This is a genomic window from Spirosoma oryzicola, assembly GCF_021233055.1.
Taxonomy (GTDB): Bacteria; Bacteroidota; Bacteroidia; order Cytophagales; family Spirosomataceae; genus Spirosoma; species Spirosoma oryzicola.
In genome coordinates, this window is sequence record NZ_CP089538.1 from 4,648,587 (window position 1) to 4,706,257 (window position 57,671).

Consider the following 57,671-nt stretch of genomic DNA (forward strand, 5'->3'; position numbering starts at 1 on the left):
AGGATTCGGTTGTAGTGGATGAAGACATCCTGCCGTATTTTTATAATTACTTCCACCGTCACAGACAGTTACAGATTACCTTGATTCTTCGCGGAGAAGGGACACTTATGGCAGGTAATTATAGCCAGTCGTTTAAACCCGGTGACGTTTATATTCTTGGGGCTAATCAACCCCATATTTTCAAATCCGATTCCTCGCATTTTAATAATCCCGACAAATTAAACGCGCACGCCATTCACATCTATTTCGATCAGGACCGGATTCCCTGCCCGTTCTTTCATTTGCCGGAAATGGAATCCATCAGCAATTTTTTAAGCACAACCCAGAATGGATTCCAGCTACCGAGTCAGTACCAAAACTACGTCAGCAGAATCATAAAGAAACTACCCGTAAAGTCGAATCTGGATCGCTTACTGACGATTATTAAGCTTTTCGATTATTTCACCAAGCAGGTAAGAGGGTGGAAATCACTAGACTCGGGTTTATCGAATACTCTTTTTTCGGAATCAGAGGGCCTGCGAATGACCGAGGTTTTTCAATATACGCTGGAGCATTATGCGGAAAACATTACGCTGAACAAAATCGCGGAGATCGCCCATATCACGCCACATGCCTTTTGTAAATACTTCAAAAAGCACACCCGGAAGACGTACAATACATTTCTAAACGAAATACGAATCAGCGAAGCCTGTAAGAAGATCATCAACAGCAATCACGACGGCATATCGACCATAGCGTACTCGACCGGATTCAACAGTGCAACGAATTTTAATCGTGTTTTTCGAAAAACCACAGGCATGTCACCGCGCGATTATATTCGGGAGTACAAAAACAAAGCCAGCCTTTACACCAACTGACGTACTGCAAACGAGGAAGTCAATCAAGGAATCAGCACCGACGAGTACAGGCCTTTTGCGGCTTTTTTGCCCTCAAGTGCCATTTCTTTTGGCTTTGCCTCCTGCTGTAGTTTACGACTGGTCAGAATATCAAGCAGAATATCGGTCATGTACTCCCGCTTATTAAACACGATATCGTGGCGATTTTCGGGCAGTAAAAACTGCTTCACCTGCGCGTTGACTAGGTGTTGTTGCGCAAAAGAAACGTTCGTCGGATAAACGAGTTCATCCCGCTGACCGTGCAGCATGGTGATGTTTGCTTCAATTTTAGGCCAGTCGGGCAGAATTGACTCAAGAGCTTGCCGATGGGCTAGTTTTTCGTCGTTAGCTAGCCGAAGTAAAGGCGGAATTCCCCACCGGAGCAAGGGTGTATCGACCCAGTGACTAATCGGATAGGTCCGTTCCAGCCCCGGCCCAAGTGCCGACGAAACAAATACAACGTGATTGACAGCTTCGGGGTTGTTCATAGCCAACCGCGCCGATACCGATCCACCGTACGACGACCCAACGACCATCAGGTAAGGTGCTTTTTTGTAACGATCAATAAGCGGTTGCAGAAATTCAGCCTGCTTCACGATTGACGTTTCGACCCGTCCAAAATCTGAATACCCATAGCCTGGACGATCGACAGCTACCAACTGAGCCCGATTGAGCAGGTTTGTATCCTTAAAAAATTCATTGAAGAACGAAAGAGAACTAGGAGCTCCGTGTACAAACAACACCACCGGTAAGGCCGAATCGACAGCTAAGGCAGGCGTTTCCATAAAGCGGATGGTTCGTGGTTGCCCGCTACCGTCCTTTACCTGATAACGATGCACAGTAGGCTGTATGCGCTGCCCTTTAAACTCTTCGACCAATTCCTGATCCGTCTGCCGAAAATCGACGAACCAAGCTGTTATTACGGTTCCGGCAGCTAAGATGAAGAGAAGTAAAAGGCTCCAGCGCAATACAAGCAAAAATCGTCTCATAAGTAGTGTCGTGTACGGCTATAACTATAAACCAGCCGCTAAAGGTTTGCAGAAATTACAGAAAGCTTTTTCAGGCAGCGAACAATATGGTAATCTGACCGTTTGGTCTGCATAGGCAAAACCACAAAACGTTATGAAAGAGAAAGCAGATGCACCTGCACAGGTCAGCGAAATTGACCTCGACAGCCCCAATCCAAACAATCCCGCCGACACCGATCTAACGTCATCGGCAACACTGCCCGAAACGCGGGATGCACTTCAAGCCAATGACGCGGAGAAAATGACGCCGGATGAAGCAAACGAAGAAAGTGAATAAGCACCCTTTACTGATCAGCCCTCACCGGTAGCTAATCGCTACCGGTGAGGGCTGATCTTTTTTGTATACCTTATTTTACTTCGCTTTCCACCGCCAGAAAGTGAGTCAATGCTCCCTGACTGTCATAGAGCGGGTCGATCTGCACCCGGCACACATATGAATCTCCTCCTTTTCGATAATTCAGCAGATCCGCTTTCACAGAATTAGCGCGCTGAAGCGATTCTCTGACACGTATTATCGTTGCGGGATCGGTGTCTGGTCCTTGCAGGATACGGGGCGTTTTCCCGATAACTTCTAGGTGCGAATAGCCGGTCATCGTCAAAAAATTATGACTCGTCCACAGGATTGTTTTAGAGAGATCGGTTAGGACGAGCGTAGAACCGGACTCCAATTTTTTGATATACGCGTTTCGTTGTCGACGTGGAATGTTCCAGTCAAATATATCATTGAGCTGACGAAATAGCTCGATTTCTCGACGATTGGCACGTTGCTGAGCCTGTGTTAGCATGAATATTTCAAAACACGCTACTGGAAAAGAACGGTTTCCCTCCTGCCGAGACTGGCTATACACCTTGTTCACAAGCTCTGAATATAATTCCGATGTAAGCATGGGGTTAGAAAGGGAATTTTCTATTAGGAAAGATAGTAGGTGGTACTCCTAAAACCTAAAACGGCAGGTTAATAAATTACGAAATGCTTGTCAGCTAAAAAAAATTTTTAAGGCGAAGGATCTGATAACCAGCACAAACAAGGTCATCACACGAACGAAACACATTTTTTTTCGACTTCCCTCTTGCGCATAACACCAAAAGCCTATACTTTTGTGCCACGATTAAGGAAAACAACAACGGTTGACCGAAAGTCGAAAATGGTTCGGTAGTTCAGTTGGTTAGAATACCTGCCTGTCACGCAGGGGGTCGCGGGTTCGAGCCCCGTCCGGACCGCCAACACAAAGCGCTTATCAACACTGGTAAGCGCTTTTTTTATTGCCCTTCCCAATTGCTGTTCTTATTCTGAAGCACTGCTGCTTACTGTCTACTCTTTTTGTTGACCAACGACTACAGTCGATCCTGCTATTTACATATTTACAGATCCAACAACGAAAGAGCGATTGATCAGACGTAAATCTTCACTGCCAAGCAATCCGTTTAACGACCAGGACCGTAAAATAGACTCATACTCAATTGCTTTACTTTTCTTTAATCATTTTTTAACTTTGAGTTAGTATGCGGCTTATTCTATTCCTTACTCCCCCCTGACTCTTCTTTAGTCGGACCACCTCACGGCCTCATCCCGAATGCCGCTAACACCTTATTTTAACGGGGCGGCTGTCTTTATGAACCGGGCTATAAACTCGCTAGCCAGGTACGACCACAAACATAAACGCTTGACTATCAGTTGACGATACGTCTTCTATCCGCTAATTAGCCAAACCAGGTGAAGGTTGCCAGGCTAGAGAAAGAATACGTACAGTTTACAACTTAATACAAACTCAACGACGAGAATCGCTTCCTATAAGTCATTCTCAGAGCGGTTTATTATCGTTGAGCAACCTGAAGAAAAAGCTAAATAGCTTCGTTATGAAAGTAATTATTTTGATTCGTTTAATTTTTTTTCTGGCTTTAGCTGGTCTGCTGACGCATTGTAAGCCAGAAGACGCTGTGGTGGACCCCGTTGTTCAACGGCAGGACACCTTGACAATCAACCAGGTACGGTCCTGGAACACGTTACCTCTGCCTAGCAGCGTTCGCATTACCGATACGGGTATAGAAGGCGTATTTAAGCTGGTCGTTGGCGATAATACCAGCGCCGACGATATGGGCAGTATCCTGGTAACCGCTAATGGCAGACGTTATAAACGTGATTTTACCGGCCCCGCCAATGCGGCCTGGTTTGGCGTTAACCCTTCGGCGGCTGATATTGGACCGGCGTTGCAAGCCGCTGTAAATGCGGCTAGTGAAGTCGTTATTCCAGATGGAGCCTACACGCAGGGAACATCCGTTGTTCTCAAAAGCGGGCTGACGATTCGCGGAAACGCTGGTAAAGTTACGATTACGCTTCCCAAAACGTACGTGTCGCTTGTTTCGCTGGCGCGGTCCGAAGAGGCTATCACTCCCCTTGAGAACGTAATCATCGACGGCTTATCCTGGATGACAACGACTCGGGAAGATGGTATGTTCGGATGCATCTACATCGATGGTCCAACGGTCAATAACCTAACGGTACAAAACTGTGCTGGTAACGACGTTGCATCTAAAGACAGTACCAACTGGCTGACGGTGAAAATTCAATCCGGTAAAACAGCCAGCAACATTGTGATTAAGAATAACCATGTGCAGGCACGACGAATGGCCTGTGAGATTTTCAATCACGATAATCACGGTATTTATTCCGGTAAGAACATTATTGTCAGTGGTAACGATTTTCATAACTGCCATTTCGGTATCTCCTTATCTGGACCGCTGGATGGACTCATGGTCGACAATAATCACCTGACCAACTGTAGTCTGTTCGGCATCGAGATAGCCGGTGCAGCCCGTAATGTCAAGATTACCAACAACACATTCGAAGGAACGTTTGACAAGTTTCTTACCGGCTCCAACGACGGCAATGGGAATGGTAGTGTAGTGGGCGGCATGGTTGTTACGGGAAATTCGACGATTGGTTTGTGTACCGGTGGCGTCCAGATCTTTAATGGCGGAACGATGCAATTCACTAAGAATAATTTCAATATGACGGGAATGCTGGAACTTGCCCACTCCACAAACGGAGGAACCTACACCGAAAACGTCATTGAAAGTCTAGCCAACAAAGCCATCATCTGTGACAACACATCGGACAACACGTTCAGTGGCAACACGATTTCAAACAAAAACTGCCCCGGAAATCACGCTACGTTTATGTCTTATGGCAGCAAGGCAACGAACAATGTGTTGACGAATAATAAGCTGACAAAAGGCGTCGGTGGCAGTTATTACGATTCAGTTCTGGGTGGTACTACCGTAGCCTCCAAAAATTATGACGAAGCTGGCAACCCAATTCCATAAAACCAGCTTTTTCGCCAGATCGATCAGCATCGGAAAGTCCAGTGGTATAGATTACCTTTTCACACAGGCACACTTATCATACATGTGTTTTTAGGCACAAGCAACGGTTAAGACTCAGTTGACGTACTGGTAGTTGAATAGGTAATATGAACAAGATAAAGAAAACGCCCGGTCGATTGAATCGGGCTGTTTTTTTAATAGGAATTACCAAGCCGTTCGGAACAGATTTACGTATGACTGCTCGTACGTACAAATTGAGTTGGTCGTTTGTCGTTGCCAGGTTAACCATCTTTTAACCCCTCCGTCCGCACGAAGCCTGTACTTTTGTTAAGAAGGTTTTTTGGAAAAGAGGATAAAAAACGCCGGTCTTTCTGGGACCGGCGTTTTTATGTTAACGTCTTTTAACATATGGCTTGGGCCGTTCGCACTACCTTTGCGGCTCATAAGAAATATCTCATAGGTTAAGAAAACAATAAATGCCGGTCTGCTTTGGACCGGCGTTTTTATAAATCGCTGTCAGGCAAACACACGGTTAAGTGGTGGGGGGAACGGCGACACCTCGTTCAATGTAGCCGTACGTATCAATGCATAGGCTATCCAAATAACGCAGTAAAGCAACGATATTGACGCGTGCCGGGCTGGCCAGGCCATCAATCCAGCGCTCGGAAGAAACCGCGCCGTCTGCGGTAATAAGAAGTTTGATAGGTCCTGAAATCAGTTCGATCTGCGCTTCGCCCCGAACCAGGCGTACCTCCTCGCGCTGATCCCAATAAGGAAAACCGGAACGGAAACACTGTCTGGCCTCGAATTCTGTCAAATCTACCAGTGGCCGCAGAATTAAACGAACACATGGCGGAGGAATCGTTCGGACAAACGGTTCGCCCTGAAAAGACACACCTGCCGTTGGGGTCATCGCATTTCCTTCGATTCGGTCGCGGACATACCTAAGAATACCGATTTGCCCATGTTTGGCGTGCCCGACTGACTCAATCAACACCGGCTGGCCAAGATGCTGGATTAACTCGTTCGGGGTCAGTGTTACCTCTGTACTCATTGCTACCTATTCGCCACGTTTCTACGCTTTAGCAGATATCTGCTTTCTTTTCTGTTGCTAGAATTATAAGGTGTTGGATAGTGCTTTTTAGCAAGCAACGCTGTCATTTTTGGGCCATTTGCTCACGATACAGCCCTTTTTTCGAACCCTAAATTATTGGATTTATACCTAGAAAAACAAACCTGCTTCCTGTGACGGCGAACGCACGGATTGCTGAGACAATCAGCTATTTATTAAAAAATGGACGGTTGCAATCCAGAAATCAATTATCAACGTATATACTACTAAAGAAGCTTACAGCGAATTGGATCAGGCTACTCCGATGGGGCAGCCTGATTTTTATTGTCTCCTATCGACAAGGTTTTACACACCCTCTCGCTTCTATCAACTAAGCAATAGCCGTTAACTGTCAACGCCTTACGCCCAACAAGCCTATTATCTGGCCGAATGTTCGGTTCTGTGCGTGCAGATAGTATAGAAAGTAAATATCCCGTCGCAGTAGGACGCTACGGTCGTTTTTGCCGAAGTAAACGGATCAACGAGCGTTATCGAAAAAGGCAGCCAGTCAGACAACAGCCAAGTTACTCATCGGCTCTTCCAACCGTGAGAATTTCTTATTCAATGCCTTTTACTTGCATCGGAAGTGTGTAGACCGATTCAGTAGCGGTAATAAATAAAGTCCGTCGATCTTTTCCCCCGAAACAAAGATTGCCGACCCAGCGCGAAGGAACCTGTATCGTTCCGAGCTTCTTGCCTGCTGCATCGTAAACCGTGACGCCTTTTCCGGACAGATACACGTTTCCCTGACTGTCGAGGGTCATGCCGTCGGAGCCCTGCGCAACAAAAAGCTGCCGGTCCGTCAGGCTCCCATCCGCCTTTATCTGGTACTTGTACGTCTTGTTGGCGCGAATGTCGGCCACGAATAAGTGTTTCCCGTCCGGCGTTCCAACAATGCCATTTGGCTGCATTAGATCACCATCAACCACCACGGCTTCTTTGGCCCCCTTGGGCAGATAATATACCTTCTGCCCGTCGATATCCGGCTTTTTGCGCTCCCAGTAATCACGCTGGTAGTAAGGGTCGGTAAAGTAAACTCCTCCTTTCGGATCAAGCCATAGATCATTGGGACCGTTCAGGCGCTGGCCTTTGACGTTATCCAGCAAAACAGTTCGTTTTCCGTCGGGACTAATTGACCACAGTTCGTTTTTCTCATCAGCGCAGGATATGATATTGCCTTTTTTATCGATGTACAGTCCATTAGAACGCCCGGACTTATCCATAAAAACAGATAGTTTCCCCTCTGTGTCATACTTCCAGATTTTATCGTTGGGCTGATCGGTAAAATAGATTACGCCCTGTTTATCAACCGCAGGTCCTTCGGTAAACGTAAACTGGTTCGAAACCTGGTGAAGCGCAGCTCCTGGCGCAACTACTTTTATGGAATCTAACCCCTGAGCGGAGCCCTGCCGACCGATGACAGTTAGCGCGATTGCGGAAAAAACGACGGATAAAAAACGGACGTTACAAGCGTTCATCATAAAAGACTGACGTTAAATAAAAGGAAGACGTATTTATAGTTAATTCTACTGTTTACGTTAGTGCAGTATCCAACCGTAGTGCGGCATCGATGCAGTTATAGCTACCCTACCAAAACAATAGCATTAACAGTCGGTTTCTGTAAAATAGATTTTATCTGTGTGTAAATTGCAAACCGGCACATCATCTGCGGTGTCGGTTATCTGTTAATCTGCGAAAGTACTGTCGTTTAATGACTCTATCGAACGTTGACCTGACGAACTGTGACCGGGAACCCATTCATATTCTCGGTTCTATTCAATCCTACGGCTATCTGCTGGCTATTCAGCCTGATACCTATTCGATCGTTCATGCCAGCGATAACATCGCAGAGCTTCTTGGATCATCGCCGGACCAGTTGATGGGGAAACCGCTTGACCGGGCTCTTGCTGAAACAAATTTACCCGTCAATGCGCTAATCGAGTTCTTAAACGTTGGCCGACGAAACGGATCGTGGGAAGGGCTAAATCCACAGGCGTTCACACTCAATGAAACAAGCTGGAACCTGATCGTCCACCAGCACGAAGGGCTGATTGTTCTGGAATGGGAACCCGCTGGTGACTCCAATATACTGACGAACCAGCAATTGGTTGCCCAGGCGCTAACCGAAGTACAGTCCAGCCGAACACTCGCTGACCTGTTGCACAATACAGCCCAGCGCGTCAAAAAAATCATTGGTTACGACCGGGTAATGGTGTATCGCTTTGAGTCCGACTGGCATGGGCATGTCGTTGCCGAAGCGAAAGAGGACGATCTGGACCCTTACCTTGGCCTGCACTATCCAGCTTCTGACATACCCCGGCAGGCTCGTGAGTTGTACAAAGTCAATCTAGTACGGATGATTGCCGATACAACCAGTACGCCCTCCCGTATTCTGTCGCAACCCGACTGGCCAGCTGATCAACCGCTCGACCTTACTCATTCTGTGCTCAGAGCCGTATCGCCTGTTCATATTGAGTATCTGAACAATATGGGCGTGCAGGCGTCGATGAGTATTTCGTTGCTTTACCGGGGTGAGTTATGGGGGTTGATTGCCTGCCATAACAACACGCCACGCTTTGTCAACTACCCAGCCCGGCAGGCGGCCAAATTCGTTAGTCAGTTATTATCAACGGCGCTCGAATTTCGGAAGGATGAAGAAGATAAGAGCAATCTACTGCGTTATCGGGAGCATGGTCAGCTCTTACACGAACAGTTACTGCTCGATGACAACATTGTCCAGGCTCTCACAAAGCGGCCTACTACCATCCTGGATCTGACAAAAGCCACCGGTGCCGCGCTTGTGTTTAACAATAACGTTTATCGACTCGGCAACGCACCCAACGAAGCAAGCATCCGTTCATTGGCCGATTGGGTTAAATTAAGTGATGTCGAAACGTTCCTGGAAACGAATCAGTTGCCGCAACTCTACCCACCCGCCGAAGACTTCCGCGATGTTGGTTCAGGCTTGCTGGGAATTATTCTCTCAAAAGAATTGAATGAGTACGTGTTCTGGTTCAAACCTGAGCGTATTCAGCAGGTGACATGGGCTGGCAATCCGAATAAACCTGTAACCGTCGATGAGCGCGGCCAACAGCGTCTGAGCCCACGAAAAAGCTTTGAAGCCTGGACGCAGATCGTCCGGAACACATCCGACATCTGGTCGGAAGCCGAAGTGTCGACGGTTGTCAAACTGCGCGAAGATGTTTTGCAGATCATTAACAAGCAGGCAAACGAAATACGCATCCTGAACCAGCGGTTGCAGATTGCCTACGACGAGCTGGATGCGTTTAGCTATACCGTCTCGCACGATCTGCGCACACCGTTGTCTTCCATTCGGTGTTATTCGGAAATTCTGCTTGAAGAATACGGCCAGGATCTTAACCCCGACGCACGGGCTCTATTTCAGAAAATTATCGACTCGACCGAGCGGATGCGGTCGCTTATCCGGCATATTCTGTACTATTCCCGCATGAGCCGTACGGAACTGAACACGCAGCCGGTTGATATGCGTGAACTCTTGGATGGCATACGGGAAGAAATTATGGTAACTACCAAAGGACGGTCGTTAGCGATCAACATTGGTGATACTCCTCCTGTAATTGCCGATCCGACGATGGCGCTTCAGTTATTTACAAACCTGCTCAGCAACGCGGCTAAATACACCCGCTTAACGCCCGAAGCAATTATTACAGTAAACGGTAAACAATCTGACGAAGAAGTCATTTACACTGTTGAAGATAACGGGATTGGCTTCGATATGAAACAGGCGGGAAAAATGTTCGACCTGTTTAAACGCCTTGAAAACGCAAAGTCTTTTGAAGGCTCCGGCGTTGGATTGGCCATTGTAAAACGAATAATAAATCGTCACCAAGGCAAGATCTGGTTCCATAGTGAACCCGACCGAGGTACGGTTTTCTACGTTTCTTTCCCGACAGTACCCACTACTTGAGTTATGATAGACGTTCTATATATTGAAGATGATGCCAATGATGCGGATATTTTCAGCCGCCTGATGGAGAAACTGCGTAGGCCAATTACCTACTCGATTTTCTCCAGCGGTTCCGACGCTATCGATTATCTGGCGGGGCAGGGACAATACACCAAGCAGCTAACTCCCTTACCCAAATTACTATTGCTGGACCTTAACTTGATGGGTTTGAGTGGCTTCGAAGTCATACAACGGGCGCGCCAGATCGACCGGACGCGCTTTCTGCCGATCGTTGCGTTCAGCACATCCGACAACCCTCAGGATATTCAGACAGCGTACGAAGCTGGTATCAATGCCTATGTAGTAAAGCCCGGCACGTACCAAGCTACGGGCGCCCTACTTGGCCACGTATATGATTTCTGGCTCGAAAGCAATACCCGAATTGACAATAAATGACTTCGTTACCCGAACGATTACGCCAGGAAACTCGTCCACTGCACGAGCAAACCGAACAACTTTTTTATACCCAAGCGCTTCAGGACAGCACGCTGTCGGTTTCTGAATATACCCATCTGTTACAAACGCATTTTGTGTTTCATCGGGCGCTGGAATCCGCTATCGATCGTCATCCAGACTTTTTTGCTGAATACGAACCACAAACACGTCTGAAAACGACTTGGCTAGCCGCAGATCTGGCCGATTTGAATATCCTCCTTCCTCAACTGACGACAGACTTCTTTACGACCTGGTCGCCGGTTGCGCTTTTAGGAGCCGCTTATGTTGGTGAGGGATCGATGCTGGGCGGTACTGTGATCTGGAAACTTCTGCATCAGAACCAGGCAATAAAGCCTCTGCTGGCTCAGGCGCGTTTTTATCAGGGATACGGCCCGGCAACCGGCCGAAACTGGCGCAACTTCGGCGCGTTTCTACTCCACAAAGGCACAGATCATGCCGATGAAGTAATAGCCGCAGCCAAGCAGGCATTTGTTGATTACCAGTCCATTTTTCAACAGACCGGAAGTCAACTGAAGCAGGCCGTTTCTGACTAGACTAGTTCCCCATAAACCGGTAAGAACACGTTGAACGTTGCCCCCTTTCCAGGTTGGCTAATGGCATCGATAGCCCCACCGTGACTCTCGACTACGCGCTGGCAAATTGCCAGTCCGATGCCCGTACCCGAAAACGTGGTTTGGTCGTGCAACCGTTGAAAGGGAGTGAATATGCGATCTTTATATTTTTCTTCGAAGCCAATCCCGTTGTCAGCGACCGAAATCAGCCAGAAAGGTAGCTGCCGCTGATCATGCAACAAAGCGGGTAGTTCGTCGGCCATCGCTAATCGGAAGCGTATGGTCAATACAGGCAATTGTCCGGTCTGCGTAAATTTAAGCGCGTTAGCAATCAGGTTCTGGAAAAGCTGTCGTAATCGCGGTGGAGCGCCCAGAACGGTTGGCAACGGTACCGCATTGATAGTCGCCTTCTTTTCCGCTACCGTCATCTCTAGGTCACTTAGCACATCAGTCAGAACATCGGTTAGCGATACGGGTGCAAAGGGTTCGCGCTGGGTCGTCAGTTGCGAGTACATCAACAGATCCTTGATCAGCATCTGCATGCGACGGGCGGATTTCTGTATTCGACGGATCAGATCGGTTTCACCCTCAGACAAGCTATCGGCAAACTGACTTTGCAGCATATCACTGAACGCCTGAATACGCCGGAGCGGTTCCTGCAAATCGTGCGAAGCAATCTGGGCAAACTGCTGCAAATTTTCGTTGGAGCGTTTAAGTTCAGCGTTTGCTTCTTTCAATTCGGCTGCGTGTTGTTGGGCCGCCATCTCGACTTTTTTACGATCGGTGATGTTGTTGTAGGTAACGATTACACTGTCTTCGCCCTGCTTTACAGCCGAAACCTCAAACCACCCTTCCAGCCCAAATTCGTCGCGGTAATACTGAACGCTTTCTTCGGGCCGTCCGGTTTGGACAACGCGCACGTATAAATCAAAGAAGCCGTTGTCCTTATTGCCGGGAAACACGGTCAGCAGCGTTCGGCCAACGATCTGATCGGGTGTCATGAAGTTGCTTTTAATAACAGCCTCATTTGCCGTATCCATTACAAAATCCACGATGGTTTCGGTTTCGTCCCGAATCGCCGTCATGGCAATAATGCTATTCAGCGAAGCGTCCAGAATGGTTCGTAGCTGATGCGTTTGCCGTTCCAGATCCTGCGTTTGTTCGGCAACACGTCGTTGGAGTATTTCTTCGGTACGCTTACTGGATGTTATATCGATCACGGTGCCGATAAATCGGATAGCACTTCCCTGCGCGTCAAAAACAGTCTGTCCGTTCGCCCGAATCCAGCGTAGTTTTCCGTCTTCAAGGCCTATCGTACGGTATTCAATATCATAGCGTCCACTACTACCTGGTTCAAAACACGCCTGAACAGTCTGGTCCGTTCGATCCCGATCCTCAGGGTGAATCCCGGCTAAAAAAACGGCGTAATCAACGTCTGCCGTTGGCGGCAAACCAAACAGGCGCTTTGTTCGATCCGACCAGATCAGTTTACCTGTCAATAGATTGAGATCCCAGGTTCCCAATTTGGCGGATTCGATGGCCAACCGCAGTCGTTCTTCAACCTCCTGAGAATGGATTTCGGCGTTTTTTCGATCCGTGACGTCCACCAGCACACCCGAGAATGAGCGAGGCTGATCATCGGCATTATACGTTAACCGTCCACGGGCAAGAACCCATTTTATGGTATGATCGTCAACAAGGATGCGGTATTCGGCTTCGTAACCATGATGATTGCGCATAGCCTCTTCGATCAGGTGACTTACCCGAGCCCGGTCATCGTCGTGAATGTTATTGGTGAATACCTTTAGCGGTAGCCCTTTATCTTCGGGGTTCTCAGGTACCCCAAACAGATGAAACAAATTTGCATCGCCGTAAACCTTATCAGTGTTGATATCCCAGAACCAAGTGGCAATCAACCCAATACTAAGTGCCGTTTGTAGCTGATCGTAGGAGCGAAGTAGAAGATCTTCTTCAGGTGGGTATGTGTTAGGCTGATCAGCAACGGGATTGTCCATGTTTAGAAGGTTACGGGTATTATTAAGTTAAACCGCAAATTAACAGGATAAGTTATTAATTTCCGGTTCTGTGTATAACAGGTCCGGTTTCGATCAAAATAGCGCAGACTACTTTGATCGAAACCGGACTAGCACTAAAAAGGCTCAGACTTAAATCTGAGCCTTTGGTTAGTAACAAAGTTAATTCTTCACCACCCGTTTTCGGAAAACCTGCTCGCCGATTCGTATCTCGACAAAATAAATGCCGCCAGCTGCCGAATGCAGGTTGAGTTGCTGCTCGAACGTATCACCCGTTTTCTGGTAGGACTGCCTGACGACTTCAACACCGTTGACGTTTCGGACAGCGAGCGTTAACGCGCCTTTTAACGGGCTACTGAACGATACAACCATCTGCCCTTCACTGGGGTTAGGCGTTACGGTGAGTGCCGGTTCAACCTGCGGATTGTTGGCCGTGACCGTACCCGATCGCACATAGACCTGAATGGTGGCCTGCGCCGTACACAAATCCACTCCCGAACCCGACACGGTATACGATGTTGTTCGGGTCGGCTGCGCAATTACCTGCGCGCCCAGTGTCGAGCTAAGTCCTGTACCCGACCAGCTAAAGATACTCGCTCCGCTAGCGTTGAGCGTAACGACTTCGCCCGGATTGATAAACAACGAAGACGCAGCCACCTGTACGGACGGTTTCATACCAATGCGCCCTGCTACATCATGGGCAACGTTTATGCCCAGGCTATCGGCATAGCGGAGCCAGTCACCTCGTTGGTTTTGTCGCCAGGCCGTGGCAAACAGCGATTCGCCATTTTTAGACGTAACCAGCGCAACCGTGTCGCCAGCCGCGTAGGGCAAGGTGACGCCGATGTGATACGGCAAGCCAAAGAGCGGTACGTTCCGGTCGAAGGTTACCGTCGTTGGCCGGTTGTTCGTCACATCGTCCAGGATGACCCGCAGTGGCACGTCTTTCTGACCAAGGATAGCGCCCGGCCCGCCCTGGAAGCCCCGTCCGTTCCAGACCGTTACGGTCACGACCGATTCGGTAGCCGCTCCCTGAGCCGCTTTTGCTACGCCAAACCGCAAACTGGCGCCTGACAGATTGCTGTAACTGAGTGAGTTGTCAAAATATTCAGAAACGGCTTGCGTTCGCTTGCTGTTCTGCCCCGCCAGATAGCCTCTGCCGCCCGGCTCCGGTATGACCGTACGCGTTCCGCTGAAGTTGGTAACGTCGGCACAAAGACCCTGATTCAGCACTTCAATATACTGGGTACGGACCAATGGGTCCGACTGGCCAAGCGCGTTCGACGTAACCAGCGTTACGGTGAATTTACCCGGCTGATTGTAGGTCACCACGGGATTTTGTTCCGTCGAGGTAGACGGTGTGCCGCCTTCAAACGTCCATTCCCACTTAGTTGGAAATCCGCTTGAGATATCCGTAAAGCGCACTTGTCCACCCAGCAATACGCGTCGGGTATTAGCCTGAAAATTCGATACCGGTCGGGAGGCCACCAGCGTACCACAAACGTTGGAGCTTAATAGCGTATTCCGGCGTGGACTGATCTCCATGACAGCCCGGATTCGGGCTTTTTGGTTCTGCGTAAAGATGTTGGTACAGGCGTCATTGGAATAGTCCATGTAATTCTGCACCATATTCGTCGATCCACAACTGATCCGACCTACGGGACAGCCGCTACTGGCCGATGCTTGTGGGGGCGTATCCACACAAAAGTCATCACCACAGTTTGCATCCCCCCAAATGTGCCGCAGGCCGAGCCAGTGCCCCGTTTCGTGCGTCAGCGTCCGTCCCAGATTGTAAGGGGCCTGAAGCACTGGGAATGTGCCTTTCTCCGCATTTCCGAAAGCACGGTAATAGATCGCTACTCCGTCGGTACTGGCCGGACCGTTGGCTGGAATCCCCGGCAAGTTGGATTGACTCGGAAACTGGGCGTAGCCCAACAATTGCCCGTTTACGGTTGGGTCATTAATGTCAACAACCCAAACGTTGTAGTATTTATCCGGGTCCCAATAGGTACTTGGTTTTAAAACCCCATCAATGTCGTTGATTGTCCAGTTGGCCCGGTTTCCATTGTAGCGGTCGATACCCGGCTCGGCCATCGTATTTCCTTGCCGGTCAATCGTAGCGAGACAGAATTCGATTTCGATGTCCGCCCCAACCGGATTTTCGTTGAACCCACGGGTGCCGGGTTTACGGCGGTAATCTTCGTTGAGGGTTATCAATTGCGATTGTACCTGAGCCGCACTGATATTCCGACCAACGCCAACCGCTTCGCCATTGTGGACCACGTGAACAATAATCGGAATAGTAATCACCGTTGTCGTTTGCCGACTGGATGCCATCCGCTTTTTGATGTCAATCATTTTGAGCTGTAGCTGTCGCTCAAAATCGTTCAGCGTACCCAGTTGCGGATACTTAGCCCGTAAGCTACTGTCCATGAACATCGTCGCGCACTTTTCGGGCGGGCTAAGCGGAGCCTGCGCCTGGATTGCCTGACTAAAACCAGCTGCAATTAATAGACAAAGTAAAAATCGGAACATACGTCTATTGAGTAGTAACAGGATTAAACGTGAACCGGTAGCTGGCATCAATGTCGCCGAAATAGTATTCTACCGTGAGCACCCTATCGGTCAACGTTTTGATTGTCCAGGGATAAACACCATTCAGGACAGGTATATAAAACTCTAACGTGGCATTCGCATTGACCAGTGACCAAGTGTCCGTCACATAAATATCTGGTTCGCTCGGATAGCAAATATTTGCTCCCTGACTAGCCTCCAGCTTACGCTCCGCATCAGCGTAGAAAGTCAATACGTCGTCAGCTACACAGGGATCAACAGCATTTTGAACGGGTATCACTCCTGACCCTTTCCCTTCATCAAAAATTTGTACGGATACCATTCGCCAGCTTTTTTTCTGGGTACCGGTCAATAGCTGACTATAGGTAGTCGGTTTTGGCTCAATTTTTTCGGAGCATCCGCCCAGCAGCCATCCAACGACGCCAGGAATCAGCAATAAACGGATAAGTTGTCGCATACTAGTAGCAGCTTGTTAGGTTACTGGGGTGTGTATGTCTGCGTAAAACGCAAGGTTGTGTCCCGGTATGTTGTTGTTGTGTCACGAATCATGGCAATCTGAACTTTAGCCTGAAGATTCAGTGTGATTTGACGGTTACGCGGGTTCCAGGCCCCGGTTCCGCTGAGTGACCCGTTCGTACCAAGCGAACCGTTCGTTTGCGCTGGTACCGTCAACGAGTTATCGCCGTTGTCGGTAAAGACCAGCGTTGGCTTCTCCGCATTGAATCCGAACAGGGTGCTGTTGCCAATAACCACGAATTGGGTCAGTCCAATGTTCCAGTTGCTCAATGTGTACTGTTTGCAATCAGCACTGGTTATGCTTATGTTGGGTACAGACACGGTTCTGCCACTGACCACGCCACTTCCGGTGTATGTTCCGCCGAAGAGACAGTCGTCCTGAATCGTGAGCGACAAGCTTTTACCCAATGCACCGGTGGGTCCAAACCCAACTTTCAGCGAACTCGGTTCAACGCTCGTCAGCGTAAACGTCAGCGACTGCGATTCCAGAATATTATTGGCGTTGTTGATCAGTTGTAACGAGATTTCGCCAAAGCTTTTGTTTGCCGGAATAACGACTTTCCCTTTTGTACCGATAATGCTGTAGTCTTTTCCTTCGCGGGCGGTTCCACTAACGGCATAGTTGATGGTAATGGGTTGATTCGATACCGGCCCTACGTTGTGCACACGAATCGGGATTGGCTGGCTGTAGCTTTCTTTGTAGGTCAGCGTTGAATCCGTAAAGCGGACAAAATACGGCCCTTCGAAGGTCCGGTCAACATCCGTGGTTTCGCAGGCAAACACGCCTATAACAAAAAGCAACCCTACACTTAGTAAAACACGTAACGTATTTGTTCTCATAGTTCTGACTCGCGCCTTCATTAATAGCCAGGATTTTGGGCACCTTGCAACCCTGGGTTACGTAAGATTTCTGACTGGGGAATCGGCCATAACTCGTAGCGGCTGTTCCAGTTGGGGGAAAAAGCAGCCATAACCGCCTGCGCCCGGCCCGTCCGAACCAGGTCATACCAGCGGTGCCCTTCAAATGCCAGCTCATACTGGCGTTCCCGCTCAATAGCGAGCAGAACGTCGGCCTGGTTGGTAACGGTAACGGCACTTGCTTTAGCCCGATTACGGAGTATCGTCAGGTCAGCAACAGCCCCGTTGGCCCCTATCTGGTTGCCTTGTTGAGCACGCGCTTCGGCCCGGATCAGGTACATCTCAGCCAGCCGAAAGACAACGATATTAGCATTGTTTTCAATCGCTATTCCATATTTCCGAACAGTCCAGCCATTGTCATTCCCCTGCTGTTGTTGCACGTTAAAAGTAATCGTGGCTACCCGCGCTCCCGACTCCGCCGAGTTTAAAACCGCTACCAGCTGATCGGAAGGGATCACCTCCCGACGACTGACAAATAAGGTATTTAATGTAGCCGGATCATCATTCTGCGTATAACCCACTTCGAAAATGGACTCGCTCGTGAAGTTTTGGATAACGACCGTGTTATAATCGGGTACTAACGAAAACTTACCGGAGCTGATAACCAGCGTAGCATACCGTTCCGCTTCGGCCCAATTCTTCTGGTACAAGTAAAAACGCGCCAGAGCCGCCTGAACGACTCGTTTCGACAAATAGGCCGCTCCCGTTGAGGAATCATCCGGCAGGTCCGCCAGCGCAGCCTGGTAATCAGCCAGCACCGACGCCAGAACAGTAGCTCTCGCCGTTCGGCCAATGTTCCGGTTTGTACTTTGATCGGTAGTTGTAGGCAGTGGAATATCGCCGTAGGTGTAGGTACCCATAAAATTAGCGAAGCCGCGCAGAAAGCGAGCTTCCGCCGTTAGCTGCTTGCGGTTGGCTTCCGTTACGCCGGTTACGGCAGGCAGCCGTTCCAGGATAAAATTAGCGACGTAAACGGTACGGTAAATACTGCCCCAATAGTTGGCTACATCGGTGTTGGTCGAGGTAATCTGTTTGGTACCAAACTCCTGATAGGATGCAAATGTACCGTTGTGTTTGATGTTATCGGCGGTAAAATCACCCGCGATCACTATCGACGACGTCATGGTCCGAAAGGCGCTGTACAAGCCAATCCGAACTAATGGCACATCAGCAGCACGACTTAATGCCAGATCATCAATGCGGATATCATACGGCGTGGGCTCTAACACTTCTTTACAAGAAGTAAGCAGCAATAATGACAGTATAAATAACGTGCAGTAAGACTTCATTGTGGCTAAAATAATCTCCTTTTACAGGATAATTAGAACGTTACAGATAACCCGGCCACAATATTTTTCACCTGTGGTAAGGTGTTAAAATCAATACCCTGCGCCGTCGTTGACCCATCGATTGCGCTTAATTCAGGATCGACTCCAGAATAATTGGTCAATGTCCACAGGTTCGTGGCAGATGCATAAACGCGTACCCCGGCTAGCTTAACGCGATTGGCCCAGGTTTTAGGCAAATTATAGCCCAACGTCACATTTTTCAGGCGTAAATAAGAACCATCCTCTACAAATCGACTACTCAGGTAGTCGTTGTATGTATTCTCGTACACATAACGTGGCACACTGGTAATATCACCTTCTTTCTGCCAGCGTTTTAGGGCATCAATGCTTTGATTAAATTGAATCGAAGAGCCTGCATTTACCGAGGATTGCTTCGTTAAGTTCAGCACTCGGTTACCGAATGATCCCTGAAAGAAAATAGCCAGCTCGAATCCTTTGTACGAGAGCCGGTTTGTAAACCCACCAAAAAATTTCGGCTGGGCATTGCCGATTACTTGTCCGTCATCGGGTGTAATGCGGCCATCGCCATTTTTATCGTCGTAAATTGCATTGCCCGTGGCAGGATCAACGCCTAAGAACTTTAATCCCCAGAACGTTCCCAGCGGCTGACCGGGTAATACGACGTTTGTACCGGCAACTCCGCTTGCGACAAACCCTCGGTAAAGAGGCTCATCCGTCGCTAATTCAAGTACCTTGTTGCGGTTCAGCGATAGGTTTAAATCCGTACTCCAGCGGAATCGTTTGTCCTTCTGGTCAATGTTGACAGTCGAAATGGTTAGCTCCAGCCCCTGATTGCTGATTTTGCCGATATTGCCTTGTACAGAGCCAAAGCCGGAGGTTAATGGAATTGGCTGACTGAACAGCAGTTTGTCCGTCAGATTCTTGTACGCATCGAACGTTACGGTTAGTCGTCCGTCAAACAGAGACGCATCAAACCCGACGTTTGCTTCCTGGGTACGCTCCCATTGCAAATTCGGGTTGGCTAACCGCACAGGCCCAAGCCCCGACGAACCGCTGTATGTTGTTGATCCCCAGGTACCCAGAAACAGAAAATTACCGATTTGCTCATTACCCGTAAAGCCGTAACTAGCCCGAACTTTCAGATCGTCAAAGAAGTCGAATCGCTCCATGAAGCTTTCTTCGGAAAGCCGCCAGGCCACTGAGCCCGACGGAAAAAAGCCGAACTGCCGGTTTGGACCGAATCGCGAGGAGCCATCGTACCGGGCAGTTACCTGTGCCAGGTATTTTTCTTTGTAATCATATCTTACTTCACCGAATCCCGAAAAAAGACCACTGTTTACCAGTGATGAGCTGCCCTGATTCACGACCCCCGCTGACGCTATGTATGTAAAATCATCACTCGGAAAATATTGACCAGCCACAGAGCCGACCCGGCTTGTACGTTGAATGATTTCGAGCCCAGCTAAGCCGCTAAACCGGTGGTTTTCGTTAATAACCGTGTTATAGTTTAGCGTATTTGTGTTGGTAAATGTAGCTGCCAGATTGGTATTGTATTCGCCATACCCTTGCTGCCCTAGATTAGTGTCAAAACCGCCAGTAGCTGTTGATGTAGGGTAATACAGGTCTTCGATAATGTTGTTGTAGTCAACACTGGCTTTTGAGCGAAATGTTAAATTATCGCGGAATTTGTATTGCGCATAAATGCCACCCAAAAACTTCGAAGTCAATACATTTTGACGAGATAGTAACGCTTCAGCAACCGGATTGAAATTTGGGAAACCTGCATAGTTTGGATCACCTGGAACGGTCAATTTTCCCTGATCATCGTATGGGGCATAGTAAGGCAAACTATTGATTGCACTCGAGTAAATACCGTTTAACGCGTTATCGCCTAAAACTCGCTTGTTAAGTGCTCTTGATACGGTTGCATTAGCACCAAATGAAAGCTTTGGCGTCGCATTATGATCAACCGTCATGGTTCCACTGAGCCGATTAAAGCCATTATTGATCAACACACCTTCTTCGTCCCGATAATTACCACTCAGATAAAAGCGGGTCCGCTCGTTGCCACCCTGTGCCGATACTTGATATTGCTGGTAGATGCCTTTCCGCAGAACCATATCCAGCCAGTTTGTATTGATACCGTCCGTAACGCCTTTGATCAAGCCCAGCTTGTCTGGGTCCTGACCAGCATTGATGACAGCCTCTCGCTGAAGATCGAGCAGTTGTGACGAGTTTAGTAGCTGGGGGCGCTTTACCACGTCGGTCATGCCCCGCTGAACGTCGGCGGTAATCGTTGTTTTCTGGTTGGCTTTACCACGTTTCGTTGTGATCAACACAACCCCATTGGCAGCCCGCGAACCGTAAATGGCTTTTGCCGACGCATCTTTTAAGACTTGGAACGATTCGATGTCGTTCGGATTCAATAAGGCTAACGCGTTGTCATTTTGACCTCCGTAGCCTGTGGTTAGCGCACTGGTCTGAATCTGAACTCCATCCACGATGTACAATGGCTGGTTCGAAGCAGAGATTGACGTGTTACCACGGATACGCACGCTTAGCCCGCCACCCGGCGTACCCGATGATTGCGTAACCAAAACGCCAGCGGCCTGCCCTTGAAGAGCCTGATCCAAACTGGCAACGGGAATGTCTTTGAATTTTTCGGATGAGATAGAAGCGATGGAACCGGTAATGTCTTTCCGCTGGGTGGTGTTATACCCCGTCACGACGACCTGCGCCAGTTCATTGAGTGCTTCCTGCATCTGCACGTTGATGACCGTGCGATTGCCGACTGTCACTTCCTGGGTTATCAAACCGATTGAGGTGAGTACCAGAACCGCATTTCCATTAGGAACCGCAATGCTGTAGCTTCCGTTGGCGTCGGTACTGGCACCGGTAGTAGTACCCTTAACCTGAATATTAACGCCCGGTAGTTGCTGGCCATCCTGCGCCGATGTCACTCTACCCGTTATACGCTGGCCCTGCGCCCATAGCCGCACTGGCAGCATAGCCACCAAGACTCCGCAAAAAATAATACCGTAATAGTTCCTCATGTATAGATTATAATCCAAGCAAAATCTTTTAGGTTGTAGCTTTCCCGACCGCAAAACAATGTACTGAAAATACCAAAGGACGCTACCGGATTAAACGAAAAAAAACATTACGTCGTATAAAAATACAGGTAAACTAGGTGTTTACTTCCATTAAAGCTGTCAGCACAAATGAATAACACTTATTTGATAGCATCATCTGGTCCTACTTTGTTACGAATCAGCTAATCGACACACTTTTTTAACGCAAAGCGGCTTCTCCTAATGGAAAAGCCGCTCTGTCAAATTAACTTATGCTGATTGATTATCGTAGCATGGAATTGCTTTAATAATTGGGGTTTTGCGTGGCTACGCCGGATGTCGATGGGTTCAGCACCGCTTCGTCAGCAGGCACATCCCAATAGTCCATGAAATTGTAATTGATGGTAACGTTTTTGTTGACAGTACCCGCCGTCGTAACAACGGTGTTACCATAGCTTCCACCTCCAGTGCTGATGTCATAGGTCCATCCCCACCGTCTGCTGTCGTAGTACGATAACCCTCTGCTGAACAAGGCTACTCGTCTTTCTTTCGTCAGTTCGGTAAGCGCTTTTGCCTGCGTAAGTCCCGTTCCGGCAACGGCTGCAACGCCCGCGCCCTGGTAGGTTCTTTCGGCATCCACAAACGCTAACCCTGTTTCCACATTACCGAGTCGGATATTAGCTTCAGCCAGCATCAACGCATTTTCTTCATAGCTACCCGCAATCACCAGTTCAGAAACGCCAGCGCTCCGGCTTCCGTATCCATACACACCAGCGGGTACTGTACTCGCATCAAGCAGGCTATAGCGCGTGGTGTAGATGTAGTTATTTTTGTACGTAGTGGCCATGCTGAAATTGCTGCTGAGCCGCTTATCACCTGCGTTGAAATTCTGGATAAATCGTTCACTGATGCGGAACGTAGTGCTCGTATTTGTTCCAACAGCCAGCGACGAGACAGTTCCTCCGCCCGGCGAAATAAAGGAATTGTTTGCGGCACTGCGACCCGTAAAAATCAAATCCGACTGCTGAATGCCGTTTGTAACTAATGTCAGCACACTATTCCAGTCGGCAGTTGTCATCGCCGTTGTCGACGACTTGCTGATGGTAGCATTGGGATTGCCATTCACGAAAGGAGCCAGTTTGTTAACCAGAATGTTACGAGCCAGCATGGTATTGATGTTGCGTTTCCACATATCAACGGTAAGTACGCCCCCGCGCCCTACCTGACTCGTCGACGGAATCAATGCGCCCAGAACGGCCTGATAATCCGTCGTACTCGTAATGGCGCTCAGCGTGGTAGCGGCCAGGTTAAAGTTTGTGTTCGACTGGTTGATAATGGCGTCGTGGAGTACGTAGCTTCCGTTGGTCGTAGCGGCATTGTCGTTGATCAATCCGGAGTAGTACATCGACCCGATGGAGGCATAAGCGTACCCTTTCCACCAGTAACACCAGGCTTTGATGGTATTGGCCCGTGAAGCAGCATCACCCGAAAATTTGATGCCGTCAATCAGCTTCAAAACCTGATTACAGCCGTTATTGAGCGAATACATATTAGTCCACTGGTAGTAAAGTGGGTTGTTACCGGCTCCGGTGGCCGCCCGGCTGTTGTACGACCGGATAATACCGACTTGCGGGGCAGGATTCGTTACTTTCGTTCCGTCGTCAAGAATGATGTAATCCGGCTGCCCGATGGTTGTGACCTGGTTATTCGACGCGTCCGCGCCTACCATGTCAGCCATCAGCGCACTATAGCCCCAAGGCAGGGAAAAATAGCTATCACCCAACCAGGCGTCAACCGTAGAGCCCGAGCTTGTAATGGCATTACCAAATCCATTAATATAGACAGCGCCTTGGGCAAGATTGATCAGGCCCGTTTCGGTATTGACGTTAGCGTCGTACGTTGGCGCGTTTGGGTTGCCAACATCCAGCTGTTCTTTGCAGGAAACAGCCCCCAACAAAAGTGCTGTTAAACAAGCGGTATAAAGAAATTTATAGGAATTAAGCTTCATTGTCAATGGTGATTAATGATTAGAACCCAAGATTCAAACCAATCTGATAGGACTTCGTATTAGGCAGGGTGCTGTGGTCCACTCCCCGGTCGAACGACGAGTTTGAAGCACCTGAACTGATTTCAGGATCATACCCGGTGTACTTCGTGAGTGTGTAGAGGTTCCGCCCGGTAAATACCAGTTGGGCTCTGTTGATGTACGGAAGTTTCACCACTTTGGCCAGATCGAAAGCCAGCGAGACGTTTCTTAACCGGGCGAAGGAAGCATCTTCGTAGAAGAAATCCTTCGTCGCATTGTTACCAGCCCCGCGTGTGCTGCCCCATAGCGCATAATACGCACTGGACCAATACGCCGAGAAAGCGCCCGTTTTGCCGTCAATGGTTACTGGCTTCGCAAAATCGCCGTGAATACCGTCGCGGTACATCCATTCTTTGGTCTGGTTGTACAGGTGGGCACCATATACCCAGTCAACCTGGAAGTTGAACGTCAGGAAGTTTTTAAACGTAAATCCGTTGATAAACGAAGCATTGAACTTCGGGTTCGGGTTACCCAGAGCGTAGGTCTGGTTCGTGAACATGATCTGGTAATCCGATTTCCGCACAACCCGACCGTCAACCATCGTGTAGTTTCCTTCGTTGGCAGCGGGAATGTACCGCACTCCTTCCTGATTGACGTAGTCCATACTGGTCAGGGCCTTGTAGCCATAGATCTGTCCAATGGGTTGACCGGGCGTCAAAACCAGCGCGGTACTACCAGCAGCCGTTGACAGAATAATGTCGGCTCCACCGGCAATAGCATCAATTTTAGAAAGCTGATGGCCGAAATTGGTCGTGAAGTCCCACTTCAGATTTTGGGAACTGTAAACGGGCAGCGACAACTGAAACTGAACCCCATTCGAGGACATGCCGATAGCATTGGTCAGCTGTCCCGTTGCGCCAGTCGATGGTGGTACGCTAACCGTGTAAATCACGTTTTCGCTTTTGCGCTTCCAGTACGTAAACGATCCCGAAAGAGAACTGAGCCAGGTACGTCCCGAATGACTGCTAACGGTAAAGTCTGTACCAACTTCAAGTTCTTTCGATACCTCAACCTGTAAGTTTGGGTTGTTGCTGGTGGTTTGAATCGAATAAACGAGACCGGAACCCAAGTTCTGCTGATCGAGCACTGGGTAGCGGTCAAAAGCGCCCGGCTGGATACCGGCCTCTCCGTAAGCAGCCCGCAGTTTGAAGTACGATAGGGTGTTCGCCAAACGGCTGTTTTTAAAGAAAGATAAGGGCGCAATATGTCCGTCAAAATGCGGAAAAGTAAACGGTGTCGATCCGCCACCAAACGTTGACGACCAGTCGCTCCGGAAACCAGCCGTAACGCCACCGTAATCGCCGAAATCAACTTTCTGGTTGACCAGATAACCGTAGGTGACAAACGGTTTTACATAATCGAATGATACCGCCTGTTTTGATGTAGACGAGATGTTGTAAGGTGGTGCCAGACCTAAACCCAACCCGTACGTATCGTATTCGGTGTACCGATTTTTGCGGTAATCGAAAGACACTTGCGTACTGGTTTCGATGGGTACATTGATGTGAAAGTCATCCTGGAAATTCGTCCGAATGAATGCTGTCCCCAGGAAGTTCTGGAACGTGGTGTTGTACTGCCAGTTCGCAATCTCGCCCTTGTTGTCTGATGCAAAATTGGATGAATAACTATTGTAAAAATTGGAGTTTGCGTTTTGAGACTGGTTGTAGTACGTCCAACGGGCGTTCTCGTTACGGTAGTTAATGCCGTATTTGGCGTTAAGTTCAACGAACTTATTGATCTTGTAATTGGCGTCAAAGTTCTGAATAACGTCTACTTTATTATCCAGACCGTCCGTGTATTGGAGGTTGTAATACGGGTTGCTCGCGTTGACACTCAGATAGCTATCCCCCTGTTGGTGGCGTGGATACGATCCGTCGGGCAGCTTGGCAGTCAGGTCAAAGAACGGCGACGTATTCAAAAATCCGTATACCGATCCAATATTACCCAACGAATTTCCCTGACCATAGTATTTACCACCGGCAGCGCCTAGCCCTGGCTTCAGGGTGTTCTTCGTGTATACCAGTTGCGTGGTCGAACGGATCGTAAATCCTTTAAAGATCTCGGTACCGAAATTGGCCGATAAGTTGCTCCGGTCGATGTAGCCGTTTTTCAGGATAGGCGTAACGTTGTGATTGTTAGCCACGGCAATGTTGAAGTCGCTTTTCTCCGAGGCCCCCGAAATGTTGACGCTGTTATTGACCGTTGTTCCCGTTTGAAATACCTGCTTGAAGTGATCATAGTATTTCAAGTTCGCATCGTACGGCTTGTTGGCATTGTTCCGAATATCCTGAATAGCGTACCGCGTTGCTCCACCGTACTGGTACGATATTCCCATCAGTGAACCGACATCGTTGATCGACAGTATTTTGCCCGAAGCATCAACAAGGTTATTATTTGCGTCGGTCAAGTAAGGGTGCATGTCGGCTTTGCGTACGTTGCCGACGTTCAAAAATTCATTCGTAGCATAGCTGGTCGATACGTTAACCGCTATACGCCCTTTTTTTCCTTTCTTTGTAAACACCTGAATAACACCGTTTGCACCCTGAGCACCGTAGATAGAGGCCGAAGCAGCACCCTGCGCAATCTCGATCCGCTCTACGTTACTCAAGTCCAGCGAGTTGATATCGGTAGCGGCTACCTGAACACCATCAACCATGATCAGCGGTTTGGTTCCGCCCTGAACGGAGTTGATACCACGCAGTAAGATGTTCACCGGGTCGCCGGGGTTACCACTGACCGACGAAATCTGCGCGCCTGGAATTTTACCGATCAGCGCCTGGTCGATGGATGCGGTTGGTGTTTGCGGTAAATCTTTACCCGAAACACTTTCGACGGCAATTCCCAATTTGGCCTTACTGGTAGCAACACCGCTCCCTGTTACAACGACTTCGGTAAGTAACTTTGAGTCGGAAGCTAGGCTCACATCTAGCGTTGATTCGTTACCAAGTACGATTTCCTGATTAACGGTTCCGACAAAGCTAAATACCAGCGTAGTTCCTTTCTCGCTTGGTACAGAGAGGCTATAAATACCAGCGCCATCCGTTATGGTGCCTCTTTTTGATCCTTTGACAATTACTGAAACGCCCGGTAAAGGAGATCCTTCTTCCGCCGACGTAACCTTGCCCGTGACTCTTCGCTCTTGCGCCCAGGCAGTAGTCAAGAATGAGCATACCAGTAGCATACTCACCAATAGAAATTTACTCATATCTAATTAGTGTTAGGACAAGAAAAACCATTCCTTTACCCAAATCTAAATCACTAATTAAACAATACAAAACTATTACTCACTATGCATATACCTAACATTAATGTGGATTTAACGATCGTTTGTAAAATTTCCTTTGTTGGTGAATATTATACACTGATAATTACAATCACTTCTATATTTCGCAATACATTTACTATAAATACCTAAATTACTTAGTATAAATACTCAATCTTTTTTTAGTTAATATACGGTTCTTCAAATTTAGGATACTAACAATTAAATTTTTTTAATCTGAAAATAGTACCATAATTTACTAGTTGATTCTAATCAGACGTTGCCTGCTGGTCTTACTACAGGAGTTTATAGCAATAGACTATTTTTGATTGGTATTTTTGTAGTTATCATGCATAGCCTTACAGACATGGGTAAACGGACAAACCGATTAACGGTGTTAATCAGCATTCACTACCGTCTCGTCATTGGCATTATACTCCTACTTGGTGCGACAAGCTGGCAGAGAAGCACCTACCAGCGTCCGACAAATCTCACGGTATACGCTTTTTTAAACACCGAATGTCCCATTAGTCAGCAATACACACGCCGACTAGCGGAGCTGTATCAGACATTTAGTCCGGAAGGGGTGCGGTTTGTTGCTGTCTTTCCGCTTCGGACGGACACGCCGAAAGCGATTGAGCAGTTTCGAGTCGATTATAAGTTGCCTTTTGCCGGACAGCCAGACAAGGGGGCACGGCTGGCCCGGCAGTTTCGGGCGCACGTCACGCCCGAAGTGGTTGTCATGCAGTCGGATGGAAAAGTGCGGTACCAAGGGGCTATCGATGATTGGTACGTTGATCTGGGAAAGCGTCGCACCGAAGCCGTACATACCTACTTACGGGATGCCCTCAACGCGTTACTAACCAATCAGCCGGTTCCTGAAGCACGCACGGAGGCAGTCGGCTGTTTAATTGAGTAACCAGCGTTTGATTTACACCGGTTGTCTGCGTAGTAGGGTGAGCGCAGGCTCAAAAGCCTTCCGGGCGCTTATTAAACAATTTCAATCGGTGGCGTTTGGAGTCGTTTCTCGATATCAGCCGCGATCGACTTCGTATACTGATAACCAACCCGGAACAGATCCCGCGCTTTGCTGATGTCGGTCGTAGTGTATTGTGCCAACTGAGGGGGTTCGATCAGCACCGAACAGCGGGCAAACCGATCTTTTGTTTTACTCTGCACCGCCAGCACCAGGCTCCGTTCGATTACCCCGCGCATCGACGTAATGGGCTTGCGCGGTCCCAGCACGTTGCAGTGCGACCCAATTAGGCAATCTACTTTGTGCTCGATGACATCGACGGGTAAATTGTTCAGGACTCCCCCATCCACATACTGCCGCTTGTTGATCATAAACGGCTCGAAAATGCCCGGCAAACAACACGATGCCAGTACGGGCCGGACGAGTTCACCCTTTTCAAACACAACCTGTTCTCCGCTGTTGAGGTCAACCGCTACTACGTGCAACGGAATTTGCAGCCCTTCGAAGGAATCATGAGGAATATACTTTCGGTATAGATCAACGATAGGATCGAGCCGCAACAGGCCCATCCGATTCCAGGTAGGTCGTAAATGCCGCACGAAAGACGACGATTCAATTAGTTTCAAGCTTTCGTCGGGGGAGTAACCCTGAGCAAGCAATGCGCCAACAATGGCTCCGGCACTGGTTCCGGCAATCTGATCGAACCCAATGCCCATTTCCTGTAAAGCTTTTATTACGCCCAAGTGAGCAACTCCGCGCGCTCCACCACCGGACAATACCAAACCAATTTTCATTGTTCATCAATTCGCTCCAATCAAATAACGACTGGATCAATTTTTTGGTTTGCACCCGTAACGCGGACAGGATGGCCGCGTTACAGAAAGTCCGAGAGTTTTCCCTTTTCGTTTACCCGAACTCCTTTCTCAGTCTTTTCAACGGTTCCGGCTTCTGTGACCGGATCATGCTCGAAGACCAGAATCCAGTTTTCGTCAGCAGCCTGTTGCAATAGCCGGGCTTTCTCGTCCATTGTCAGCAACGGTCGCATATCGTAGCTCATCACGTAGGGCAACGGGACGTGCGCCGACGACGGAATCAGATCGGCCATGTATGCAACTGTTCGTCCGTTGATCTGAAAGAGCGGCAGCGCCATTTTTTCCGTATGGCCATCTACGTACAGCAACGAGATCGTATCGTACGGAAATGGATTCTGCTCCAGAAATTTCAGTTGACCACTTTCCTGCAAAGGCCGAATATTTTCGCTCAGAAACGACGCTTTTTCGCGCGGATTCGGGTTCATTGCCCAATTCCAGTGCAATGGGTGTGTCCAGTAAGCAGCGTTTGAAAAAACCGGAACTAGCCGTTCCTCGTTTCGCCTGACGGCTCCCCCTACATGGTCAAAATGAAGGTGCGTAAGCAGTACGTCGGTTACGTCAGTTTCCGAGTACCCTACTTTTCGGATCGAACTTAGCAGCGAAGCATCCCCGTGGAGATCATAGTGACCAAAAAACTTAGCATCCTGCTTGTCGCCAATACCGGTATCTACCAGCAAAAGCCGATTTCCCTGTTCGAAGAGCAAACAACGCATAGCCCAGGTACAGCGGTTCAACTCATCGGCGGGGTTGAGCTTATTCCAGAGCGGCTTAGGGACAACACCAAACATAGCACCACCATCAAGCTTAAAAAGACCAGTATCGAGGGTTCGTAACGACATACGGCACAAGTAGAAAAGTATAGCACAAAGGTAGCGCTCTGCAATCTTGTTATTATTGATCCAATAAATAGCAATTCAAGAATCTAATAAACCCAATTGTTCGTTATAGACTACAGGCGACCCAACAAACTACCCTAACTATATTAACCGATGAAACGAATTGTCCACAAGCACCCGCTAGCCATTCGCTGGTTTCACTGGATTAATTTTCCGGTGCTGTTCGTCATGATCTGGAGCGGAATGCTGATCTACTGGGCATACGATCCGTACAAAATTCAGATCGGTGATTACACGCTTATTTCTTTTTTCCCCGACGGATTCTATAAATTTTTCAAGCTGTCCCGCCGACTGGCCGAGGGTATGGCCTGGCACTTCGTGTTCATGTGGATTTTTCTGCTGAACGGATTGCTGTATGTGGGTTATACCGTTGTTTCCGGCGAATGGCGGCATCTGGTGCCAGACCGCAACTCTTTTCGGGAAGCGGTTCAGGTAACGCTCTACGATCTGGGACTTCGTAAATCGCAACCGCCTTTTATCAAGTACAATGGAGCGCAAAAAATCGCTTATTCAACCATTATTCTTATGGGTGTTGGCTCAATACTCACGGGTTATGCCATCTATAAACCAACGCAATTTTCGTGGCTTACGCGGTTGCTTGGCGGCTACGAAGCGGCCCGTCTGGAACACTTCGTTCTAACCGTTGGCTTTGTATTGTTTTTCTTTGTTCACGTTGCTCAGGTAATTCGGGCGGGCTGGCAAAACTTTCAATCCATGATAACGGGCGTTGAAGTCATCAAGCCACACTCCCCCAATCAGCCAACACCGCAAGGGTCCGACAACGTACGCCCTGCTGGCCCATCGGAACCGACGCCATCGCCTATGACCCCTCCAACCCGACCCGCTTTATCATGACTATACCGAATAAACCCGCTCCAAACGAACCGCAACTGCCGCAGGAAGATGTTCCAGAATCAGCCGTTCGCCGACGGATGCTAAAAGCGTTCGGGTGGTTTTCTGTTGCCGCAGCCGTTCCTTTCGTTTCGTATAACTGGATAACGCGCAGCCCCAAAGCAATGGGTATGCTTAAACCTTTGCGGGATGTCCTGAACACCAACGAGACGATTGCGCGTACGTACTTTAGCGACACGCATCTAATCCGCACGTTTGCCGTTGACGATGCCGCCAAAAAAGCCCGCGTAAATGGTTACGACGGCTTGAAATCGCCGATTCCGGAAGACTGGAAACTTCAGATCGATGTTCCGGGAAAGCAACCGTTGGCATTGACTATTGACGACATCAAAGCATTACCCAAACAGGAGATTGTCTACGAATTCAAATGCATCGAAGGCTGGAGTCAGATCCAGCATTGGGGCGGAGTTCGTTTGTCTGATTTTCTGGAAAAATACAAGCTCGGAACGCGCAGCGGCAACGCTCCCTCTCCCGACAACACGGATGATCTGTTTAACTACATCGGTTTGGAAACGCCCGATAAAGGGTATTATGTCGGTATCGATATAGAGAGTGCGCTCCACCCACAGACACTGCTCGCTTACGAATTGAACGGGCAACCGATCAATAGTCAGCACGGTGCTCCGCTTCGTCTGATTATTCCGGTAAAATACGGCGTCAAAAATCTCAAGCGTATCGGTCGGATGTTCTTCGCGGATGAACGCCCGCGCGACTTCTGGGCCGAACGCGGCTACGATTATTATGTTGGTTTGTAAAACGGAACTATACTTTGCAAACCAACCATTTGTTTTACCGTCCAAATTCAAAACAGACAAATCCTTAAACTACAGTGATTTATCTTTTTAAATACGTACTATAGTTCAAAAAATCAAACTACTAGTGTAGCCCGCTTCAACGCCTGTTCGACGCAGTTCAGGTGGTTCTTTATACAGTTCAGACAGTAGCTGCTGGTTCGTCCCCCCGTTCGCGACGTAAGTTTGCATCGTTCCTCACGGATAACCAGAAACAACAAATACTGTCATGAAATCGTTTACTCAATTAGCCATGCTGGCGATTGCCCTTGTCTGCTCTACGGATCTCACTATGGCTCAGCAGTCGGTTCGGCGCCCGGCTACCCAAACCAGCACCGCCGTCAGAAAACCAGTTCAGAGACCCGCTGCCAGCCCGGTTAGACGACCAGCAACAACTGCGGTCGCACCGAGGGCACAAGCTCCGGTAGCAGAAGCCAGACCAGCCCCAGTAGAAGCCCAACCCGCTCCAACTTCGCAGACGGTTGCCCGGCCACAGCCTGGTGCGCGTTACGCTACGACACGCTCGTACAGTCGTCCATCACGCAGCAGTCATGCGGTATACCTCAACGCCGGACTTGGCTTAGCAACCTACTACGGGGGTGGTTTGCCACTAGGCGTTTCGGTTGAAGTAGACGCGAAAAACAACTTTTCGGTCGGCGGCTCCATCGACTACTACCGCTATGCCAACGGCTATTATTCAGGCGGTTACAACTTCGTCTATTTTGGCGGGCGGGCATCATACCACCTGGGCGAAGCGATGAATGTGCAAACCAGCACCTTTGACCCTTACGTTGGTGCATCCCTTGGCTTCCGGTATGCAGGCAATAGCGGGTATTATGATTACGGCGGGTACAACAGTGGCCTGTTCGTCGGATTACACCTGGGTGCCCGGTTCATGTTCGCCCCAAAAGTTGGCGCGTTCGCAGAAGTAGGTTATGGCGTATCAGCCGTGAAACTCGGTCTGACCGCAAAATTCTAAGATAATTCCTTAAAATCCGCAGGTACGCATCACGTCTGCCCTGTTTGACGATGACGCTAGTTCAAGTAGAGCACGGCCTGATGCGTACCTGCGGATACAAACACCATTTACGAATCAAACCAATGAAAACTACCAGACACATCCGCACCGTTTTGCGCACTGAACGTGCCCGGTTATTGGGTATGGAAACGGTCGTTGCCCGTCCAGTACGTCGGACAGCCGTTTTTGCGACCGGCCGATAATACGTCCGCTTCTCTATCGACGCATCACTAACTACAGAGTCAGCTCAAGGTGTAGCCCTTGCCAACAATGGATTGGCAGGGGCTTTTTAGTGATCGATACTGCAAAGAGGCTGTAGATTTTACAGGTTCATCAGCCGCTTTAGCTTATCATAAAAGCCTGTGTTTCGAAAGGTAAACTGTTTGTGCAGGACATAATTGCTGATAAAGCTTAGTCCCATGCCCGCCGTGTGCGAAGCCAGCTTATTGATGTTCACCACTTTGACGGAGAAAGGAATTGTGAATAGAATCGCTTCCATCCTTTCGGTCGAGAACTGATAAAGCAGCGAGGATCCGTAGACGGTTATGATACAGGACAGTATCGAAACTAGCGTGAATTTGGCAATTTCGCGCCGGGTCTTCGCCGAGTTTTTTGCGTTGAACGCAAAGAGCTTGGTGAGATAAAATCCAATGAAAAAAGAAGAGACATAACCGGCTAACAGCGCCTGTTCGTAGGTAACGGGAAACCACTCCTGAAGTAATGTGCCGACTATCAGCTGCAACGAAGCACCAATGGCCGCGACAATAAAATAAGCAATGAGATCTCTTTTGTTGAATAGTTGACTATTCATAGTGTACTGTGCGGGGAAACGGCAAAGATAGGTAGAAAAGCTTAGTCCGCTTTTACAGCGCGCTACAAACCCAACACAGACTTCGCTACATAACGCACGAGTCGGCTCCGTAGCCGCATGAATTAAGTCGTTGAACAGTGTACCGATACGTCATAATGGGATGCTCATTGTCATCCCATTATGAACAGAGCAGGTTAGGCGGGCAGTTCAGCGGTCTTGGTCAAAAACGTAAACGTAGGCGGTCCCACTGTACCACTGGCCTGCATTGTTTCTTTAACCGTTTGATCAGCCAAGAATCCTTCGAAATCGGCCCGCGAAGACCAGTCGAATAGAATAACAAGCTGCTCTGGCGCCGGCAGTGTAAACACCTGCGCACGTTGGCAGCCGTGGCGCTGCCGAGCAGCTTTCCCGTTTGTCGTAAAAACGGTCATAAATTGTTCATAGTCCCGAATCTGGACGTTCGCTAAAATAGAGATCGTGGTCATTGTCGTTGTTGGTAACTAGTGATTAGTACAAATTTGGAGCGATACGCGGCAGGTTGAAATAAGCGTCAACATGAACTGCTGTTTTCTGGTGTTCAGCTGTACAAGTCTCCCTTATGACGTAATTTCTTTGATCACAGGAATTTCCATCAGGTGTCATTCGTGCTTTCGCAACGGCAAGTGCTAACGATGCGTTTTCCGGTTCATTCCGCAGTTCTTCCCGTTTAAGCCGCTCTTTTGCCAGTTGGTACAGGCACCCTTTCAAACAGTCTATATTGTCGAGCACCTTTGTATCGATCAATGAGCCAAGCCCAACCGGGCAACCTCTTTTTTTCCCAAAACAACATAACTATAATGAACACATTTTTTGCTTTTCGTCGCTCAGCACTCCTCGTGCTACTCGTAGCCGCTTCTCTTTCCGCTTGTAAGAAGGAAAAAGATACGCCTGCGCCAGATTTGGCCAGCCAGGTATCAGGCACGTATAATTTCTCTGAACTAACTACAGGCGGCAAAAAGTATCCGGCCAGCGAAACCAACCTGAAAGGCACGATGAAAGTAAGCCGTCAGACCGCAACGACGGTATCCATTGATGTAGCGATCAACCTTAAATCAACGGGTGAAGCGTTCATTGAAGATTCTGCCGACGACGTAACCGTAGTTGACGCCGGCAACGGTAGCGTTGAATACCGACTAAATGGGAATGTTATTGCCAAAGGCAGCAACAACAAACTAAGCATCAGTGGCGAAGACAGCGACGGCGTTGAGCTAACTGTTTCGGCAACCAAATAAACCTCCTTTTTAACGACCGCAGCAGCGGACCAATACCATGAAATCATTCAAGAAATTTACTGTACTGGCTTTAGCCGCAATCACTCTTTCAGGATCGCTAACCAGTTGTGCAACTGTTTTTGGTGGCCGTATCACCGACGCTCAAAAACGCAAGCCAATGCCCGGCGAACCACAACGACAAGTCCGGACCGGCGCGTTGATAGCCGACATCCTATTGTTCTGGCCGGGTACCCTCGTTGATTTTGCAACCGGTGCGATTTACAAGCCTCAGCATAGCGTAACGGCTCAGAAAGTGCAGCATACACCGACAAAAAAGCAAACGAAATAGTCCGTTTGGAACGCTTCTATCCCCAAATCCCCGGCCATTACTCGCTGGGGATTTTTAGTATACGTGCCGAATAAACACCATACAGACAGAGATTGTAGACTTATTCGAGTATTTGTCTGTGTATTTTACTGAAAAGTCCTGCTCTTCGGTTAATTTGCTACAGCGGAGCTTTCCTTTTCTCACCACCCATGACCAGACAATTATCCAGGGATACGAAGTTACGCCTTTGGGGACCCTTGCTGCTGTTTGCCTTTGGTTCTTTCTTTTTCCGACTTTCGATTCTCGTCAATAACACTCCGCGTCAAGCCATTCAATACATCTGTATCGCTCTTTCGCTCGGTTATTTAGGCTGGGAGATTGCCCGACGGCTGATTGGTATTATTCAGAACAAGTATCCCGGTCTACACCGCACCCGCCAGCGGCTTATTCTTCTTGGCTTCCTGATTATTCTTCTGGCCAATGTTAATTCCTCGTTACGCGTATTGATCAATAGTTTACTGGATACCCGCATCTGGAAAGTCGATCTGTACAATTACATCGAAACAACAGGTATTCAGTTCGTCTACGTGTGCGTTTACGTCGTTGTATACGAGGGTCAGTACCTGATTCGGCAATGGCAAAAGACGTATCAGGAAAAAGAGCAACTGATGAAAGCCGAGTGGCAGGCTCGGTTCGATTCGCTGAAAAATCAGGTCAATCCGCATTTTTTGTTTAACGCGCTCAATTCGCTTTCCACGCTGATCGAAGACTCGCCCGTTCAGGCCGGAGAATTTGTCGATGAATTGTCGAAAGTGTACCGCTACCTACTTCAATCGAACGACCGCGAGCTTACGTCACTCCATACGGAGTTACGTTTTATCCAATCGTACACGCATCTACTTAAAACCCGGCATGGTTCGGGAATAGCCGTACGTACGTCAGTACCCGACAATTGCCTGACACATTCGCTCCCTCCGCTTACGCTACAGCTGCTGGTCGAAAACGCGGTCAAGCATAACATTGTATCGCCGGGCCGCCCCCTTGTTATTGACATCACCACGTCAGCCTCAACCGACAAGCTGAAGCAGGACTGCTTTCTGCTGCTGGTTCGCAATAATCTCCAGCGCAAGAGTAAACAAAGTTTGAGCAATGGGGTCGGATTAGCCAATATCGCGGCCAAATACCGGATGCTCACCCAGTCCGACATTGTTGTTCAGGAGGAAAACGACTCCTTTACGGTAGTTTTACCCTTACTCGCCCCTATGCAAACGGTACGCTGAGTCCGTACTCCTGACCGGTCACAGATACTGATTAACCCTTCATTTGCACAACTCATGACTCCATTCGTGCAATTGGTGACTATCGTGGTAAAGCCTACATGAAGGCATCGCTATCTTTAGCACTGCTAAAAAGCTCCCCAGACCGGTATTGTTTATGCATCAGTCCGTTTGTTTGCCACCTCTGAGCCAACTCAGTCCTTACAATCGGTGGACTTACGTACTGACTGTGCCTTTTCTTACCGGAGTGGTTAGTTATCTACTGGCAGGAGACGCCTACTGGCAAAACGGATGGCACTTCGCGGCAACCACGTTTCTGAACGGTGCCTTACTCACGGGTTCCTTTTTCGCCCAAAATCGCGTGACGCGTGTAGTTACCCAACGGTATCCTCGCTTCGCTCAATCACTGACACGAGTGGCTCTCGTCGTAGCGGCTAACAGCCTATTGTCGGTACTTTGTGTGAGCCTTATCGCTGGTGTATACAGTCGTTTTAGGTTAGTTAGCACCTCGTTTACGGTTGAATCGCTCCTGAAAATTTACGGTATCAACCTGTTATTTATCGTTCTTTCTGCCGGGATTTACGAAACGTTTTTCTCGCTGAACCGGTGGCAACAGATTCAAATCAACCGGGAGAAGCTAAAGAAGGAAAATTTGAAGGGACAACTGCAAGGACTCAAAAGCCAGGTCAATCCGCACTTTCTGTTTAACAGCCTGAATTCGTTATCGTCGCTGATTGCCGATGAGCCACAGCTAGCTGAACAGTTTATCGATCAAATGGCGCGCGTGTACCGATACATGCTTCAGACCAATGGACATTCCGACACGCTTCCCGTCAGCGATCATGCGATTAACGGCGAGTGCAGCGATGAATTGACAACCCTCGACGCAGAGTTATCTTTTATTGACTCTTACTATCACTTGCTGAAAACCCGCCACGGGACCGGCCTTACACTGTCCGTCCAGGTAGCGAATCATTATCGACAGCATCGCCTTCCCCCGCTCACACTGCAACTTCTGGTTGAGAATGCCGTCAAGCACAATAGTATTCTGGCCAGCCGCCCTTTGTTGATCGAAATCGAAACAACAGAATCTGGTTATCTTCGTGTGCGCAATAACGTTCAGAAAAGATCGGTTCGGAGCGATCTAGCCCGATCAGGTTCGTCCGAATCAGGTGAAGCAGAATCGACGCACGTTGGCTTAGCTAATATTCAGACAAAGTATAACTTGCTGGCACAAACGGAACCACAAATTGAAGCCGGTTCTGATTATTTTACCGTTACATTACCTCTTTTAGCACAAGCATAAATTAAGTCCATGAACGCCCTAATCGTTGAAGATGAAGAATTAGCCGTGCGTAAACTCCAGAAGTTACTGCACGACGTAGCCCCCACCCTGAACATCGTTGGCGTAACGGCCAGTATCGACGATACGGTCAACTGGCTAGAGGACCGCCGGACAAGTGGTCAGCCCGAGCCCGACCTTATTTTCCTGGATATCGAATTGGCCGACGGTCAAAGTTTCGAGATTTTTGAGCGAACACCGGTCAGAAGTACCGTTATTTTTACAACCTCCTACGATGAATACGCGTTGCAGGCGTTTAAGGTTAACAGCATCGATTACCTGCTTAAGCCCGTTCAACGCGACGATTTGCAACGAAGTCTTCAGAAATACGAAGCGTTGCGCGGTCGCCCGGTGGACGATCCGGCTCAAAACATTGAAAAGCTTCTCCAACAGATTCAGCGGCAGGCTCCGCGCGATTACCGCCAACGCTTTCTGGTACGACAGGGTCAGCGCCTATTATCGGTTGAAGTGGGCGAGATTGCGTATTTCTACACCGAAGACCGCTACAGCTTTTTCTCGACCCATACCGGGCAGAAGTTTCTGGTCGATTACACGCTGGATGAACTGGCCGACAGTCTGGACCCAGGCCGCTTCTTTCGGATCAACCGGGGAGTTCTGGTAACACACCAGGCCGTCGATCAGATGCAGCCTTACTTCGGTAACCGGCTCGCGCTGAACCTGCGCCCTACCTTCGACAAGGAAGCGTTGGTGAGCCGGGAAAAAGTAAGCGACTTTAAGACCTGGATGGGGAAATAACCAGCCGGGTCTTAAAGGCCATTTCGTTACCGCAACGAATCTTTTTTTGTTTTTCCAATCGGTATACCTACCCCAAAGGCCCTGGGGTCAGTTGGCGGATTGGTTTTATTTTTCCGCTTTTTGCGGTCGTTTTGCGGTATGGCCGTGGCCGTTGGGTTAGCGGGTGCCTGCATCATCGTTCCGGGACCGGATAGCGGAGTATCAACGCCCGGTATCGGAACATGCGTCGATGGTGAAGCCTCACGGGGCGTTTGTGCGGAGTCAAGTTTTGTCAGCCGCTGCGATGAGTCAGCCTGGCCAAAACAAATCGACCCGTACAGACTGATCGACAGGAGTAATAAAAAGGAACGCATACGAAAAGACAGTTTGTTGAGTAAATCGTTTCTGACGGAAAACACATCCGTTATTCTCTTCTCAACTAACCGTAGCAGGTAACAGTTTAGCGAAACCGGAATCTGGAAGTAAACTTTCTTCCGTTGCTTCTTTTGACTGAGTTAGCCAAGACTTACTCACGACCCTGATGCCTTTCTACAAACGCTTTAAGCAAATTAACCTGTTGCTGATTGGCCTGCTGGCCAGCCTAGCCGTTTCGACAAACGCTCAGCAGAAATCGGTGGGTGTGTTCGACGGACAGGATGATATTGGCCAAGCCAAACAGCCCCTGTCCGTTCGTTTTAATGCCGCTACGTACGAGTTGAGCGGTGCAGGAGTCGATGCAGCCACAACGCACTTTCTGTGGAAACGCATAAAGGGCGATTTTATCGTTTATACGCGGTGCCATCTGACCTCTACCAATCCACACCACACAATCGGCTGGCTGGCCCGAGCCAGTCTGGCCCCAAACGCTCCCCAGGTGAGCGCCACCGTGCAAGGCAGGGGAAACCCATCCCTACAAATTCGTAGAATGGCGGATGGCCCCAGCGACGAAAGTCGAATTAGCCTGAGTAACGCGGACGTTATCCAACTGGAACGCCGTGGGACAACCTACACCCTGCGCGTGGCGAAGTTCGGTGAGCCGTTTCAGATTCGGGAGGTGGCGAATCTCAATCTGGGCGACGAAATTTACGTAGGTCTGTTCGTTAGTGGCGCTCAGAAGAACACCCTTGCCAAAGGCGTATTTCAGGATGTTCGTCTTACCGTCCCGGTCAGCCCCGACGTACCGGCTGGCCAGATGAATCTCGGCAGTCGGCTGGAGCTACTGGAGGTGGCAACGGGAAAGCGGGAAGTTATCCATACAGCACCCAATTCGATTCAGGCTCCCAACTGGACGCCCGACAACAAGACGCTGATCTATAATGGTCAGGGCTTTATTTACGCATTTGATTTGGCCAGCCGTCAGCAGAGCGTCCTGAACACCGACGACGTCAAGAACAACAACAATGACCACGTTTTGTCTTTTGACGGAAAAATGCTGGGCCTCAGTAGTGGGGTTAAGGAACTAGGCGGATCAATTATTTACACGGTTCCGGCTACGGGTGGCGCACCAAAGCAAATTACGCCTAAAGGGCCGTCCTATCTGCACGGGTGGTCGCCCGATGGTAACAGTTTAGTATTCTGCGGTTCGCGTAATAACGAATACGACATCTACAAAATACCCGCAGCTGGCGGACCGGAGATCAGGCTCACCGACGCGAAAGGGCTCGACGACGGTCCGGAATTTACACCCGACGGTACGTTTATTTACTTTAATTCAAACCGTACCGGCACCATGCAGATCTGGCGGATGAAACCCGATGGCAGCGAACAGGAGCCCGTCACCAATGGCGATTTCCATGATTGGTTTCCGCATATTTCGCCGGATGGCAAATGGGTTGTTTTTCTGTCGTTTCTAAAAGAAGAAGTGCAGTCCGGTGACCATCCCCCGTACAAACACGTTTATCTCCGGCTGATGCCCATCAAAGGAGGAAAACCAACGATCATCGCTTATTTGTACGGTGGTCAGGGTTCGATCAATACCCCTTCGTGGTCGCCCGACAGCAAACGAATCGCGTTCGTCAGCAACACAGACATCAGTACGTTGAGTCCGGCAGAGATAACGGATAATTAGTCAATCCTGGTTGCCGAAGCGTATATTGCATCAACTAGCCGACTTACAGCGACGAAGTAAACTCATTAATTTTATCGGGTCGAATGAAAACAAGACGTGAATTCCTCAAAGCATCGGGCTATCTGGCAGTAGGCGCTGCTTTAGTCCCTAATCTAGCCAAAGCCGCGAAAGTGAAGAATGTCGGTATTCAACTCTATACAGTTCGCAAGGAGATGCTGGCCGACGCAGCAGGCACCTTAAAGCAATTGGCTCAAATTGGCTACACAGAACTGGAATCGGCCCGCAGCGAAAAAGGTAATTTCTATGGCTTACAGCCTAAAGAAATCAAAAAAATTGCCAACGACCTGGGCATGACCGTACGCAGTGGTCACGTACAAATCGACAACAACTGGCAACGCACGGTTGACATGGCGGCAGAAGCGGGACAAACCTACCTGGTGTGTGCGTCACTACCAACAGAAGGCCAGACCGTTGCGAACTACCACCGTTGCGCTGACGCATTTTCTAAAGCTGCCGAAACCTGCAAAAAAGCGAATCTGGTCTTTGGGTACCACAATCACGAATACGAGTTTGAAAAAGTAGATGGCAAAATTCTGTACGACATTCTGCTGGATCGCACCGATGCTAACCTGGTGAAAATGGAGATGGATTTAGGCTGGGCCATTCTGACGGGCAACGACCCACTCGCTTATTTCAAAAAATATCCGGGCCGTTTTCCGCTGTGGCACCTCAAAGACATGGACAAGACCAAAAAGGAAAGCACCGAATTTGGTAAAGGTCAGATTGATATAAAGAAGATGTTGCAGAATATGGACAAATCGGGAACGAAGTATTTCTTTGTCGAGCAGGAAGAATACCCTAAGACGGCGATGGAAAGTGCCAAGTACGATTATGATTATCTGGCAAAGCTAACGTATTAACCAGCCTGCCTCACAAACACCGATAGCCGGACTGAGTTCGCTTCTAAAACCAGTTAAACAAGTGCTGGTGCGATTAACGTAGCGTGTCTGGCTATCGGCGTTTACCAGGTGACTACATTTTACAAGACACACCTACTAAACGATTCATTACCATTATATTTCATCCTAAGAAATATTTAAGTTGCCCCTGAATTATTGTACCGTTTACGATTACTCCGCTGAATTTTATTTATCACAGTTTGCCTTACGAGACGCTGATTTCTTAAACAAAAGCGTTCTGATTTTTTGGTAAGGTTCAGCGTAACCAACTTATCTGTCTAGATCTTAAAATAGATTTTATACTTTTCTTACACCGATAAAGCGTCTGTTTATTTCTCTGTTAAATCATATTTTATCCGCGTAAACAAAACAAAGTGCCCTAATCAAACATTTTAGTAAGTTACTACGTACTTTGTCAATTCTTTGCTTCTAACAGAGGAAATCTATGGACTTGTGGTAAACACGCTTGTTAACCAATCTACCATTTAATATATTTTTCGTGTCTTAATTAACTGGTTTCAGTCTAAAATAAATAAAGGAGCACTTAGTTAGCAGAGCTTGTTAAAATACAACTTGAATTGCACTAGTAAAGGATTATGCATACTTCACTGACCGACGAGAATATTATTCGCCTGTACTTACCTAATCAGCCGAATGAGTGTTTTGAGACACTGTACACACGATATGTCAACAAAGTATATCGTCGTTGTTTGTCACTTACCCACGACTCGGCCAAAGCTGAAGACTTTACGCATGATATCTTTCTAAAAGTATTTGACAAACTCGATGCTTTCCAGGAACGGGCTCGTTTTTCAACCTGGCTTTATTCGATTGCCTACAATTATTGTCTGGATCAAATTCGTCTGTCGAAACGCCTGAACACGGTTACAATGGACGACGACTACGAACTTGATATCGCCGACAACCAGGAATCTGTACTGCACGAAGAGACGCTACAGATGGTAAAGCAAGCGATGGATACACTGTCCAAAGAAGAAACGACGCTCCTACGGATGAAATACGAAGATGGAATGAGTATCGACGAGATTGCCGACCTGTACAACCTTAAAGCCAGCGCGGTAAAGATGCGTCTAAAGCGCAGCCGGGATAAAATTCATCGGCTGTACGAGCAACAATACAACAGCTAATTATTTTTTTCAATTCAACTTACCAAAAGGTGACCAAAGAGGTTAACTTTGCTCTAAATGGTAAAGACCCTCTATAAACCAGAAATTGCTCAGGGCCCAGCTGTAATGGCTGGGCTTTTTTTTTGGCAAATTCATATACTTCCCGCTGTTCACCAGTTTTATCTTAAGTAAGACTGATAGAATCATCCTACCTCCCGAAAGCGAACCGTACGGGCAAGCTTTTTTGTTCGTACAGTACATACGGTTATTTACTGACCTGAGTTATGGCTTCGGCTTTCGTGCCCCAGTCTATTTCCGTATCTTTGCACTCATTTTTAACCGCATGGGTTTCAAATAACTATTTAAAAAACTCGTGCTATTCGTTTATTCCAGGCGTGAAGTATCAGCAATATGAGTCCCTCGATTACGCGAAGATCGCAGCCGAGGTTTTAACGTATTGGAACCAAAATCAGGTTTTCGAACAGTCGGTCGCTATTCGCGAAGGGAAGCCCACGTTTACGTTTTACGAAGGTCCGCCTTCGGCCAACGGAGCTCCCGGTATTCACCACGTAATGGCCCGGACAATTAAAGATATTTTCTGCCGGTACAAAACCCTACAGGGCTTTCAGGTCGAGCGGAAAGGTGGCTGGGATACGCACGGTCTACCCATTGAGCTACAGGTTGAAAAAGAACTTGGCATTACCAAGGACCACATTGGTAAACCCGAGTCGGAAGGGGGCATCAGCGTTGAAGCCTACAACCGCAAGTGCCGCGAAACCGTTATGCGGTTCACCGATCAATGGAACGACCTGACCCAGAAAATGGGCTACTGGGTTGACCTCGACAATCCGTACGTCACCTACAAGAACGAGTACATTGAGTCGGTGTGGTACCTGCTGAAGAAGCTGTACGATCAGGATCTACTGTACAAAGGGTATACCATTCAGCCTTATTCGCCGAAGGCCGGAACGGGCCTGAGTTCACACGAGCTAAACATGCCCGGCACCTACAAGGACGTGCGCGATACGACCATTGTGGCTCAGTTCCGAGTAAAGCTGACGGGCAAATCAGGCTATCTGTTCGATGCCGCCGACTCCGACGACATCTTTATTCTGGCCTGGACGACTACCCCCTGGACGTTGCCAGCAAACTCGGCGCTGACAGTTGGTAAAGACATTGAATACGTCCTGATCAAGACTTTCAACCCCTACACCTTTAAGCCGATTAACGTTGTGCTGGCAAAGGCGTTGGTCAGTCGTTGGTTTAACGAAAAAGGGCGGGTTGACTTTCCGGACGATCCGGCGTTCGATGCCTATCTTCCAAACGACAAGGTCATTCCCTGGGCTATTATCGACATACCGGGCTTCAAAGGTGAACATCTGGAAGACATCGAGTATGACCAGTTGATGCCGTACGTTACCCCCGACAAACCCGCCTTCCGGGTTATCATGGGCGACTTCGTTACGACGGAAGACGGTACGGGTGTCGTTCATACGTCGCCAACCTTCGGTGCGGATGACTTCCGGGTGTCGCAGGCGGCTGGTATTCCGGCCATTATGGTCAGAGATGAGACCGGCAAGGAAGTACCTATTGTCGATAAGCACGGTCAGTTTGTTGACGAGATCACGGATTTTGCTGGTCGGTACGTAAAAGAAGAATATTATTCGGACGAAGAACGCGCCGATCCGGAGTTCAAGCCAACCGATGTGCTGATCGCCATCAAGCTGAAAGAAGAAAACAAAGCGTTCCGGGTCGAGAAATACGAACACCCTTACCCGCACTGCTGGCGGACCGATAAACCGATTCTGTATTATCCGCTCGATAGCTGGTTTATCCGCACGACGGCGAAAAAAGATCGGCTGGTTGAGCTAAACAAACAGATCAACTGGCAACCCGAAAGCACCGGAACGGGACGCTTCGGCAACTGGCTCGAAAACCTCGTAGACTGGAACCTCAGCCGAAGCCGTTTCTGGGGAACACCACTTCCCATCTGGCGATCAGAAGCGGGCGAAGAAGTTTGTATCGGCTCGGTCGAAGAGCTACAGAATTACGTGCAGGAAGCTCAGCAGAGTGATGTGCTGACTGATGAGCAACGGACCAAAAACAGCGCGTTTCTGGATCAACTTTCAGCTGGCGAGTACGATCTCCATCGGCCCTACGTCGATGAGGTGTACTTTGTGTCGGCGTCGGGCAAGGTTATGCAGCGTGAGTCGGATCTGATCGACGTTTGGTTTGATTCGGGAGCGATGCCGTACGCGCAGTGGCATTATCCGTTCGAGAATGAGGCTGTTTTCAAGAAGGCGTTCCCGGCTGATTTTATTTCGGAAGGCGTTGACCAGACGCGGGGTTGGTTCTTCACGCTCCACGCCATTGCCGGCATGCTGTTCGATTCGGTTGCGTTCAAAAACGTTGTTTCGACGGGACTGGTACTCGACAAGAACGGCAACAAAATGTCGAAGCGATTGGGCAACGCCGTCGATCCCTTCGCGACCTTATCGCAGTACGGAGCCGACGCAACGCGCTGGTACATGATCACCAACGCTGAACCGTGGGATAACCTTAAATTCAATACGGAAGGCATCGGCGAAGTGCAGCGAAAACTGTTCGGAACCCTGTCGAACACGTACAATTTCTTTGCGCTGTACGCCAACCTCGATCAGTTTTCCTTTGCTGGACGAACCATACCGGTAGCCGAGCGCCCGGAGCTTGACCGCTGGATTTTGTCGAAACTGCAATCATTGATCCTTGAAGTTGAAGAACAGTTCGATAGCTATAACCCAACCAAAGCAGGTCGGGCGGTTCAGGACTTTGTGAACGATCAGCTCTCGAACTGGTATGTGCGCTTATCACGTCGGCGCTTCTGGTCCGGGGTCGCGTCCGACGGTGAAATGACACCCGATAAACAAGCAGCTTACGAAACCCTGCATGAGTGTCTGACAACCATTGCGCAACTGATGTCGCCCATTGCGCCATTCTACGCCGATTGGCTGTACCGGAACCTGACGGAAGGCAATACATCGGTGCACCTGACAGACTTTCCGAAGGCCGAGCGTGCTTTGATAGATATGGAACTGGAAACGTCGATGGAACTGGCGCAGGATATATCGTCGCTAGTTCACTCGCTACGTAAAGGCCACAAACTAAAGGTTCGTCAGCCTTTGAGCCGCGTGCTTATTCCGGTACTCAACCCCGATACGCGTCGGCAAATTGAGCACGTTGCGCCAATCATCCTGTCCGAGGTTAACGTGAAAGGCGTTGATTTTGTGGACGATGCAAGTGGTATTTTAAAAAAGAAAGTGAAGCCCAACTTCAAAGCGCTTGGTCCCAAGTTTGGTAAACAAATGAAGGACGTAGCCGCTGCGATCACGGCCATGACCGAAGATGATCTGAAACAGTTAGAGGCATCCGGCAACTGGCAGTTACCGCTGGGCACTATTTCGCTTTCCGACGTTGAGATTTTAACTGAAGATATTCCGGGCTGGCTCGTGGCTAGTGAGGGGGGACTGACTGTCGCGCTGGACGTTAACGTAACTGATGAACTGCGCCGGGAAGGCATTGCTCGTGACTTCGTAAATCGCATTCAGAACCTGCGTAAAGATCGCGACTTCTCCGTCACGGATAAGATCCAGATCACGTTGGAACGTAACGATGATTTACTGGCGACCGCAATCGAAGCGAATCGCGAGTACATCCAGCAGGAGGTTCAGGCGATCTCACTTGAGTTGGTTAGTGACTTAAATGGTTCGGCTACGGAAATTGAAATGGACGAGTTTCAACTCCGGGTTAAAGTGGATCGACTGTAAGTAAGCTGCTACAAACAGGAATTTCATTTTTATAAAAAAAGCTGCCTTGAATAAGGGCAGCTTTTTTTGTGCATTAGCAGCTCATTTTGTAGCAAGGCTGTGTATTCTAGCTTTGATTAAGTATACTATAGATGATTATTTATTGACAAACGGCATGAAACTTGTACGGTATTTAGTGGGATCTTCTGCTTACATGAACGCAACTCATTCAGATTGGCCGATAACCCATCAATCCACTTAATACTTGTACACTTTTTGATGGAACCTTTACAAAACACGCTACAGTCGTTTGTCAACAGTTACCACTCCATAATGTGGCGACTCCGGGAATGCAAGCTGAATGACGAGCAATTAAGCTACGAGGTTAACCTCAGCAGCGGGGCGATTCGCAATCGCCGGGCTAAACCAGACCTTTGGAAGCTCAAGGAAGTTGAGCAGTTGGCCGCTTATTTCTCAATCCCAACTACTGCTTGTCGGCAAATGAATGCGCTGCTCCACGACCTACCCAACCGGTGGGGTACAATGCCAGAAGGCGAACGTCGTCGTGTCGAACGCATGCTTTCGATCAGACGATCTCAGTTTGAAACATACAACAAAACAGATTGGCCCGTGCGCCATTTGCTTAACATGCACCGGATCATGAATCTGTCAAACGCCTAATCAAGCAAGTACCTGCCCAAGACCGAAAAGAATAACAAACAGCAATGTTGACAAAGCCAACTGTCCCAGTCGGGCGTTTAGCTCGGCGGGACGTTTGTGCGTAGCCACGAACCGGCCATTCACGACAAATAAGGGGAACGTAAGCACGTAGAGATAGCCTACTGCGGGTGCGCTCGTTAGAAAAGAGTAAGCCAATGCACAGAACATGCCTGCCAGCAGCAGTCCCCAATGGTAGCGGATCGCAAGCGGTAAGCCTATTCGTGCGGGAATCGAGCGTTTGCCGGTCAGCGTGTCGGTTTCTATATCGCGAATGTTGTTGATGTTCAGTACGCCTGTAGCAAATAAGCCAACGCTGGTAGCTGGCAGTAATAAGATGGGACTAAAGGACAAGGTGTGCAGAAAATACGTGCCTAGCACACCGACCCAGCCAAAGAACAGTAGAACGGCAATATCGCCAAAACCGGCATACCCATAAGGTCGCTTTCCGTTTGTGTATCCAATAGCAGCCGCAATACTGAGCAGACCAAGAATCAGAAAAAACCAGAACAACTTCGGCCCTGCTCCGAAAAAGGCGATCACCAATAACCAGATACCACTAGCCAACGACAGCACTGAGGTAATGATGATGCCGCGCATCATCGCTTCTTTGGTGATATCACCCGTCGCTACGGCCCGCCGTGGGCCTACGCGCAGTTCGGTGTCTTTACCCGACACTGCGTCGCCGTAGTCATTGGCAAAATTAGATAAGACCTGTAGGAAAATAGTTGTCAGCGCAGCCAGTAACGCAATTGTCCAGCTGAAGTGCTCAGTAGATACCGATGATCCGGCGGCCAGAAAACTACCGAGAATAATACTCGCTAGTGATAAGGGTAACGTGCGCGGTCGAGCCGCAGCAATCCAATTTTTTACGGACATGGGTAATGTGTAAAAGCACAAATAAGTGATCAAGCAAATAACATCCGAAAATGCACTTACTCAACCACTCATCCGCGCTTTTAGCAATTTAGATGCCTACGGCTTTCTTGAATTCTTCATCGTCTGGCTTCACTTTCGAAGCAAAGAAGTGAGTCAGCTCACCTTTTTCGTTGATGACGTATTTGCAGAAATTCCAGGTTGGCACTTTATCGTTCCAGCCATTCATATCTTTGGTAGTCAACCACTTGTACAGCGGAGCCTGATCGTCACCCAGTACCGATACCTTCTCGAACATCGGGAACGTTACACCGTAATTTTTCTGGCAGAACGACGCAATTTCTTCGCTGGTACCGGGCTCCTGGCTTTTAAAATTATTGGCAGGAAAACCGAGTACCACAATTTTGTCGCCATGCTCTTTGTAAAACTTCTCCCAGTCGGCATACTGTGGCGTAAACCCGCATTTAGACGCTACGTTCATAATAACGACCTTTTTGCCTTTGAATCCGCTCAGCGAAACAGGTTTGCCGTCGAGTGATTTCACCGTGAAATCGTAAAGCGTTTTTGTCGGCGCAGCGGCATTCGCTGGTGCTACAGCCACTTCGTTTTTGTCAGCCATAATTCCTTTGACGAGTGTTGATAATGACTTGAAGCTCGTGGTGGTAAACGCTACAGCCACTACAGCCAGTAGGATCATTGCTTTTTTCATGGTAACCGGATTGTTGTATAGAGTTTGGAAGAATAATACGTACGTTAAATTCAGACGACTGGATCTACATTTTATCGGGCACGTCTATGCCCAATAAACCCATTGCCTTTCGAATAGTTTCACCGACTGATTTTGACAGAGTTAACCGCGTATGCAGCTTCACGGCATCGGTCTCTTTCAGGATCGATAGCTTATCGTAAAACTGGTTGAACGTCTTTGCCAGATCGTAGGCGTACTGCCCTATGTACGAAGGCGCATAGCTCTCTCCCGCTTCGGCCACGCGTTGCGGATATTGACTCAGCAGGAAGATAAGCTGACGCTCAATTTCGTCAAGCGTTCCGTTCTGAACCGCGCCGGCCAGCGAAACGCCGGAATCAGCCGCCTTCCGTAAGACCGACTGGACACGAGCGTGTACATACTGAATGTACGGCCCCGTGTTACCGTGCAGATCAACCGATTCTGCCGGATTGAACTGCATTCTTTTTTGCGGATCGACTTTAAGCAGGTAGTATTTCAGCGCGCCCAGGCCCAGCATCCGAAAAAGAGTTGCTTTCTCGTTATCGCCAAACTCATCCATCTTGCCTTTGGCGGCTTCGTCGGCAGCCGTAGCAGCCGCATCGATGGTTTCCTGGATCAGATCGTCGGCATCAACAACGGTTCCTTCGCGCGATTTCATCTTGCCGGTCGGTAAATCGACCATACCGTAGGAAAGGTGGTACAGGCCATCGGCGTACGTCCGGCCCAATCGACGCAGAATCGCAAACAGTACGTTGAAATGGTAATCCTGCTCGTTACCAACAACCCAAATCTGACGATCATTCTGAAAATCCTGGTACTTCAGATCAGTGGTCCCGAGGTCCTGCGTCATGTACACCGAAGTACCGTCGGAGCGCAACACCAGCTTCTGGTCTAAGCCTTCTTCGGTTAAGTCGATCCAAACGGAGCCATCATCCTTGCGGTAAAAGACGCTTTTTTGCAGCCCTTCTTCAACGATTTCCTTGCCGAGCAGATAGGTGTTCGACTCGTAATAAGTCTTGTCAAAACTCACGCCAATGCTGCGGTACGTTGCGTCGAAACCTTTGTACACCCAGGCGTTCAGCTGACTCCAAAGCGCTACAGTCTCTTCGTCACCTTGTTCCCAAAGCCGCAGCATCTGCTGTACCTCAAGCATCAGGGGTGCTTTTTTCTCTGCTTCCTCTTTAGCCATGCCCTGCCCGACCAGTTCTTCGATCTGCGCTTTGTAGGCTTTGTCGAACAGGACGTAATATTTTCCAATCAGGTGATCGCCTTTCATACCAGCCGACTCCGGTGTTTCACCGTTGCCGAACAACTTATACGCCAGCATGGACTTACAGATGTGAACGCCCCGGTCGTTGACGATACAGGTTTTCACCACGTCATAGCCGTTGGCCGCCAGAATCCGGCTGACCGAGTCACCCAGAAAGTTGTTACGCAGGTGTCCCAGGTGAAGCGGCTTGTTGGTGTTTGGCGACGAAAACTCAACCATCACCGAGCTTTGTTTGGCCGGGAGCGTGCCAAACGCCGGATTGGTTGCGATGTCGTTTAATACGTCAACCCAAGCGGCATCGGCAATGCTGATATTCAAAAAACCCTGTACGACGTTGAAGCCGCTGACGATGGCGCTATTCTCGGCTAACCAGGAGCCAATTACCTGTCCTATCTGCGCGGGTGCTTGTCGAAGGGCTTTGGTGAGTGAAAACGTGACAAACGTGTAAAGCCCCTCAAATTCTTTCTTGGTGGGTTGCAGGGTAACTTCGTCAACGGTTGTTTGAAAAAGCACCTGTATAGCTTGCTGTATATCGGTTTTTAATTGTTCCTGAATGTCCATTCGGTCGGATTCCATGTCGAATCACAAAGGTAACTCTTCAAGTCTTCGAATTACAAATTGTACCAAACTGCGACGGATGGTATGATTTCACCGCCGATAGTCTTTTGGTTAAAACACCACGAGTCTTCCCGTCTGGCTAACCTGACTTTGCGTATACGATACCCCCGCCACTTTTAGTCCCGTTGGATCGAGTAAACTGATCGAGCCGCCGTCATTGCTCAACACAACCCGCTGTCCATTAAGCGCGTATACAAACACCTCTCCTGCCGGTACGACTCCACTCAAGGGTTCACGACGATTGGCTTTATCGACCAGTTCGTAGCCAGCCAGGTCAATCGCATTTGGCGACGCATTCAGAATATAGACACGTTCAGGTTTACCCGCCTGAGGTTTCACCAGCGCGGCAATCAGGTGCAGATCAGCCATTTCCGGCACGGGTTGCGGCCCGCCCGGCACCTTCGTAATCGCATGGCCGTTTTCGTCGGTATGGAAGGACTGCGACTGAAACGCCAGAAATAGCGCTACCCATCGGTTCGTACTCGTAAAATGAATCAGAATGCCCCCATCCTGCCAGATGCCATCCTGCGCGACAAACTGACCAACGTTGCCCTGATTCATGTGAATGTCGTGGATACCCCGCCCCGGCAGAAAAGCAAAGTACTGGTCAGGTTTTGTTTCGGGTCCCCAGGGTTCGCCAAAGGCGTAGAGTTCGGCATCGGGGTTGTTCATCGCCCGTTGAATATACAGGTCGAGTTTGTCATTGAGATCGTTGTCTTCACCGGGTACCTCCAGCGGCAAAGGCTGCATTTGCGCCGTATCGAATAGGTTACGCCGAACGAAATCCAGCGCCAGCCCATTTGGTTTACTCGGGACAGCAGTTAGTCCGGTGGGCAGCTTGGCCTGGGCGATCTTGTCAAGAATTTCGTGCGTGTAGTTGTCACTGAAGAAATACAGCACTTCGGACGGAGCAACCTTCGACTTCGCGTTGACGGCAGCACGGTACTGAACACCCTGCGCATCTTCGATCAGAATTTGAAAGTGGGCACTCTGCGCTGTAGCACGTTTGCGATCTTTGACGCGTCCTTTCAGGATGCTATAATTGGCGATTGGCATGATAGTCAGAAGCTTTGTGAACCCTGATCAGGGCTTCAGTACAGTCGTTTGTTCAGCTACGGTTTTCACCTTGTCTTTGGTGAAGAACACCGGAAAATAATTGTTTTCGGCCCAGATTGGAAATAAGTCGCTGTAATGCGGACTATCGGGGTTACCAGACTGCCCCGGACTGTTGATGCCCAACGTTTTATCCCAATCTTCGGTATCGATCAGAATACGGAATGACGCCCCGTGCGTCTGGTTCAGGTCATTAGCCGTTGCGTTAACGGTTTCGCCGTAACCGCCCCGCGCCACCGGACCAAGGTTGATCTTTTTCTGCATAGCTTTGTCTACCAGATCGCTAAGCGGGTGCGTGATGGTAATGTGCTTATTTTTTCGCTGTCCGTACAGCCAGTCATCCATGTCGTTACCAAGCCGGTCGGTCAGTTGGGTCACGGCGCGGTCCATGCAGGAAAGCAGCAGGCTATCGCGGGAAACCGTCGGAATAAGTAGTTCGTCAAAGACCCGCTTCGAGGGCAGGCTTTTAAAATAAGGCTGCGCATTTTTCGGCACCTTCTGTTGATAAACCGCTTTTTTCAGCTCTCCCTCCCAGGCAACGTAAATCGCAGCGGCCACCGAATTAGTCTCTAATTTGTAATCCCATTTCCGCAGGTAACCCAACGCCTGTTCGGTTCGGTTATCAGGCGAAGCCAGGTTTTTCAGCAACGGTACCAGCGTTCGAGCCGGAATAGATAGATAGTCAGCCTGCAAAGCCATAAAATCGACCATACTCTTGCGCTTCCCATCATTCAATACTTCTTCGATGCGGTGGGCCCGGTTAGGCGAAGACCATGTCCAGCCGACCGCATCGCGATGGGGAAAATTAGCGGGTGTCAGGTTGTTATTGGCTGTGGCGACATACCCTTCCGATGGATTCAGTTTGTTGGGCAATTGCTGAATCGGTAAATAGCCACTCCATTCGTATCGGCCATCGCCGGGTACGGGTACCAATCCCGTAAAGTTCTTGCGAATCGGGGCCAAGCCTACGGCCTGCCAGCCAATGGTTCCGGTTTTATCCGCCCAGATCATGTTTTCTCCCGGAATCCGGCTGTACGAACAGGCTTGCCGAAACTCCGTCCAGTTACGCGCCTGATTCATGCGCAGACTCGCCAGATAAGGTGAACAGCCCGTGTCGAGCCAACCCGCCCGGATAGCGTAGGCTTTGTGATGCTGCTTGTCTTCGAAGACCACCGGGCCGTGTCGCGTATATTTCAGGGTCGCCTGCACGGGCTGTCCACCTTTCACCGGAATGGTTTCGGTCAGCGTTTTCATGCTTACCCAGTTGCCTTTGTAGCGGTATTGATTCGGATTGGCCGGGTTGGTTTCGTACACGTACAAATCTTCGTTGTCGGTCTCAAAAATCGTCAAGCCCCAGGCCCCATAATCGTTATGACCGATTGAAATTCCCGGTAGGGTCGGCTCCCCCGCCCCGATCACGTTCCATCCGGGCCCATTTAAGTGTACCCAATACCGCAGGGAGGGTGTCGATTGCGCCCGGTGCGGATCATTAGCGAGCATCGGATAACCACTCGCCGACTTATTGCCCGAAATAATCCAGTTATTGGAGCCGACGTATTGTTTTTCGGTATCAAACCACTCGTCGTTGTTTTGCTGACGGTCGAGCTGGGCTTCGTCTTCGTCGGCTTTTGTGGGTCGCCCCTGAAATTTTAAGGGCAAGCGAAACGCTTCGTACAAGTCGAGAATGGGCTGAAACAGTTCATCGCCGTTCACGCGTAGGGTCAGGTCAGGTTCGTTCGGTTTCGATACGGGATGAAACCATTGCAGTTCACGGAGTTTGTCAGCGCCAATGAGTTTGACCAACCGACCGTAATTCAGTTCGTCACGCACGTTATAGGCTAATCCCTGATGACGGCTAATAACCACTTCAGGCGTCCACAAACCCGGTTTCGTGTTCAGAACCCGAAATTCGAACGGAAGCTTTTCGGGCGTTTTCAGTACCTGCGTAATGTACGCGTTAACGCCATCGACAAAGGCCCGAACAATCTGCGGTCCGTGCGGGTGGTAGTGCAGTAGTTCCTTGTTAAGATCGCCCCGAAAACGAAAAAGCCGGGTACCCATATCCCGTTTGACTTCCTGCGGACCGAGCAGTTCGGCGACGGTTCCGGTTGCCTGCCGACGCCAGATTTCCAGTTGAAAAAGCCGGTCTTGAGCCGCCGAGTAGCCCTGCGCAAAAAATAGATCGTGCTCGTTTTTGGCGTAAATGTGATTGACGCCCCAACGATCACGGATTATTTCGACGGGTTGCTGAAGGCCGGGAATGGATTGAGCAACAGCAGAAAACAGCGAACAAAAGAGCAGAACAAGTGGTAAAAGCCGATGCATGACGTTGAGAGGATTTCCGGGTAAGATAACCAACAATCAGCACACCGCAACTTTAAGAAACCTTTAACAACCGAACTACTTTTATTTGGTTAGTTTAGCAACAAGATCAGAATACTTATGAAAGCGCTGACTTTTTGCCTCCTGATTAGCTTTGTAACTGGATGTGTCACGATTCAATCGAACACTAAATCCGACGCCGTACCAACATTTAAACGGATTTTGGTCGTAACAAAAATGCGGAAAGCACCAGACAGCTACGCGCAGGGCTTTGTCCATGCATTCCCCGCAGGGTATCAGGTTTGTACGGTGGCCCTAAGTCCACTGTCATTCGACAATCCCAACGAAACGATCCGGAAGCAGGTCGAAGCCTGCCAAAGCGAAGTGATTCTTACGCTCGAATTAAGCAAGACGGGCAGTATCGACCGGTATCACAGCAGCGATTATGAATACAACGCGGAAATGACTTCCGTAGCGACCGGCCAGCCCTTCTGGAAAGCGATCATTTCGGCAAATCCGAATCTGGGCGAACAATTATCTCCTCGCAGTGTCGTCAAGCGCTTGCTGAACGATCATATCCTTGATGGTAAGCTACCAAGTTCGCAATCGCTACAAGCCGTCAATTGATAAAATATCGATGGTTGCGTTTTGAATATTCCGGACGCGGGCAAACACCGCAGTGCCGTTACTTCCGCCCTTCACATCCGTATTTCCTTCCAGTGTCTCAATGGCATCACCGAGAACGGCTGTCACAATGCCCGTATGAAACCAGTCATCGGTTTCTGGATTACGCAACAGAAACACATCACCGGGACGCATACAGGCTGGTTTTTTCCGTAGATTGGCACATCTGGTAAGCCGTCCGGTTCCCTGTCCATGCAGGGCCATTGTGTCGCAACTAAGCGTATGCGGCATAATGGCCGTAAAACTACGCCCGTAGGCCGATGAGGTCTGATCCAGCACCGTCTGCACAAAGCCCGCACACCATTTGAAAAGGGAGCCATCGTACCCATCGCAATAGCCACGTACCCAAGGCCCCAAATTCTGTCCATCCGACGTTTGCAGTTCTGCCGACCGTTGTCTCAAATGGGCATTCGCAATCTGAATAACGGCTTTACGGGAATCTTTCGCAGTCGGCTTTGCGCTAAACGCATTCGACAGGGGAGCACTCAGGCGTTTAAATAGCTCCGGCGTGACGACGCCCGTCTTCGGTACTTTAAGCGCAGCCTGAAAGTTCTGCACAGCCCGCTCTGTCGCCGGTCCGAACTGACCATCGATGGACGTAGTAAGAGCCGCTCTGGGGTAATTCGGCGCATTCAGGCATAACCACTCCTGAATTCGTTTAACGTCGTTTCCTCCATCACCTTTTTTGATGGCACCGGAAAAAAGCAATTCGTTCTGGTAAGCCGTTTTGATCATGGTAACTGGTGGGATATGGTGGGTAGTCAGATTTGTTACTTCAGCTTCTCGTTGTTCAAATGTCGCGTCGCATCTCGGATATTTTTTTTCGCCAGGTTTTTGGCAAAAGCGTCGGTCAGATCGACACCGGTTTGATTGGCGAGACAGATAAGCACCCAAAGAACATCAGCCATTTCGTCACCCAGGTCTTTGTCTTTATCGGACTCTTTTTCCGATTGTTCGCCGTAACGACGCGCAATAATCCGCGCCACTTCGCCCACCTCTTCGGTGAGCATTGCCATGTTGGTAAGTTCATTAAAATACCGAACGCCGACGGTTTTGATCCAATCGTCAACGGTAGCCTGAGCGTCTTTTAGCGTTATATCCATTTCGTTAGTGTATTTCCCGCTTGAGCGTCACAAGAACACTCCGCGATTGCCCCTGCGCCATGTTCAGATCCACCGACGATACGACTTCCCAGCCTTGCTGGCCAAGTTCGTTGAGCTTGTCGGTCAGTTCCTGCACGTCAATCTTACCTCCTCCGCTCCAGAAACCGCCTGCGGCTACGTCAAGGACGCGGTATTCAAACTTTTTCATGGTGTTGATAAATGACTGGTTCGTGAATGAGATCAGCCCACGAAGATAGGCAGCACTCAGGCAAATAAATCAACTTTCCTGTATCAACGGGCGTTATACAGGAAAGTGAATGCTATGGCTCTCGTTGCTCCCGTTACCATCCAAAAAATTTCAGGCGACAGTTTGAAAGAGACCCCCGATCTGCTGGCCGTTGAGGAACCGCTCGAAATCCGACTCGGCTTCGGACCCGTTGATGACCGTCAGCAGCGGAGCGTCGCCGTTACGATGCGAACACCCGGCCACGACGAAGAACTGGCGATGGGGTTTCTGTTTACGGAAGGCATTATTCAGCGCCCCAGCGACATTATTTCCTGCCGCCACTGCGTTCAGGATTCGGCCAAAGAAGGCAACGTACTCCGCGTTGAACTCCATCCTGATGTAGTTGTTGACTGGGCCCGGCTCAACCGAAATACGTTTACGTCGTCGAGTTGTGGACTCTGCGGCAAAACGACCATTGATGCCGTAATGGCCCTTACGCCTGGTCCCCTTTCGTCCGATTTTCTGCTGGAACCAACTGTATTACACGCTTTACCGGAGCGGGTTCGGACTGCACAGCGGGCGTTTGCGTACACAGGTGGTATTCACGCAGCGGCTCTGTTCGATGCGGCTGGAACGGTGTTGCTTGTTCGGGAAGACATTGGCCGGCACAACGCGCTGGATAAACTTATAGGCGCTGCTTTCTGGCAAAACTGGCTTCCGCTGTCGCAATCGGGCATTTTTCTAAGCGGACGAATCGGTGTCGAACTGGTTCAGAAAAGCTGGATGGCCGGTGTTCCGTTGTTAGCGGCTGTCGGTGCACCATCGAGTCTGGCCGTTCAGATGGCGCAGGAAGCCGGTATGACACTCACCGGCTTTGTCCGTGACGAACGATTTAATGTTTACAGCAAAGCCGAACGGATTAACGTTCATTCGCTCTTAGCAACCAGCCTTTAGGCCGTGACTGGTTGCGGTACGATCATTTTCACAACGCCGGGTTTAACCTCGGCTTTTAGCTGAGTTACCCGACCGATGTATTCGCCGTCTACCTGAAAATACGCTTTACGGTGCGTTTCAATTGTGATCGATGTGGCGGGGAAGATTTCTATTTTCCGAGGATCGAACGGCTGATAACGCCAGAATAATTTCAGGATTTCCCAGAATGACAAGCGCCGAAAAATAACTACTTCGAATTGCCCATCGAACGGATCACCCTCGGGATTGATTACAGCCCCCGTACCATACATGCGCGCATTGGCCAGCACAATCATGAAGGCCGCTCGTGGGATGCATTCATCACCTTTATTGATCTCAACCCGCAACAAACGGTGCTTTCGTAACACATTGACCACTCCGCGCAGATAACCTAGTTTACCGCGCAGATTATTTTGCTGGTAATGCTTTACTAGCTGGGCGTTTAGACCGATATCAGCCAGGTGCAGACAGATTTCGCCATTCACCGAAATAAGGTCCGTTGGCTTTAAAACCCCATTGGTGAGCACATTCAGGCTTCCTTCAACGTCAGCCGGAATACCAAGCTCACGGGCCATTCCGTTTGCCGAGCCAGCCGGTAAAATCCCTATTGGAATATCCGTGTCCAGGAGTTGCTCGGCCACAAACTTGATCGTACCGTCGCCCCCAACGGCCACGACGCGATCTGGTTTTACCTGAGCGATTTTTTTCTTTAGCTCTTCCTCATCCGTCTTGCCGTCGAGGTACAAAAACTCGGCTTTATTGGGCGAGTTATCGAAATGGTTGTGGATACCATCTT

49 protein-coding genes and 1 tRNA gene (2 of these 50 cut by a window edge) are annotated in these 57,671 nt (G+C 49.2%); 23 read left to right on the plus strand and 27 right to left on the minus strand.

Features of this window, described 5'->3' with window-relative positions; translation table 11 throughout:
* Window positions 1-857: the 3' portion of an AraC family transcriptional regulator gene (locus LQ777_RS19670; RefSeq protein ID WP_232559647.1), read on the plus strand. The gene continues 37 nt to the left of window position 1, outside the view; the window shows 857 of its 894 coding nt (coding positions 38-894); its start codon lies beyond the left edge, outside the window; the stop codon is at window positions 855-857.
* Between the two features lie 23 nt (window positions 858-880).
* Here LQ777_RS19670 and LQ777_RS19675 read toward each other — a convergent pair whose 3' ends face one another.
* Window positions 881-1,864 (minus strand): alpha/beta fold hydrolase, encoded by a 984-nt coding sequence (locus LQ777_RS19675; RefSeq protein ID WP_232559648.1) that lies wholly within the window; start codon window positions 1,862-1,864, stop codon window positions 881-883.
* 133 nt (window positions 1,865-1,997) lie between these two features.
* On the opposite strand from LQ777_RS19675, the gene LQ777_RS19680 reads away from it, so the two are divergent.
* Complete coding sequence (locus tag LQ777_RS19680) at window positions 1,998-2,180, plus strand: hypothetical protein (protein ID WP_232559649.1); 183 nt, start codon at window positions 1,998-2,000, stop codon at window positions 2,178-2,180.
* 70 nt (window positions 2,181-2,250) lie between these two features.
* Here LQ777_RS19680 and LQ777_RS19685 read toward each other — a convergent pair whose 3' ends face one another.
* Window positions 2,251-2,688, minus strand: a complete 438-nt coding sequence (locus LQ777_RS19685; protein WP_232559650.1) for a PAS domain-containing protein — start codon at window positions 2,686-2,688, stop codon at window positions 2,251-2,253.
* A 362-nt stretch (window positions 2,689-3,050) separates the two neighbouring features.
* Between LQ777_RS19685 and LQ777_RS19690 the strand changes: the two genes are divergently transcribed.
* Both LQ777_RS19690 and LQ777_RS19695 read left to right on the plus strand, forming a co-directional pair.
* Window positions 3,051-3,127 (plus strand) — tRNA-Asp (locus LQ777_RS19690).
* Between the two features lie 633 nt (window positions 3,128-3,760).
* Window positions 3,761-5,227 carry a right-handed parallel beta-helix repeat-containing protein gene (locus LQ777_RS19695; RefSeq protein ID WP_232559651.1) on the plus strand — a complete coding sequence of 489 codons (1,467 nt, stop codon included), beginning with the start codon at window positions 3,761-3,763 and terminating at the stop codon, window positions 5,225-5,227.
* A gap of 532 nt (window positions 5,228-5,759) precedes the next feature.
* On the opposite strand, the gene LQ777_RS19700 is transcribed toward LQ777_RS19695, so the two are convergent.
* Together LQ777_RS19700 and LQ777_RS19705 are read right to left on the minus strand one after the other, a co-directional pair.
* The gene (locus LQ777_RS19700) at window positions 5,760-6,281 is read right to left on the minus strand and encodes a hypothetical protein (protein ID WP_232559652.1); all 522 of its coding nucleotides are present in this window, start codon (window positions 6,279-6,281) and stop codon (window positions 5,760-5,762) included.
* 614 nt (window positions 6,282-6,895) lie between these two features.
* On the minus strand, window positions 6,896-7,819 hold the full coding sequence (locus LQ777_RS19705) for an SMP-30/gluconolactonase/LRE family protein (RefSeq protein WP_232559653.1): 924 nt from the start codon (window positions 7,817-7,819) through the stop codon (window positions 6,896-6,898).
* A 230-nt stretch (window positions 7,820-8,049) separates the two neighbouring features.
* Here LQ777_RS19705 and LQ777_RS19710 point away from each other — a divergent pair, with 230 nt between their 5' ends.
* Genes LQ777_RS19710 through LQ777_RS19720 form a run of 3 tightly spaced genes read left to right on the plus strand, consistent with a single transcriptional unit; the run spans window position 8,050 to window position 11,315 of the window.
* Window positions 8,050-10,287: an ATP-binding protein gene (locus tag LQ777_RS19710; protein WP_232559654.1), complete on the plus strand. Its 2,238-nt coding sequence runs from the start codon at window positions 8,050-8,052 to the stop codon at window positions 10,285-10,287.
* 3 nt (window positions 10,288-10,290) lie between these two features.
* Entirely contained in the window at window positions 10,291-10,722 is a 432-nt protein-coding gene (locus LQ777_RS19715; RefSeq protein WP_232559655.1) for a response regulator, read from the plus strand.
* The gene (locus LQ777_RS19720) at window positions 10,719-11,315 is read left to right on the plus strand and encodes a biliverdin-producing heme oxygenase (RefSeq protein ID WP_232559656.1); all 597 of its coding nucleotides are present in this window, start codon (window positions 10,719-10,721) and stop codon (window positions 11,313-11,315) included. Before LQ777_RS19715 ends, LQ777_RS19720 begins: the two co-directional genes overlap by 4 nt.
* On the opposite strand, the gene LQ777_RS19725 is transcribed toward LQ777_RS19720, so the two are convergent.
* The 8 genes from LQ777_RS19725 to LQ777_RS19760 form a co-directional block, all read right to left on the minus strand.
* Window positions 11,312-13,348: a PAS domain-containing sensor histidine kinase gene (locus LQ777_RS19725; RefSeq protein ID WP_232559657.1), complete on the minus strand. Its 2,037-nt coding sequence runs from the start codon at window positions 13,346-13,348 to the stop codon at window positions 11,312-11,314. The genes LQ777_RS19720 and LQ777_RS19725 overlap by 4 nt on opposite strands.
* Before the next feature lie 180 nt (window positions 13,349-13,528).
* Window positions 13,529-15,901 (minus strand): M43 family zinc metalloprotease, encoded by a 2,373-nt coding sequence (locus LQ777_RS19730; protein WP_232559658.1) that lies wholly within the window; start codon window positions 15,899-15,901, stop codon window positions 13,529-13,531.
* A 4-nt stretch (window positions 15,902-15,905) separates the two neighbouring features.
* Window positions 15,906-16,397 carry a hypothetical protein gene (locus LQ777_RS19735; RefSeq protein WP_232559659.1) on the minus strand — a complete coding sequence of 164 codons (492 nt, stop codon included), beginning with the start codon at window positions 16,395-16,397 and terminating at the stop codon, window positions 15,906-15,908.
* A 20-nt stretch (window positions 16,398-16,417) separates the two neighbouring features.
* Window positions 16,418-17,296 carry a hypothetical protein gene (locus LQ777_RS19740; RefSeq protein WP_232559660.1) on the minus strand — a complete coding sequence of 293 codons (879 nt, stop codon included), beginning with the start codon at window positions 17,294-17,296 and terminating at the stop codon, window positions 16,418-16,420.
* A gap of 20 nt (window positions 17,297-17,316) precedes the next feature.
* Window positions 17,317-18,603: a RagB/SusD family nutrient uptake outer membrane protein gene (locus LQ777_RS19745; RefSeq protein WP_232559661.1), complete on the minus strand. Its 1,287-nt coding sequence runs from the start codon at window positions 18,601-18,603 to the stop codon at window positions 17,317-17,319.
* A 92-nt stretch (window positions 18,604-18,695) separates the two neighbouring features.
* The gene (locus LQ777_RS19750) at window positions 18,696-21,737 is read right to left on the minus strand and encodes a SusC/RagA family TonB-linked outer membrane protein (RefSeq protein ID WP_232559662.1); all 3,042 of its coding nucleotides are present in this window, start codon (window positions 21,735-21,737) and stop codon (window positions 18,696-18,698) included.
* Between the two features lie 322 nt (window positions 21,738-22,059).
* Window positions 22,060-23,763, minus strand: a complete 1,704-nt coding sequence (locus LQ777_RS19755) for a RagB/SusD family nutrient uptake outer membrane protein (RefSeq protein WP_232559663.1) — start codon at window positions 23,761-23,763, stop codon at window positions 22,060-22,062.
* 19 nt (window positions 23,764-23,782) lie between these two features.
* Window positions 23,783-27,046: a SusC/RagA family TonB-linked outer membrane protein gene (locus LQ777_RS19760; protein ID WP_232559664.1), complete on the minus strand. Its 3,264-nt coding sequence runs from the start codon at window positions 27,044-27,046 to the stop codon at window positions 23,783-23,785.
* Window positions 27,047-27,452: 406 nt separating this feature from the next.
* On the opposite strand from LQ777_RS19760, the gene LQ777_RS19765 reads away from it, so the two are divergent.
* Window positions 27,453-28,022, plus strand: a complete 570-nt coding sequence (locus LQ777_RS19765) for a redoxin domain-containing protein (protein WP_232559665.1) — start codon at window positions 27,453-27,455, stop codon at window positions 28,020-28,022.
* A 71-nt stretch (window positions 28,023-28,093) separates the two neighbouring features.
* On the opposite strand, the gene LQ777_RS19770 is transcribed toward LQ777_RS19765, so the two are convergent.
* Both LQ777_RS19770 and LQ777_RS19775 read right to left on the minus strand, forming a co-directional pair.
* On the minus strand, window positions 28,094-28,873 hold the full coding sequence (locus tag LQ777_RS19770) for a patatin-like phospholipase family protein (RefSeq protein ID WP_232559666.1): 780 nt from the start codon (window positions 28,871-28,873) through the stop codon (window positions 28,094-28,096).
* An 80-nt stretch (window positions 28,874-28,953) separates the two neighbouring features.
* Window positions 28,954-29,790 carry an MBL fold metallo-hydrolase gene (locus tag LQ777_RS19775; RefSeq protein WP_232559667.1) on the minus strand — a complete coding sequence of 279 codons (837 nt, stop codon included), beginning with the start codon at window positions 29,788-29,790 and terminating at the stop codon, window positions 28,954-28,956.
* 150 nt (window positions 29,791-29,940) lie between these two features.
* On the opposite strand from LQ777_RS19775, the gene LQ777_RS19780 reads away from it, so the two are divergent.
* Window positions 29,941-30,702 (plus strand): cytochrome b/b6 domain-containing protein, encoded by a 762-nt coding sequence (locus tag LQ777_RS19780; protein WP_232559668.1) that lies wholly within the window; start codon window positions 29,941-29,943, stop codon window positions 30,700-30,702.
* Window positions 30,699-31,514: a molybdopterin-dependent oxidoreductase gene (locus LQ777_RS19785; protein ID WP_232559669.1), complete on the plus strand. Its 816-nt coding sequence runs from the start codon at window positions 30,699-30,701 to the stop codon at window positions 31,512-31,514. The genes LQ777_RS19780 and LQ777_RS19785 overlap by 4 nt, the downstream gene beginning before the upstream one ends.
* A 105-nt stretch (window positions 31,515-31,619) precedes the next feature.
* On the opposite strand, the gene LQ777_RS30535 is transcribed toward LQ777_RS19785, so the two are convergent.
* A complete protein-coding gene (locus LQ777_RS30535) occupies window positions 31,620-31,742 on the minus strand; it encodes a hypothetical protein (RefSeq protein ID WP_255720733.1) in 123 nt (40 codons plus the stop codon).
* A 37-nt stretch (window positions 31,743-31,779) separates the two neighbouring features.
* On the opposite strand from LQ777_RS30535, the gene LQ777_RS19790 reads away from it, so the two are divergent.
* Window positions 31,780-32,529: a hypothetical protein gene (locus LQ777_RS19790; RefSeq protein ID WP_232559670.1), complete on the plus strand. Its 750-nt coding sequence runs from the start codon at window positions 31,780-31,782 to the stop codon at window positions 32,527-32,529.
* 361 nt (window positions 32,530-32,890) lie between these two features.
* Here LQ777_RS19790 and LQ777_RS19795 read toward each other — a convergent pair whose 3' ends face one another.
* Window positions 32,891-33,379 carry a GtrA family protein gene (locus tag LQ777_RS19795; protein ID WP_232559671.1) on the minus strand — a complete coding sequence of 163 codons (489 nt, stop codon included), beginning with the start codon at window positions 33,377-33,379 and terminating at the stop codon, window positions 32,891-32,893.
* A gap of 194 nt (window positions 33,380-33,573) precedes the next feature.
* Window positions 33,574-33,864, minus strand: coding sequence for an antibiotic biosynthesis monooxygenase (locus LQ777_RS19800; protein WP_232559672.1), 291 nt, complete (start codon window positions 33,862-33,864; stop codon window positions 33,574-33,576).
* Between the two features lie 351 nt (window positions 33,865-34,215).
* On the opposite strand from LQ777_RS19800, the gene LQ777_RS19805 reads away from it, so the two are divergent.
* The 5 genes from LQ777_RS19805 to LQ777_RS19825 all read left to right on the plus strand — a co-directional run bounded on the left by LQ777_RS19805 (window position 34,216) and on the right by LQ777_RS19825 (window position 38,332).
* On the plus strand, window positions 34,216-34,650 hold the full coding sequence (locus LQ777_RS19805) for a hypothetical protein (RefSeq protein WP_232559673.1): 435 nt from the start codon (window positions 34,216-34,218) through the stop codon (window positions 34,648-34,650).
* Between the two features lie 37 nt (window positions 34,651-34,687).
* Entirely contained in the window at window positions 34,688-34,978 is a 291-nt protein-coding gene (locus tag LQ777_RS19810) for a hypothetical protein (RefSeq protein WP_232559674.1), read from the plus strand.
* Window positions 34,979-35,166: 188 nt separating this feature from the next.
* Complete coding sequence (locus tag LQ777_RS19815; RefSeq protein WP_232559675.1) at window positions 35,167-36,237, plus strand: sensor histidine kinase; 1,071 nt, start codon at window positions 35,167-35,169, stop codon at window positions 36,235-36,237.
* Window positions 36,238-36,463: 226 nt separating this feature from the next.
* Complete coding sequence (locus LQ777_RS19820) at window positions 36,464-37,540, plus strand: sensor histidine kinase (RefSeq protein ID WP_232559676.1); 1,077 nt, start codon at window positions 36,464-36,466, stop codon at window positions 37,538-37,540.
* 9 nt (window positions 37,541-37,549) lie between these two features.
* Window positions 37,550-38,332 carry a LytR/AlgR family response regulator transcription factor gene (locus tag LQ777_RS19825; protein WP_232559677.1) on the plus strand — a complete coding sequence of 261 codons (783 nt, stop codon included), beginning with the start codon at window positions 37,550-37,552 and terminating at the stop codon, window positions 38,330-38,332.
* Between the two features lie 26 nt (window positions 38,333-38,358).
* Here LQ777_RS19825 and LQ777_RS19830 read toward each other — a convergent pair whose 3' ends face one another.
* Complete coding sequence (locus tag LQ777_RS19830) at window positions 38,359-38,685, minus strand: hypothetical protein (RefSeq protein WP_232559678.1); 327 nt, start codon at window positions 38,683-38,685, stop codon at window positions 38,359-38,361.
* Window positions 38,686-38,852: 167 nt separating this feature from the next.
* Here LQ777_RS19830 and LQ777_RS19835 point away from each other — a divergent pair, with 167 nt between their 5' ends.
* The 5 genes from LQ777_RS19835 (at window position 38,853) to LQ777_RS19855 (ending at window position 46,928) form a co-directional block, all read left to right on the plus strand.
* Window positions 38,853-40,379, plus strand: a complete 1,527-nt coding sequence (locus tag LQ777_RS19835; protein WP_232559679.1) for a biopolymer transporter TolR — start codon at window positions 38,853-38,855, stop codon at window positions 40,377-40,379.
* An 83-nt stretch (window positions 40,380-40,462) separates the two neighbouring features.
* Window positions 40,463-41,299, plus strand: coding sequence for a sugar phosphate isomerase/epimerase family protein (locus LQ777_RS19840; RefSeq protein ID WP_232559680.1), 837 nt, complete (start codon window positions 40,463-40,465; stop codon window positions 41,297-41,299).
* A gap of 635 nt (window positions 41,300-41,934) precedes the next feature.
* On the plus strand, window positions 41,935-42,486 hold the full coding sequence (locus LQ777_RS19845) for an RNA polymerase sigma factor (protein ID WP_232559681.1): 552 nt from the start codon (window positions 41,935-41,937) through the stop codon (window positions 42,484-42,486).
* Between the two features lie 365 nt (window positions 42,487-42,851).
* Complete coding sequence (gene ileS / locus LQ777_RS19850) at window positions 42,852-46,268, plus strand: isoleucine--tRNA ligase (protein WP_232562876.1); 3,417 nt, start codon at window positions 42,852-42,854, stop codon at window positions 46,266-46,268.
* Window positions 46,269-46,526: 258 nt separating this feature from the next.
* Entirely contained in the window at window positions 46,527-46,928 is a 402-nt protein-coding gene (locus tag LQ777_RS19855; RefSeq protein WP_232559682.1) for a hypothetical protein, read from the plus strand.
* On the opposite strand, the gene LQ777_RS19860 is transcribed toward LQ777_RS19855, so the two are convergent.
* The 5 genes from LQ777_RS19860 to LQ777_RS19880 all read right to left on the minus strand — a co-directional run bounded on the left by LQ777_RS19860 (window position 46,929) and on the right by LQ777_RS19880 (window position 53,893).
* A complete protein-coding gene (locus LQ777_RS19860) occupies window positions 46,929-47,843 on the minus strand; it encodes a 1,4-dihydroxy-2-naphthoate polyprenyltransferase (RefSeq protein WP_232559683.1) in 915 nt (304 codons plus the stop codon).
* 88 nt (window positions 47,844-47,931) lie between these two features.
* Complete coding sequence (locus LQ777_RS19865) at window positions 47,932-48,549, minus strand: glutathione peroxidase (RefSeq protein WP_232559684.1); 618 nt, start codon at window positions 48,547-48,549, stop codon at window positions 47,932-47,934.
* 64 nt (window positions 48,550-48,613) lie between these two features.
* Window positions 48,614-50,398, minus strand: a complete 1,785-nt coding sequence (gene argS, locus LQ777_RS19870) for an arginine--tRNA ligase (protein ID WP_232562877.1) — start codon at window positions 50,396-50,398, stop codon at window positions 48,614-48,616.
* A 108-nt stretch (window positions 50,399-50,506) separates the two neighbouring features.
* Entirely contained in the window at window positions 50,507-51,511 is a 1,005-nt protein-coding gene (locus LQ777_RS19875) for a DUF2278 family protein (RefSeq protein WP_232559685.1), read from the minus strand.
* Window positions 51,512-51,538: 27 nt separating this feature from the next.
* Window positions 51,539-53,893 (minus strand): penicillin acylase family protein, encoded by a 2,355-nt coding sequence (locus tag LQ777_RS19880; protein WP_232559686.1) that lies wholly within the window; start codon window positions 53,891-53,893, stop codon window positions 51,539-51,541.
* Between the two features lie 234 nt (window positions 53,894-54,127).
* On the opposite strand from LQ777_RS19880, the gene LQ777_RS19885 reads away from it, so the two are divergent.
* Window positions 54,128-54,517: a hypothetical protein gene (locus LQ777_RS19885; RefSeq protein WP_232559687.1), complete on the plus strand. Its 390-nt coding sequence runs from the start codon at window positions 54,128-54,130 to the stop codon at window positions 54,515-54,517.
* Here the strand turns inward: LQ777_RS19885 and LQ777_RS19890 are convergent.
* From LQ777_RS19890 to LQ777_RS19900, 3 genes are read right to left on the minus strand one after another with little or no spacing between them, the layout of a single operon-like run.
* On the minus strand, window positions 54,500-55,309 hold the full coding sequence (locus LQ777_RS19890) for a peptidoglycan-binding protein (protein WP_232559688.1): 810 nt from the start codon (window positions 55,307-55,309) through the stop codon (window positions 54,500-54,502). The genes LQ777_RS19885 and LQ777_RS19890 overlap by 18 nt on opposite strands.
* 35 nt (window positions 55,310-55,344) lie before the next feature.
* Window positions 55,345-55,671 carry a nucleotide pyrophosphohydrolase gene (locus tag LQ777_RS19895; protein ID WP_232562878.1) on the minus strand — a complete coding sequence of 109 codons (327 nt, stop codon included), beginning with the start codon at window positions 55,669-55,671 and terminating at the stop codon, window positions 55,345-55,347.
* A 10-nt stretch (window positions 55,672-55,681) separates the two neighbouring features.
* Window positions 55,682-55,885: a DUF4177 domain-containing protein gene (locus tag LQ777_RS19900; protein WP_232559689.1), complete on the minus strand. Its 204-nt coding sequence runs from the start codon at window positions 55,883-55,885 to the stop codon at window positions 55,682-55,684.
* Between the two features lie 114 nt (window positions 55,886-55,999).
* Between LQ777_RS19900 and fdhD the strand changes: the two genes are divergently transcribed.
* Entirely contained in the window at window positions 56,000-56,857 is an 858-nt protein-coding gene (fdhD, locus tag LQ777_RS19905; protein WP_232559690.1) for a formate dehydrogenase accessory sulfurtransferase FdhD, read from the plus strand.
* On the opposite strand, the gene LQ777_RS19910 is transcribed toward fdhD, so the two are convergent.
* Window positions 56,854-57,671, minus strand: the 3' portion of a protein-coding gene (locus LQ777_RS19910; protein WP_232559691.1) for a diacylglycerol/lipid kinase family protein. 58 nt of this gene lie beyond the right edge of the window; 818 of the gene's 876 nt are visible here — the last part of the coding sequence; the start codon falls outside the window, past its right edge; its stop codon occupies window positions 56,854-56,856. The genes fdhD and LQ777_RS19910 overlap by 4 nt on opposite strands.

Coding starts and splice junctions, on each gene's coding strand:
- LQ777_RS19815 (WP_232559675.1), top strand. CDS start 35,167: ATGACCAGACAATTATCCAGGGATACGAAGTTACGCCTTTGGGGACCC.
- LQ777_RS19845 (WP_232559681.1), top strand. CDS start 41,935: ATGCATACTTCACTGACCGACGAGAATATTATTCGCCTGTACTTACCT.
- LQ777_RS19855 (WP_232559682.1), top strand. CDS start 46,527: ATGGAACCTTTACAAAACACGCTACAGTCGTTTGTCAACAGTTACCAC.
- LQ777_RS19705 (WP_232559653.1), bottom strand. CDS start 7,819: ATGATGAACGCTTGTAACGTCCGTTTTTTATCCGTCGTTTTTTCCGCA.
- LQ777_RS19865 (WP_232559684.1), bottom strand. CDS start 48,549: ATGAAAAAAGCAATGATCCTACTGGCTGTAGTGGCTGTAGCGTTTACC.
- LQ777_RS19860 (WP_232559683.1), bottom strand. CDS start 47,843: ATGTCCGTAAAAAATTGGATTGCTGCGGCTCGACCGCGCACGTTACCC.
- LQ777_RS19795 (WP_232559671.1), bottom strand. CDS start 33,379: ATGAATAGTCAACTATTCAACAAAAGAGATCTCATTGCTTATTTTATT.
- LQ777_RS19805 (WP_232559673.1), top strand. CDS start 34,216: ATGAACACATTTTTTGCTTTTCGTCGCTCAGCACTCCTCGTGCTACTC.
- LQ777_RS19755 (WP_232559663.1), bottom strand. CDS start 23,763: ATGAAGCTTAATTCCTATAAATTTCTTTATACCGCTTGTTTAACAGCA.
- LQ777_RS19695 (WP_232559651.1), top strand. CDS start 3,761: ATGAAAGTAATTATTTTGATTCGTTTAATTTTTTTTCTGGCTTTAGCT.
- LQ777_RS19750 (WP_232559662.1), bottom strand. CDS start 21,737: ATGAGGAACTATTACGGTATTATTTTTTGCGGAGTCTTGGTGGCTATG.
- LQ777_RS19730 (WP_232559658.1), bottom strand. CDS start 15,901: ATGTTCCGATTTTTACTTTGTCTATTAATTGCAGCTGGTTTTAGTCAG.
- LQ777_RS30535 (WP_255720733.1), bottom strand. CDS start 31,742: ATGCAAACTTACGTCGCGAACGGGGGGACGAACCAGCAGCTACTGTCT.
- LQ777_RS19880 (WP_232559686.1), bottom strand. CDS start 53,893: ATGCATCGGCTTTTACCACTTGTTCTGCTCTTTTGTTCGCTGTTTTCT.
- LQ777_RS19710 (WP_232559654.1), top strand. CDS start 8,050: ATGACTCTATCGAACGTTGACCTGACGAACTGTGACCGGGAACCCATT.
- LQ777_RS19835 (WP_232559679.1), top strand. CDS start 38,853: ATGCCTTTCTACAAACGCTTTAAGCAAATTAACCTGTTGCTGATTGGC.
- LQ777_RS19725 (WP_232559657.1), bottom strand. CDS start 13,348: ATGGACAATCCCGTTGCTGATCAGCCTAACACATACCCACCTGAAGAA.
- LQ777_RS19800 (WP_232559672.1), bottom strand. CDS start 33,864: ATGACCACGATCTCTATTTTAGCGAACGTCCAGATTCGGGACTATGAA.
- fdhD (WP_232559690.1), top strand. CDS start 56,000: ATGGCTCTCGTTGCTCCCGTTACCATCCAAAAAATTTCAGGCGACAGT.
- LQ777_RS19715 (WP_232559655.1), top strand. CDS start 10,291: ATGATAGACGTTCTATATATTGAAGATGATGCCAATGATGCGGATATT.
- LQ777_RS19770 (WP_232559666.1), bottom strand. CDS start 28,873: ATGAAAATTGGTTTGGTATTGTCCGGTGGTGGAGCGCGCGGAGTTGCT.
- LQ777_RS19825 (WP_232559677.1), top strand. CDS start 37,550: ATGAACGCCCTAATCGTTGAAGATGAAGAATTAGCCGTGCGTAAACTC.
- LQ777_RS19675 (WP_232559648.1), bottom strand. CDS start 1,864: ATGAGACGATTTTTGCTTGTATTGCGCTGGAGCCTTTTACTTCTCTTC.
- LQ777_RS19700 (WP_232559652.1), bottom strand. CDS start 6,281: ATGAGTACAGAGGTAACACTGACCCCGAACGAGTTAATCCAGCATCTT.
- LQ777_RS19890 (WP_232559688.1), bottom strand. CDS start 55,309: ATGATCAAAACGGCTTACCAGAACGAATTGCTTTTTTCCGGTGCCATC.
- LQ777_RS19775 (WP_232559667.1), bottom strand. CDS start 29,790: ATGTCGTTACGAACCCTCGATACTGGTCTTTTTAAGCTTGATGGTGGT.
- LQ777_RS19810 (WP_232559674.1), top strand. CDS start 34,688: ATGAAATCATTCAAGAAATTTACTGTACTGGCTTTAGCCGCAATCACT.
- LQ777_RS19740 (WP_232559660.1), bottom strand. CDS start 17,296: ATGAGAACAAATACGTTACGTGTTTTACTAAGTGTAGGGTTGCTTTTT.
- LQ777_RS19885 (WP_232559687.1), top strand. CDS start 54,128: ATGCGGAAAGCACCAGACAGCTACGCGCAGGGCTTTGTCCATGCATTC.
- LQ777_RS19900 (WP_232559689.1), bottom strand. CDS start 55,885: ATGAAAAAGTTTGAATACCGCGTCCTTGACGTAGCCGCAGGCGGTTTC.
- LQ777_RS19680 (WP_232559649.1), top strand. CDS start 1,998: ATGAAAGAGAAAGCAGATGCACCTGCACAGGTCAGCGAAATTGACCTC.
- argS (WP_232562877.1), bottom strand. CDS start 50,398: ATGGACATTCAGGAACAATTAAAAACCGATATACAGCAAGCTATACAG.
- LQ777_RS19830 (WP_232559678.1), bottom strand. CDS start 38,685: ATGCGTTCCTTTTTATTACTCCTGTCGATCAGTCTGTACGGGTCGATT.
- LQ777_RS19840 (WP_232559680.1), top strand. CDS start 40,463: ATGAAAACAAGACGTGAATTCCTCAAAGCATCGGGCTATCTGGCAGTA.
- LQ777_RS19875 (WP_232559685.1), bottom strand. CDS start 51,511: ATGCCAATCGCCAATTATAGCATCCTGAAAGGACGCGTCAAAGATCGC.
- LQ777_RS19780 (WP_232559668.1), top strand. CDS start 29,941: ATGAAACGAATTGTCCACAAGCACCCGCTAGCCATTCGCTGGTTTCAC.
- LQ777_RS19765 (WP_232559665.1), top strand. CDS start 27,453: ATGCATAGCCTTACAGACATGGGTAAACGGACAAACCGATTAACGGTG.
- LQ777_RS19720 (WP_232559656.1), top strand. CDS start 10,719: ATGACTTCGTTACCCGAACGATTACGCCAGGAAACTCGTCCACTGCAC.
- LQ777_RS19760 (WP_232559664.1), bottom strand. CDS start 27,046: ATGAGTAAATTTCTATTGGTGAGTATGCTACTGGTATGCTCATTCTTG.
- LQ777_RS19785 (WP_232559669.1), top strand. CDS start 30,699: ATGACTATACCGAATAAACCCGCTCCAAACGAACCGCAACTGCCGCAG.
- LQ777_RS19685 (WP_232559650.1), bottom strand. CDS start 2,688: ATGCTAACACAGGCTCAGCAACGTGCCAATCGTCGAGAAATCGAGCTA.
- LQ777_RS19790 (WP_232559670.1), top strand. CDS start 31,780: ATGAAATCGTTTACTCAATTAGCCATGCTGGCGATTGCCCTTGTCTGC.
- LQ777_RS19735 (WP_232559659.1), bottom strand. CDS start 16,397: ATGCGACAACTTATCCGTTTATTGCTGATTCCTGGCGTCGTTGGATGG.